The organism is Burkholderia sp. AU19243 (assembly GCF_018148075.1).
GTDB classification, from domain to species: domain Bacteria; phylum Pseudomonadota; class Gammaproteobacteria; order Burkholderiales; family Burkholderiaceae; genus Burkholderia; species Burkholderia latens_A.
In genome coordinates this window covers 57,196-113,961 of record NZ_JAGSTV010000004.1, presented here as the reverse complement: position 1 = coordinate 113,961, position 56,766 = coordinate 57,196, and the positions used below count along the sequence as shown (strand labels likewise).

51 protein-coding genes (1 of these 51 only partly in view) are annotated in these 56,766 nt (G+C 68.1%); 19 read left to right on the top strand and 32 right to left on the bottom strand.

Annotated elements, in window-relative coordinates:
- The first annotated feature begins 252 nt into the window (after positions 1-252).
- Together KDW55_RS09385 and KDW55_RS09380 are read left to right on the top strand one after the other, a co-directional pair.
- On the top strand, positions 253-1,548 hold the full coding sequence (locus KDW55_RS09385) for an MFS transporter (protein ID WP_038570469.1): 1,296 nt from the start codon (positions 253-255) through the stop codon (positions 1,546-1,548).
- A 68-nt stretch (positions 1,549-1,616) separates the two neighbouring features.
- The gene (locus KDW55_RS09380) at positions 1,617-2,399 is read left to right on the top strand and encodes a substrate-binding domain-containing protein (RefSeq protein WP_209825789.1); all 783 of its coding nucleotides are present in this window, start codon (positions 1,617-1,619) and stop codon (positions 2,397-2,399) included.
- 24 nt (positions 2,400-2,423) lie between these two features.
- Here the strand turns inward: KDW55_RS09380 and dctA are convergent, their stop codons facing one another.
- The 3 genes from dctA to KDW55_RS09365 all read right to left on the bottom strand — a co-directional run bounded on the left by dctA (position 2,424) and on the right by KDW55_RS09365 (position 5,506).
- Positions 2,424-3,755, bottom strand: coding sequence for a C4-dicarboxylate transporter DctA (gene dctA / locus KDW55_RS09375; protein WP_212161243.1), 1,332 nt, complete (start codon positions 3,753-3,755; stop codon positions 2,424-2,426).
- Between the two features lie 82 nt (positions 3,756-3,837).
- Positions 3,838-4,761 carry a LysR family transcriptional regulator gene (locus KDW55_RS09370; protein ID WP_212161244.1) on the bottom strand — a complete coding sequence of 308 codons (924 nt, stop codon included), beginning with the start codon at positions 4,759-4,761 and terminating at the stop codon, positions 3,838-3,840.
- 265 nt (positions 4,762-5,026) lie between these two features.
- Positions 5,027-5,506 (bottom strand): response regulator, encoded by a 480-nt coding sequence (locus tag KDW55_RS09365; protein ID WP_212161245.1) that lies wholly within the window; start codon positions 5,504-5,506, stop codon positions 5,027-5,029.
- A 237-nt stretch (positions 5,507-5,743) separates the two neighbouring features.
- Between KDW55_RS09365 and KDW55_RS09360 the strand changes: the two genes are divergently transcribed.
- Both KDW55_RS09360 and KDW55_RS09355 read left to right on the top strand, forming a co-directional pair.
- On the top strand, positions 5,744-6,457 hold the full coding sequence (locus KDW55_RS09360; RefSeq protein WP_059545927.1) for a UdgX family uracil-DNA binding protein: 714 nt from the start codon (positions 5,744-5,746) through the stop codon (positions 6,455-6,457).
- Positions 6,454-7,767, top strand: coding sequence for a divalent metal cation transporter (locus KDW55_RS09355; protein WP_212197924.1), 1,314 nt, complete (start codon positions 6,454-6,456; stop codon positions 7,765-7,767). Before KDW55_RS09360 ends, KDW55_RS09355 begins: the two co-directional genes overlap by 4 nt.
- A gap of 138 nt (positions 7,768-7,905) precedes the next feature.
- On the opposite strand, the gene KDW55_RS09350 is transcribed toward KDW55_RS09355, so the two are convergent.
- From KDW55_RS09350 to KDW55_RS09320, 7 genes are all read right to left on the bottom strand, one after another.
- Positions 7,906-8,517, bottom strand: a complete 612-nt coding sequence (locus KDW55_RS09350; protein WP_038570488.1) for a DUF892 family protein — start codon at positions 8,515-8,517, stop codon at positions 7,906-7,908.
- Positions 8,518-8,576: 59 nt separating this feature from the next.
- Positions 8,577-9,191 carry a DUF4142 domain-containing protein gene (locus KDW55_RS09345; RefSeq protein WP_038570492.1) on the bottom strand — a complete coding sequence of 205 codons (615 nt, stop codon included), beginning with the start codon at positions 9,189-9,191 and terminating at the stop codon, positions 8,577-8,579.
- A gap of 28 nt (positions 9,192-9,219) precedes the next feature.
- The gene (locus KDW55_RS09340) at positions 9,220-10,077 is read right to left on the bottom strand and encodes an SDR family oxidoreductase (RefSeq protein WP_038570495.1); all 858 of its coding nucleotides are present in this window, start codon (positions 10,075-10,077) and stop codon (positions 9,220-9,222) included.
- Positions 10,078-10,204: 127 nt separating this feature from the next.
- The gene (locus KDW55_RS09335; protein ID WP_038570498.1) at positions 10,205-10,771 is read right to left on the bottom strand and encodes a hypothetical protein; all 567 of its coding nucleotides are present in this window, start codon (positions 10,769-10,771) and stop codon (positions 10,205-10,207) included.
- A 67-nt stretch (positions 10,772-10,838) separates the two neighbouring features.
- Positions 10,839-11,138 carry a DUF2795 domain-containing protein gene (locus KDW55_RS09330; RefSeq protein ID WP_038570501.1) on the bottom strand — a complete coding sequence of 100 codons (300 nt, stop codon included), beginning with the start codon at positions 11,136-11,138 and terminating at the stop codon, positions 10,839-10,841.
- A 38-nt stretch (positions 11,139-11,176) separates the two neighbouring features.
- Positions 11,177-12,205 carry an SDR family oxidoreductase gene (locus KDW55_RS09325; protein ID WP_038570502.1) on the bottom strand — a complete coding sequence of 343 codons (1,029 nt, stop codon included), beginning with the start codon at positions 12,203-12,205 and terminating at the stop codon, positions 11,177-11,179.
- 27 nt (positions 12,206-12,232) lie between these two features.
- Entirely contained in the window at positions 12,233-12,646 is a 414-nt protein-coding gene (locus KDW55_RS09320) for a BON domain-containing protein (protein WP_212161248.1), read from the bottom strand.
- A gap of 241 nt (positions 12,647-12,887) precedes the next feature.
- Between KDW55_RS09320 and KDW55_RS09315 the strand changes: the two genes are divergently transcribed.
- From KDW55_RS09315 to KDW55_RS09300, 4 genes are all read left to right on the top strand, one after another.
- Positions 12,888-14,201, top strand: coding sequence for a glycosyltransferase family 1 protein (locus KDW55_RS09315; protein ID WP_038572141.1), 1,314 nt, complete (start codon positions 12,888-12,890; stop codon positions 14,199-14,201).
- Positions 14,201-15,247 (top strand): UDP-glucuronic acid decarboxylase family protein, encoded by a 1,047-nt coding sequence (locus KDW55_RS09310; protein ID WP_038572144.1) that lies wholly within the window; start codon positions 14,201-14,203, stop codon positions 15,245-15,247. The genes KDW55_RS09315 and KDW55_RS09310 overlap by 1 nt, the downstream gene beginning before the upstream one ends.
- Before the next feature lie 179 nt (positions 15,248-15,426).
- Positions 15,427-16,137 (top strand): PIG-L family deacetylase, encoded by a 711-nt coding sequence (locus KDW55_RS09305; protein ID WP_038572146.1) that lies wholly within the window; start codon positions 15,427-15,429, stop codon positions 16,135-16,137.
- Positions 16,119-17,039, top strand: a complete 921-nt coding sequence (locus KDW55_RS09300) for a glycosyltransferase (RefSeq protein ID WP_069242149.1) — start codon at positions 16,119-16,121, stop codon at positions 17,037-17,039. Before KDW55_RS09305 ends, KDW55_RS09300 begins: the two co-directional genes overlap by 19 nt.
- Before the next feature lie 15 nt (positions 17,040-17,054).
- Here KDW55_RS09300 and KDW55_RS09295 read toward each other — a convergent pair whose 3' ends face one another.
- Positions 17,055-18,422 carry a sigma-54 dependent transcriptional regulator gene (locus KDW55_RS09295; RefSeq protein WP_209825795.1) on the bottom strand — a complete coding sequence of 456 codons (1,368 nt, stop codon included), beginning with the start codon at positions 18,420-18,422 and terminating at the stop codon, positions 17,055-17,057.
- 347 nt (positions 18,423-18,769) lie between these two features.
- Here KDW55_RS09295 and KDW55_RS09290 point away from each other — a divergent pair, with 347 nt between their 5' ends.
- Positions 18,770-19,840 carry a sigma-54 dependent transcriptional regulator gene (locus KDW55_RS09290; protein ID WP_212161250.1) on the top strand — a complete coding sequence of 357 codons (1,071 nt, stop codon included), beginning with the start codon at positions 18,770-18,772 and terminating at the stop codon, positions 19,838-19,840.
- A gap of 31 nt (positions 19,841-19,871) precedes the next feature.
- On the opposite strand, the gene KDW55_RS09285 is transcribed toward KDW55_RS09290, so the two are convergent.
- From KDW55_RS09285 to KDW55_RS09235, 11 genes are all read right to left on the bottom strand, one after another.
- Positions 19,872-20,822, bottom strand: a complete 951-nt coding sequence (locus tag KDW55_RS09285; RefSeq protein WP_038570514.1) for a glycosyltransferase family 4 protein — start codon at positions 20,820-20,822, stop codon at positions 19,872-19,874.
- A complete protein-coding gene (locus KDW55_RS09280) occupies positions 20,812-21,888 on the bottom strand; it encodes a glycosyltransferase family 9 protein (protein ID WP_038570517.1) in 1,077 nt (358 codons plus the stop codon). The genes KDW55_RS09285 and KDW55_RS09280 overlap by 11 nt, the downstream gene beginning before the upstream one ends.
- Positions 21,885-22,886 carry a glycosyltransferase family 2 protein gene (locus tag KDW55_RS09275; RefSeq protein WP_212161251.1) on the bottom strand — a complete coding sequence of 334 codons (1,002 nt, stop codon included), beginning with the start codon at positions 22,884-22,886 and terminating at the stop codon, positions 21,885-21,887. The genes KDW55_RS09280 and KDW55_RS09275 overlap by 4 nt, the downstream gene beginning before the upstream one ends.
- Positions 22,873-24,630: a carbamoyltransferase C-terminal domain-containing protein gene (locus KDW55_RS09270; RefSeq protein ID WP_209825797.1), complete on the bottom strand. Its 1,758-nt coding sequence runs from the start codon at positions 24,628-24,630 to the stop codon at positions 22,873-22,875. Before KDW55_RS09270 ends, KDW55_RS09275 begins: the two co-directional genes overlap by 14 nt.
- A gap of 3 nt (positions 24,631-24,633) precedes the next feature.
- Positions 24,634-25,836 carry a glycosyltransferase family 9 protein gene (locus KDW55_RS09265; RefSeq protein WP_212149342.1) on the bottom strand — a complete coding sequence of 401 codons (1,203 nt, stop codon included), beginning with the start codon at positions 25,834-25,836 and terminating at the stop codon, positions 24,634-24,636.
- Positions 25,833-26,444 carry an HAD-IIIA family hydrolase gene (locus KDW55_RS09260; protein WP_038570552.1) on the bottom strand — a complete coding sequence of 204 codons (612 nt, stop codon included), beginning with the start codon at positions 26,442-26,444 and terminating at the stop codon, positions 25,833-25,835. The genes KDW55_RS09265 and KDW55_RS09260 overlap by 4 nt, the downstream gene beginning before the upstream one ends.
- Complete coding sequence (locus KDW55_RS09255) at positions 26,435-27,184, bottom strand: SDR family oxidoreductase (RefSeq protein ID WP_212161253.1); 750 nt, start codon at positions 27,182-27,184, stop codon at positions 26,435-26,437. The genes KDW55_RS09260 and KDW55_RS09255 overlap by 10 nt, the downstream gene beginning before the upstream one ends.
- Before the next feature lie 173 nt (positions 27,185-27,357).
- Entirely contained in the window at positions 27,358-27,885 is a 528-nt protein-coding gene (locus tag KDW55_RS09250; RefSeq protein WP_038570554.1) for a hypothetical protein, read from the bottom strand.
- Positions 27,827-30,664: an ABC transporter transmembrane domain-containing protein gene (locus KDW55_RS09245; RefSeq protein WP_249174047.1), complete on the bottom strand. Its 2,838-nt coding sequence runs from the start codon at positions 30,662-30,664 to the stop codon at positions 27,827-27,829. Before KDW55_RS09245 ends, KDW55_RS09250 begins: the two co-directional genes overlap by 59 nt.
- Before the next feature lie 53 nt (positions 30,665-30,717).
- Positions 30,718-31,686, bottom strand: coding sequence for a BON domain-containing protein (locus KDW55_RS09240; RefSeq protein ID WP_212161254.1), 969 nt, complete (start codon positions 31,684-31,686; stop codon positions 30,718-30,720).
- 313 nt (positions 31,687-31,999) lie between these two features.
- Positions 32,000-32,365, bottom strand: coding sequence for a hypothetical protein (locus tag KDW55_RS09235; protein ID WP_059546042.1), 366 nt, complete (start codon positions 32,363-32,365; stop codon positions 32,000-32,002).
- Between the two features lie 293 nt (positions 32,366-32,658).
- Here KDW55_RS09235 and KDW55_RS09230 point away from each other — a divergent pair, with 293 nt between their 5' ends.
- The gene (locus KDW55_RS09230) at positions 32,659-34,245 is read left to right on the top strand and encodes an ATP-binding protein (RefSeq protein ID WP_212161255.1); all 1,587 of its coding nucleotides are present in this window, start codon (positions 32,659-32,661) and stop codon (positions 34,243-34,245) included.
- Between the two features lie 17 nt (positions 34,246-34,262).
- On the opposite strand, the gene KDW55_RS09225 is transcribed toward KDW55_RS09230, so the two are convergent.
- Both KDW55_RS09225 and KDW55_RS09220 read right to left on the bottom strand, forming a co-directional pair.
- Positions 34,263-34,589, bottom strand: coding sequence for a four-helix bundle copper-binding protein (locus KDW55_RS09225; protein ID WP_212161288.1), 327 nt, complete (start codon positions 34,587-34,589; stop codon positions 34,263-34,265).
- A 37-nt stretch (positions 34,590-34,626) separates the two neighbouring features.
- Positions 34,627-35,832 carry a zinc-dependent alcohol dehydrogenase gene (locus KDW55_RS09220; protein ID WP_212161257.1) on the bottom strand — a complete coding sequence of 402 codons (1,206 nt, stop codon included), beginning with the start codon at positions 35,830-35,832 and terminating at the stop codon, positions 34,627-34,629.
- Positions 35,833-36,349: 517 nt separating this feature from the next.
- Between KDW55_RS09220 and KDW55_RS09215 the strand changes: the two genes are divergently transcribed.
- The 5 genes from KDW55_RS09215 to KDW55_RS09195 all read left to right on the top strand — a co-directional run bounded on the left by KDW55_RS09215 (position 36,350) and on the right by KDW55_RS09195 (position 44,416).
- Positions 36,350-37,417 (top strand): Dyp-type peroxidase, encoded by a 1,068-nt coding sequence (locus KDW55_RS09215; protein WP_212161258.1) that lies wholly within the window; start codon positions 36,350-36,352, stop codon positions 37,415-37,417.
- Entirely contained in the window at positions 37,410-38,225 is an 816-nt protein-coding gene (locus KDW55_RS09210; RefSeq protein ID WP_038570567.1) for a family 1 encapsulin nanocompartment shell protein, read from the top strand. Before KDW55_RS09215 ends, KDW55_RS09210 begins: the two co-directional genes overlap by 8 nt.
- Positions 38,226-38,328: 103 nt before the next feature.
- Positions 38,329-38,598: a hypothetical protein gene (locus KDW55_RS09205; protein WP_069242158.1), complete on the top strand. Its 270-nt coding sequence runs from the start codon at positions 38,329-38,331 to the stop codon at positions 38,596-38,598.
- A gap of 603 nt (positions 38,599-39,201) precedes the next feature.
- Positions 39,202-42,012, top strand: a complete 2,811-nt coding sequence (locus tag KDW55_RS09200) for an AAA family ATPase (protein WP_212161259.1) — start codon at positions 39,202-39,204, stop codon at positions 42,010-42,012.
- 124 nt (positions 42,013-42,136) lie between these two features.
- Positions 42,137-44,416, top strand: a complete 2,280-nt coding sequence (locus tag KDW55_RS09195; RefSeq protein WP_038570576.1) for an FdhF/YdeP family oxidoreductase — start codon at positions 42,137-42,139, stop codon at positions 44,414-44,416.
- Between the two features lie 146 nt (positions 44,417-44,562).
- Here KDW55_RS09195 and KDW55_RS09190 read toward each other — a convergent pair whose 3' ends face one another.
- Positions 44,563-45,984, bottom strand: coding sequence for a cytosine permease (locus KDW55_RS09190; protein ID WP_038570577.1), 1,422 nt, complete (start codon positions 45,982-45,984; stop codon positions 44,563-44,565).
- Between KDW55_RS09190 and KDW55_RS09185 the strand changes: the two genes are divergently transcribed.
- Positions 45,983-46,258 (top strand): hypothetical protein, encoded by a 276-nt coding sequence (locus tag KDW55_RS09185; protein ID WP_156432165.1) that lies wholly within the window; start codon positions 45,983-45,985, stop codon positions 46,256-46,258. The genes KDW55_RS09190 and KDW55_RS09185 overlap by 2 nt on opposite strands.
- Positions 46,259-46,362: 104 nt before the next feature.
- Positions 46,363-47,286, top strand: a complete 924-nt coding sequence (locus KDW55_RS09180) for a LysR substrate-binding domain-containing protein (RefSeq protein WP_038572170.1) — start codon at positions 46,363-46,365, stop codon at positions 47,284-47,286.
- Between the two features lie 89 nt (positions 47,287-47,375).
- Here the strand turns inward: KDW55_RS09180 and argE are convergent, their stop codons facing one another.
- The 4 genes from argE to KDW55_RS09160 all read right to left on the bottom strand — a co-directional run bounded on the left by argE (position 47,376) and on the right by KDW55_RS09160 (position 51,140).
- Positions 47,376-48,539: an acetylornithine deacetylase gene (gene argE / locus KDW55_RS09175; RefSeq protein ID WP_212149352.1), complete on the bottom strand. Its 1,164-nt coding sequence runs from the start codon at positions 48,537-48,539 to the stop codon at positions 47,376-47,378.
- Positions 48,532-49,209 (bottom strand): DUF1028 domain-containing protein, encoded by a 678-nt coding sequence (locus KDW55_RS09170; protein ID WP_069242162.1) that lies wholly within the window; start codon positions 49,207-49,209, stop codon positions 48,532-48,534. The genes argE and KDW55_RS09170 overlap by 8 nt, the downstream gene beginning before the upstream one ends.
- A gap of 8 nt (positions 49,210-49,217) precedes the next feature.
- Positions 49,218-49,655: a RidA family protein gene (locus KDW55_RS09165; RefSeq protein WP_212161260.1), complete on the bottom strand. Its 438-nt coding sequence runs from the start codon at positions 49,653-49,655 to the stop codon at positions 49,218-49,220.
- A 138-nt stretch (positions 49,656-49,793) separates the two neighbouring features.
- Positions 49,794-51,140, bottom strand: coding sequence for an NAD(P)/FAD-dependent oxidoreductase (locus tag KDW55_RS09160; protein ID WP_212161262.1), 1,347 nt, complete (start codon positions 51,138-51,140; stop codon positions 49,794-49,796).
- A gap of 475 nt (positions 51,141-51,615) precedes the next feature.
- Here KDW55_RS09160 and KDW55_RS09155 point away from each other — a divergent pair, with 475 nt between their 5' ends.
- Together KDW55_RS09155 and trpS are read left to right on the top strand one after the other, a co-directional pair.
- Entirely contained in the window at positions 51,616-51,771 is a 156-nt protein-coding gene (locus KDW55_RS09155; RefSeq protein ID WP_167432656.1) for a hypothetical protein, read from the top strand.
- Between the two features lie 207 nt (positions 51,772-51,978).
- A complete protein-coding gene (gene trpS / locus KDW55_RS09150; RefSeq protein ID WP_038570596.1) occupies positions 51,979-52,992 on the top strand; it encodes a tryptophan--tRNA ligase in 1,014 nt (337 codons plus the stop codon).
- A gap of 515 nt (positions 52,993-53,507) precedes the next feature.
- On the opposite strand, the gene KDW55_RS09145 is transcribed toward trpS, so the two are convergent.
- From KDW55_RS09145 to KDW55_RS09135, 3 genes are all read right to left on the bottom strand, one after another.
- Positions 53,508-54,428 (bottom strand): bestrophin family ion channel, encoded by a 921-nt coding sequence (locus tag KDW55_RS09145; protein ID WP_038570598.1) that lies wholly within the window; start codon positions 54,426-54,428, stop codon positions 53,508-53,510.
- Between the two features lie 173 nt (positions 54,429-54,601).
- Positions 54,602-55,609, bottom strand: coding sequence for a cytochrome d ubiquinol oxidase subunit II (gene cydB / locus KDW55_RS09140; protein WP_212161264.1), 1,008 nt, complete (start codon positions 55,607-55,609; stop codon positions 54,602-54,604).
- Between the two features lie 3 nt (positions 55,610-55,612).
- Positions 55,613-56,766: the 3' portion of a cytochrome ubiquinol oxidase subunit I gene (locus tag KDW55_RS09135; RefSeq protein ID WP_212161265.1), read on the bottom strand. It continues 247 nt past the right edge of the window; the window shows 1,154 of its 1,401 coding nt (coding positions 248-1,401); the start codon falls outside the window, past its right edge; it ends in the stop codon at positions 55,613-55,615.

Here is a 56,766-nt window from a genome sequence, read left to right as displayed (position 1 = left end):
GAAAGAAGCCGGGCATGCGGCGGCGGAAGGCGGCATGCCGGCAGGCACGCTCGCGATGCTACAGGATTTTCGCGACTGACAAGAATGGCGCACGCGTGCGGCCACGAACGGAACGCCCGCGCCCGATTGATAACCAATCAACATCAATCGATCCAAAATTCGCACTTATCGTTTCCGCGTCGCCGCGCGAACATTGCCGAAACGACAAACAACGGCTCCCCGCGCATTTCACGATTTCCTGGAGACACCCTGATGCACCCCTCGCCCAGCCTTCCGACCGGACGTTCGAAGGCCGCCGCGGTATTCCGTGTGACGGCCGGCAACTTCCTCGAGCAGTTCGACTTCTTCCTGTTCGGCTTCTACGCCACGCAGATCTCGGCCGTGTTCTTCCCCGCCGCGAGCGAATTCGCGTCGCTGATGATGACGTTCGCCGTGTTCGGCGCCGGCTTCCTGATGCGCCCGCTCGGCGCGATCGTGCTGGGCGCGTATATCGACGACGTCGGCCGCCGAAAGGGCCTGATCGTCACGCTGGGCATCATGGCGAGCGGCACGATCCTGATCGCGTTCGTCCCCGGCTACGCGACGATCGGCCTGCTCGCGCCCGTGCTCGTGCTGGTCGGCCGCTTGCTGCAAGGCTTCTCGGCCGGCGCGGAGCTCGGCGGCGTGTCGGTTTATCTGGCAGAAATGGCCACGCCCGGCCGCAAGGGCTTCTTCACGAGCTGGCAGTCGGCGAGCCAGCAGGTCGCGATCGTCGTCGCGGCAGGCCTCGGCTTCGCGCTCAATCAATGGCTGAGCGCATCGTCCATCGCCGCGTGGGGCTGGCGCGTGCCGTTCTTCGTCGGCTGCATGATCGTGCCGTTCATCTTCATGCTGCGCCGCAATCTCCAGGAAACGCAGGAATTCCAGGCGCGCCGGCATCGCCCGAGCATGAAGGAAGTGTTCGGCACACTCGCACGGAACTGGGGCGTCGTGATCGCCGGCATGATGCTGGTCGCGATGACGACCACGAGTTTCTACCTGATCACGGTCTACGCGCCGACCTTCGGCAAGACCGTGCTGCATCTGAGCACCGCCGACAGCCTGCTGGCGACGCTGTGCGTCGGCGTGTCGAATTTCGTGTGGCTGCCGATCGGCGGTGCGCTGTCCGACCGGATCGGCCGCCGGCCGCTGCTCGTCGGGATGACGCTGCTCGCGATCGCGACCGCGTATCCGGCGCTGTCGCTGCTCGCGCATGCACCGTCGTTCGTGAACATGCTGCTCGTGCTGCTGTGGCTGTCGTTCATGTACGGGATCTACAACGGCGCGATGGTCGTCGCGCTGACGGAAGTGATGCCGGTGGAAGTGCGCGTCGCGGGTTTCTCGCTCGCATACAGCCTCGCCACCGCGGTGTTCGGCGGCTTCACGCCGGCGATCTCGACCGCGCTGATCCACATGACCGGCGACAAGGCCGCGCCCGGGTACTGGATGAGCATCGCCGCGGTATGCGCGCTGCTCGCGACATTCGCGCTCTATCGCCGCCATCCGGCGACGCTGACGCCCGCGCACTGACGCGTTTCGACCGTCGGACATCCCGAATCCGCACGACCCCGAATTCGAACACGAACACGATTACGACCATGAAAAAAATGCTGCTGAAACTGTGTGCGACCGCATTCGTCGCCACCGCCGCCGTCGCCGCGAACGTCCACGCCGCCGAGCTGCACGTGATGAGCTCGGGCGGTTTCACCGCCGCATACAAGCTGCTCGGCCCGCGCTTCGCCGCGCAGTCGGGCAACACGCTCGACACCGCGCTCGGCCCGTCGATGGGCAAGTCGCCTGAAGCGATCCCGAACCGGCTCGCGCGCGGCGAGCCGGCCGATGCGGTGATCATGGTCGGCTACGCGCTCGACGAGCTGATCAAGCAGGGCAAGGTGATCCCGGGCTCGCGCGTGGAGCTGGCCGATTCGCGGATCGGCATGGTCGTGCGCGAAGGCGCGGCGAAACCCGACATCAGCACGGCCGAAGGCCTGAAGCAGGTGCTGCTGCACGCGAAGTCGATCGCATACTCGGACAGCGCGAGCGGCGTCTACATCGAGCGCGAGCTGTTCAAGAAACTCGGAATCGAGGATCAGGTGAAGTCCAAGGCGAAAATGATTCCGCGAATTCCGGTCGCGTCGGTGGTCGCGAACGGCGACTACGAGATCGGCTTCCAGCAGGTCAGCGAACTGCTGCCGGTGAAAGGCGCGACCTACGTCGGCAAGATTCCGGAAGCGCTGCAGTCGGTCACGCGCTTCGCGGCCGGCATCCCCGTCGGCGCGACGCATCCGGCCGAAGCGAAGGCGCTGCTCGACTATCTCGCATCGCCGGACGTGCAGCCCGACGTGAAATCGACCGGGCTGGATTCCGTCGCCGCGCATTGAACACGCGCGACGGCAACGCGGGCGTCAGACCGCGTTGCCGTCGCGTCCGGCGCCGGCGGCGTCCGTGCCCGCATGGTCGGCTTCGTTCGGGCATGCGGGCGCGAGCCCGCTCAACATCCGCACGAGCCGCGCTCGATCGCACGCGCCCTCCCACACCGACACGAAGATCACCGCGCACGCATTGCTGATCACGCTCGTCAGCGCGCGCGCCTCGGACATGAAGCGGTCGATGCCGATCAGCAGCGCGACGCCGGCCACCGGCAGGTCCGGCATCACCGCGAGCGTCGCGACGAGCGCGACGAGCCCGCTGCCGGACACGCCGGCGGCGCCCTTCGACGTGAGCAGCATCACCGCGAGCAGCGCCGCGATCTGCGGCGCGGACAGCGGCACGTCGCATGCCTGCGCGATGAACATCGCTGCGACCGTCAGATAGATCGCGGTGCCGTCCAGATTGAACGAATAGCCGGCCGGCAGCACGAGGCCGACGATGCCCTTGTCGCAACCGAGCGCTTCGAGTTTTACGATCAGGCGCGGCAGCACCGGCTCCGTGGACGACGTCGCAAGCACGATCAGCAATTCCTCGCGAATGAAGCGCAACAACCGCCACAGCGCGAACCCGTGCACGCGCGCGAGCGGCGCCAGCACCAGCGCGACGAACAGCGCGCACGCCGCATAGAACGACGCGATCAGCTGCGCGAGCGAGCCGACCGAGCCGATGCCGAAGCGGCCGACGGTGAACGCCATCGCGCCGAACGCGCCGAGCGGCGCGAGCCGCATGACCATCGCCAGCACGCGAAACACGATCTGCGCGACGCCGTCGATCAGCGCGAGCACAGGCCGGCCGGCCCGCGGATGCGCATTCAGCGCAAACCCGAACAGCAGCGACAACAGCAGCACGGGCAGCACCTCGCCTTTCTGGAACGCACCGAGCATCGTGTCCGGAATCACGTTCAGCGCGAACGCGACGAATCCGTGCGGCTGCGGATCGCGCACATACTGCGCGAGCAGGCTCGCATCGAGACGGTGCACGTCGACGTGCATGCCGGCGCCGGGCCGCAGCACGAATGCGGCGACGAGCCCGAATGCGAGCGCGGCGGCGGTCAGCAGGTAGAACAGCACCAGCGCGCGGACGATCGTGCGGCCGATCGCTTTGCCGTTCGCCAGCGACGTGATGCCGGAAACGATCGTGCAGAACACGATCGGCGCGATCATCATCCGCACCAGCCCGACGAACGCATCGCTGAGCGGCTTGAGCATCGCGCCCGCCGACGGCCAGAAATGGCCGACGCTCACGCCGAAGGCCATCGCGATCAGCACCTGTACGTAGAGCGAACGCAGCGGTCTTGCGAGTATCACGATGCGGCCGTCTCCGCTGTTGCGGTGGGCGTTCGGAGCGTCCGGAGCGTTCGGGTCGTCATCGTCGTGTTCGTCGCGTGTTTCATTCCGCTGCGGCGCCGGTGGGTGCGGCGCCGCGCTTCGCGTCGACGATGGCCTGGTGAAACGCTTCCGCGGCGGGCGTCAGCGCGCGCCCGCGCCGCTTCACGATGCCGACGCGGCGCTTCACCACCGGCTCGACGAGCGGCACGCTCGTCAGCAGCGGATGATCGCGCCCGGGCATCGCCATCGACGGCACCGCGGCGACGCCAAGGCCCGCCTCGACGAGCCCGAGCATCGTCGTCACGTGGCGCGTCTCGCACACACTCGGTGTGGGCGGCGCAACGGCGGTCAGCGCCTGGTCGAGCAGCAGCCGGTTGCCGGACGTCTTGTCGACCGACACGTACTCGTACGCGTAAAGCTCGTCCCACGTCACGCGCTTCTTGCGCGCGAGCGGATGATCGCGCCGGCACGCGGCGACGAAACGCTCCTGCAGCAGCAGCTTGAAATCGATCTCCGGTTCCTGGCTGCCCATGAAGCTCACGCCGAAATCGGCCTCGCCGCTGATCACCGCGCTCAACACCTCGTTCGCGCTCGCGTCGAGCAGCTTCACGCGGATGCGCGGAAAGCGGCGGTGATAGTTGGCGATCACGTTTGGCAGGAAGTAGTACGCCACCGACGGCACGCACGCGATCGTCACATGCCCGAGCCGGCTCGACGACACGTCGCGGATGCCGAGCAGCGCGACGTCGAGATCGTCGAGCAACTGTTCGGCGCTCGGCGCGAACACCCGGCCGACGGTGGTCAGCGTGACGCTGCGCGTGGTGCGCTCGAACAGGCGCACGCCGAGCGCCTCCTCCAGCTTGTCGATCCGGCGACTCAACGCGGGCTGCGAGATGCTGATCGACTCGGCAGCCTTGCGGAAGCTGCCGAGCTCCACCACCGCGCGAAACGCCTGCAAGTCGGTCAAATCGAAGTTGATTCCCACAGCGCCGGTCTCCGGTCTTTCAGATGCCCGGTATTGTGCACGATTCGCCGCGCGCCACCCAGCCGTGAAGTTACCGGCTCCGGCGCAGCCGCACGCGATGCCGCAAACGCGCCGATTACGACCTCGAACGCGCGCCGCACCCGTCGGCGGTCGGGAGACGATGCGCGACAGCCGGGAAAGCGCCGCGGGGCCGCGCATCACGATCCGCGGCCGCCGCCGTGCACGGCCGACGCCGCGGCCGACCGACGGGCCGCGCGGCACCGTTTTACAAGCTGCGTGTAATGCCCGTGCGGCCTGCGTCGTCGCCGACGCACGCCAGTTCCAGATAGCGCAGCAGCCGGTGCGGCGTCAGCGGCTTCGCACAATGCGCGTCGAAGCCCGCTTCCCGCGCACGCTCGCGGTCCCGCTGCGATGCGAACGCGCTGCACGCGATCAGCAGCATGTCGCCGGTGCGCGGATCGCCGCGCAGCCGCGCAGCGAGCTGCAAGCCGTCGAGGCCAGGCATCGCGATGTCCAGCACGATCGCGAACGGCTGCCACGCACGCGCGAGATCGCAGACGACGAACGGGTCGTCCGTGACGCGGCATTCGAAACCCCGCGCCTGGAGCAGCAGCTGCAGCGCATCGGCCGCATCGCGATAGTCGTCGACAACGAGCACGCGGCGCGGCCGGAGCGGCACGCTATCCGGCGCGCGCCACAGCAACACGTCGTCGGCGGCCGGATCGTCGCCGGGGTGGGTGTGCATCGCGTTTCTCCTGCGGAAATGGATGCGGCCCCGACGCAAACTCCGCGCCCATATTGACTGCGTCCGGCATGCCGGTTGCTGCATGCGATCGATATCGCCGACACGGGAGCCGTAGATGCGCGCATTGCCGATGTTCCGGCCCTCCGGGGCCGTCGATCCGTCTGCCGCCCGCACGCGGGTGTGTGAGGCCACGCGTGACGCCGCGTGCCGACCACACGCATGCGGGGGAGGTGCCGCATGACGCGCGCGACGCACGCACCGCCTTCATCGCCGTCGCGGCCGTCGGCGCCATCAGCGCCCGCCAAACGCGCAAAGCCCGCCACGGGCGCGGCCCGGACCGCCGACGACGACGCGCCCGCCACGCTCGACGCATGCCGCCGCTGTTCGCTGTGGGAGCACGCGACGCAGCCGGTGCCCGGCGCAGGGCCGGCCGATGCGCGGATCATGCTCGTCGGCGAGCAGCCGGGCGACCAGGAAGACCGCACGGGTGTCCCGTTCGTCGGCGCAGCGGGCCGGATGCTCGATCGCGCGCTCGACGAAGCCGGGATCGAGCGCACGCAGGTCTACCTGACCAACGCGGTCAAGCATTTCAAATGGGAGCCGCGCGGCAAGCGGCGGCTGCACAAGACGCCCGCGCAGCGTGAAGTCGCCGCGTGCCGCTACTGGCTCCAGCGCGAACTCGATACGCTCGCGCCGCGCGTGATCGTCGCGCTCGGCGCGACCGCGCTGCGTGCGGTGCTCCAGGACAACGACGCGACGCTCGAGCGCACGCGCAAGCCGGTGCGCGCACCGGGCGGCAGTCTCGTCGTCGCGACGTATCATCCGTCGTACGTGCTGCGCACCCGCGGCGCGGATTCGCGCGAGCACGCGTACCGGACGCTCGTCGACGCGCTGCGCACCGCGTCGCGCCTCGCGCGCGGCCCCGCCGGCGAGCACGGTGACGCCGAATGAGCGATCTGCGCAACGACGATGCAGCGCGCGGCGCCGCTGCCGCGGCAGCCGAACCCGCCGACAAACCGTGGTACCGGCGGCTCGGCCCGGGCCTGCTGGCGGGCGCATCCGACGCCGACCCGAGCAACGTCGCCGTCTATGCGCAGGCCGGCAGCCAGTTCGGTTTCCACATGCTGTGGATGATCGTCGTCACGCTGCCGATGATGGTCGTCGTGCAGCTTGCGTCCGCATTCGTCGCCCGCAGCAATCGCAAGGGTCTCGTCGCAGGCATCCGCGAACACTTCTCCGACGGACTCGCGAAGACGCTCGTGGTGATGGTCGTGATCGTCAACGTCGTGAACGTCGGCGCGGATCTCGCCGCGATGGGCGACGCGACCGCACTCGTCGCCGGCGGACGCAGCTACTGGTATGCGCCTATCTACGGCATCGCATCGCTCGCGCTGCAGGTACTGATGTCGTACGAGCGCTACGCGCGCTGGCTCAAGTGGATGACGCTCGGTCTGCTCGCGTACGTGATCGAGCTCGCATTCGTGCACGTCGACTGGGGCAGCCTGCTGCACGCGATCGTGCTGCCGCACGTCGCATTCACGCACGACTATGCGACGACGGCGGTCGCGGTACTCGGCACGACGCTGAGCCCGTACCTGTTCGTGTGGCAAGCCGCGCTCGAGGTCGAGGAAACGCAGGCCGAGCGCCGCAACGGCGACGCCGCATGCGCGCCAGCCGCGCGGCGCGACACCGAACGGCGCATCACGATCGACACGTGGACCGGAATGATCGTGACCAACGCGGTGTCGTTCTGCATCATGGTGATCGGCGCGGCCGAGTTCTTCACGCACGGCAAGCACGACATCGGTTCGACCGCGCAGGCTGCGGAAGCGCTGCGGCCGATCGCAGGCGAAGCGGCGTTTCTCGTGTTCACGTTCGGCATCGTCGGCTGCGGGCTGCTCGCCATTCCCGCGTTCGCCGGCAGCGCCGCGTACGGCTGCGCCGAAGCGTGGCGGTTTCGCGAAGGGCTGAACGAGCCGGTACGGCGCGCGCCGAGATTCTATGCCGTGCTCGCGCTGTGCGTGCTCGTCGGCATCGCGATCTGCTTCAGCCCGGTCAATCCGATCAAGGCGCTGTACTGGAGCGCGGTGCTCAACGGCATTGCCGCGGTGCCGATGCTCGTGCTGGTGATGCTGCTGTCGCAGCGCCGCGATGCGGAGGGCCGGCCGGGCACCGGTGTCGTGTCGAAGTGCTTCGGATGGCTCGCTGTCGTGCTGATGGCGGCGTCGGTGGTCGTGATGGCGGTCGACGTGCTCACGTGACGCGGAAGGTTCGCAATGCGGTGACTGGTTGTGACCGCAACCACATCGGATACCCGAAAGACGAAAAGAAAAAAGCCGAGCCCCCGCACAAGCGGCAAGGCCCGGCCGAACGGATGTGCCCGGATGTGCCGCTACCCGTTACATCATCTTGCCGCGCGACTTTTCGGCGCGCGCCGCATCGGCGGCCGACTCGACCTTCTTCACTTCCTCCGGCGGCGGCAGCACGGCCTTGAAGCCCATCGACTCGATCCACATCTCGCGCGCCCAGCCGCGGGTGTGATACAGGTGGTGGTCCTCGTCGGCCTCGACTTCATCGTGGGCGGCCTTCAGCACCTTCGCCGCATTGCTGTCCGGCAGCTGCTCCGCCGCATAGCCGATCAGTTCCCAGTTCAGGTGGTCCTTGGTCTCGGCGAGCACCACGCATTCAGCCGCGACGACCTGCGCGACTGCCGGGTCGGCCTGCTTCTTCGCCTGCTCGATCACCTGGACCAGCGACTGGCCGGTCGCCGCCACCGCCGCGCGCCCCGGCGATTGCGTATCCGGATCGAGGCCGAGCGTTTCGAATACCTTGCGCAGCACTTCCTGGTGATGCATCGTCTCGCGGTGGTACTTTTCCCATTCCTTGTGCAGGTCCTCGTCGGTCGCGCACTGGAGCGCGGCCTCGTAGATTTTCGCGCCGCCAAGCTCGGTCTCGTATGCCTGGCAGAGCAGTTCGAGGATGCCTTCGTGCTTCGATTGCCGTTGGGCCATGACTGCTTCTCCGAAAAAGCGGGCCGCACGTGCGGCCCTGGGGTTGAACCGGGCGCGCGTTATTGCGAGCCCACCTTGCGTGCGAGCGCCTCTGCCATGCTCAGGTGATGCTTGAGCGTCGGCAGCGTGGATTTCGCGAACGCGCGAAGCTGCGCGTCGCGGCCGTCGCGCGCCTCGCTCTCGAACAGCGCGACCGCCTTCTTGTGCGCATCGGGGCCGGCCGCCGCCAGATACGCGGTGTCGAAGTCGCGCCCGCTCTTGCCGCGCAGCGCTTCGACGTCGGGATCCGAAATCTGTTCGACCTGCGGCTTCATGCCCTTGCGCGCGGCGATCTCGTTGAGCTTCGCGTTCGCCTTGCCGTGATCCGCGACCATCCGTTTCGCGAATGCCCGCACGTCGGCCGACTGCGCCTGCTTCAGCGCGAGCTGGCTCGCCTGTACTTCCGCCTTGCCCGACATCGCGGCCTTGTCGACGAACTCCGCGTCGGCGCCCTGCGGCGCCTTCGCGATGCCGGAATCGCCCGCGGCGCCGGCGCCCGACGACGGGTTGATCGTGCCGCCCGGCACGTGCGAATTCGAGGCGGGCGGCTCGCTCGGCATCTGTGCGTGCGCGAGCCCCGACACGGCCAGCACACCGGCGGCCAGCGCCGCGATCGTCCAGTTGGGTTGTTTCATGCGCTTTCTCCTTGCGTGGGGGTAGCCGTCAACCGCCGACGATCGAACCGCCGTTCGGGTGCAAAGTCTGTCCGGTCATGTAGCTCGCCCCTTCGGACGCGAGCAGCACGTAGCAGTCGATCAGCTCGTCCGGCTGACCGGGGCGCTTGAGCGGCACGTTCGAGCCGAACTTCGCGACTTGCTCGGGCGTGAACGTCGATGGGATCAGCGGCGTCCAGATCGGGCCCGGCGCGACGGCGTTCACGCGTATGTCGCGCTCGGCCAGTTCGATCGACAGCGACCGCGTGAACGCGACGATCGCGCCTTTGGTTGCCGAGTAATCGGGCAGCTTCGGGTTGCCGTGGTACGCAGTGACCGACGCGGTATTGACGATGCGGCCGCCCTGCTTCATGTGCGCGAGCGCAGCCTGCGTACAGAAGAACATCCCGAATATGTTCGTACGGAACGTGCGCTCGAGCTGCTCCTCGCTGACGTCCTCGATACCGGGCTGCGGATGCTGTTCGCCCGCGTTGTTCACCAGCACGTCGAGCCGGCCGAGCCGCTCGACCGTACGTGCGACCGCGTCGCGCGCCTGCTGCCGGTCGCCGACGTCGCACGCGATCGCCTCGCAGCGCCGGCCAGCCTGCTCGATCAGCCGCTTCGTATGTGCGGCGTCGTCCGATTCGTTCAGATAGACGATCGCGACGTCCGCACCTTCCTTCGCGAAGCCGATCGCCACCGCGCGGCCGATCCCGCTGTCGCCGCCCGTCACGAGCGCGACCTTGCCGGCGAGCTTGCCGCTGCCGACGTAATCGGCCGCTTCGTCGCGCGGCTTCGGGTTCATGTCCCGCTCGGTGCCCGGCTGCCGGGTCTGCTGCTGGGGCGGCGGGGTGTTTGCCGTAGTCATGGTTTCCTCCTTGGACGGGTGCCGAGAGCGCAGCGCAAGCCGCGTGCCACACGGCGCGGCACTCGCCGGCCAGCGCACGCGCCGCACGCCACGTGCGCCGTTGCAAGCGCATGCAGAAACGGCATGCTCAGTGCGGGCTGTCCTGCGTGGTTCCGTCGGGCCGGCGCACCGGATCGAAGTCGCGCCATTCGCCGTCCTGCCAGTCGCCTTCGACGCGCTCGATCGATTGCGCGCCGGTCGCGCGCAGCACGTCTTCCGCTGCGGCCGCGGTCGTTGCCGTCACGCGCGCGGCGAGAATGACGCCGGTCTCGGTCTGCGCGAGCGTGCCCTTGCCTTCGGCCTGCTCGCCGCGCATGCGGCCAAGCGCGCCGCCGAACGCGCCGAGATACGCGCCGGCGAGTGCGCCGGCGGCCGGCACGAACCAGTAACGCAGGCCCACCGCATAGATGATCAGCCCGACGACGGCGCCGATCGCCAGCCCGCGGATCGCACCGACCATCGCGCCGCGGCCGCCCGGCTTCGCGGCCGTGTCGGCATACACGTCGCCGCCGATCGGAAAGCGCGCGTGCTGGCCGCCTGGATTCAGGAAGAAGATCGACACGTCGTCCGGGCCGAACGCGCGCTCGTAAAGGTAGCGCGCACTACCTTCCGCTTCCTCGAACGTCGTGAAGCGGCCTGCGACGATCATCGCCATGCTCGTCCTCCTCGTGACGGTGAGAAGCCGCGCACGCGGGCGCGCGCGCGGCGCGATGCGGCGGCGCTCACATCAGCCGCCCGAGCTCCTTCGACACCGACGCCGGCGTCGTGTATTCGCGGTCGGGAATCTGCCGCAGCATGTCCAGCACTTCCTTGTCCGCATGCGAACGTTCGGCGCACTGGACGACGTCGTCCTTGGTCGCCGGATAGTCCATTCCCTTCAGCGCCTTTTGCACGTCGACCGGGCTCGGCGCCTTGCCGTGCCCCGTCTGATGCCCGCCCTTGTCGTGATCCTGCTGCGTGCGCTCGCCCTCGTGCGCGCGGGAGTGGCTGTATTCGTGGCCCGTATGTTGTCGGGATGACATGAAAACCTCCTTCGGTTGAAAAACGGAAAGGAACGCGCTTACGTCGACTCGCGGCGCGAGCGCGCCAGCGCGGCGAATACCAGGGCCGCCGTGCCCAGCGCGACCGCGCCGGCGACCTTCGGACGCTGCACCACCGCGTTGTACGCACACGCGCGCAGCACGGGCCCTTCCATCCCTTCGCGCTCGTGCAGCGCATGACGCGATTCGTACAGCGCGTTGTCGTCGCGCGGCCGTGCGGGGCGCACCGTGCGCTGGCCGCGCGAGAACAGCGTGGCCGCGACGCGATCGAACAGGCGCGGCGCGTGATACGCGCTGGCCGACGTCAGCTTCGCGGCGCCGCCGACGAACAACGTGCGGCGCGGATGCGCGGCCGCGTACAGGATCGCGTCGGCGACGAGTTCGGGGTCGTAGATCGGCGGCGGCAGTTTCGCCTCGACGTTCATGTAGTTCTTTGCGTGCATCACGAACATCGTGTCCATCGCCGCCGGCTTGATCAGCGTGACCGAGACCGGCAGGTGATCCGACTCCAGCTCGAGCCGCAGCGAATCGGTAAAGCCCTTCACCGCGTGCTTCGATGCGACGTACGCGCTTTGCAGCGGCACCGGCGCGTCCGACACCTCGCTGCCCATGTTGATGATCGCGCCGCCATGGAAATCGCTCTTGCGCCGGAAATGATCGGACGCGACGAGCGAGCCGTGCACGACGCCCCAGTAGTTGGTGTCGAACAGCCGGCGCTGATCCTCGAGCGGCACCGCGGCCGCCGTGCCGAAGATCGACACGCCGGCGTTGTTGACCCATGTGTCGAAACCGCCGTAAGTGTCGACCGCCATCGCGGCCGCGCGTTGCAGGTCCTCGAGATTGCCGACGTCGCCGGCAACCGGCACCGCGAGCCCGCCGTGCTGACGGATTTCATCGCACAGCGTGTTCAGCGCGTCCTCGTTGCGCGCGAACAGCACCAGCTTCGCGCCGCGCCGCGCCGCCTTGCGCGCGGTGATGAGGCCGATGCCGCTCGTGGCGCCCGTGATCACGATCGTCTGTTCGCCGACCGGTTTGAGCATGCACTTCATCGGGGTGCTCCTTTGACAGGGTCGGGATTATTTCGGGCGGATGGTCAGCTGGTTGCGCACGTCCTGCACGCCGTCGATCTTCCGCACGACGCCTACTGCCTGCGTGCGCTGTGCTTCGTCCGGCACGCTGCCGGTAAGCATCACGACGCCGTGGCGCGTCTTCACGTGGATGTCGCCGGCCGACAGGCCGCTCGTGCCGACCAGTTCGGCCTTGGCCTTGGTCGTGATGGTCGCGTCGCGAATCTTCGTGCCGGTGCTCGAATGCGTCGACGACGACATGGACGACGATGACGATGCCGCGCCGTCGTCGCCGGCGGCGAACACGTTCGGCGCGACGACCGTACAGGCGGCGGCCGCGGCGATCGCGATCGCCATGCCGACACGCTTCGCGGGCTGACGGCGGAATCGCGGTGCGCGGGCTTGCAGCGGGAATACCTTCATCGTGACCTCCTTCATGGTGCCGGCATGACCGGCGGGTATTCCGGGTGGCGCAAACCGCGTGCCGGGACCGGTGCGCCGCGCATGCGTGCGGGACCGCGATCAGACGCCCTTTCATCCAACGCGTTGTAATTTTTTCGGCGCATCGGTGAGCCGTTTCCCCCGCAAACGCCCGGGCATGCCGCTTGCCGAACAGGGACGCAACGGGGCCCGTCTGCGCGGCCCCGACTTCGGGAGCAACACCATGCAAAGAATCGCGTTGATCAGTGAACATGCGTCGCCGCTCGGCGTCATCGGCGGCGTGGATGCGGGCGGCCAGAACATCTACGTCGCGAACGTGGCGAAGCAGCTGGCCGAGCGCGGCCTCGACGTGGACGTCTACACGCGGTGCGACAACCCGCATCTGCCCGAAGTCGTGCAGATCGGCCCGCGCATGCGCGTGATCCACGTGCCGGCCGGGCCGCCCACGGACGTGCCGAAGGAGCGTTTGCTGCCGTACATGGGCGCGTTCGCGGACTACATGGTCGCCCGCATGCGGCGGGAGCCGGACCCCGTCGACGTGATGCACGCGAATTTCTTCATGTCCGGCGAAGCAGGCCTGCGCGTGAAGAAGCGCCTCGGCATTCCGCTGGTGACGACCTTTCATGCGCTCGGCCGCGTGCGCCGCCTGCACCAGGGCGCGGCCGACGGCTTCCCGGACGAACGCTTCGCGATCGAGGACACGCTCGCGCGCCGCTCGGACCGGCTGATCGCCGAATGCCCGCAGGACGCGCTCGACCTCACCACGCATTACCACGCGGACGCCGCGCGCATCGAGATCGTGCCGTGCGGATTCGACGCCCGCGAATTCCGGCCGGTGCCGCGCGTCGACGCACGCGCGCGGCTCGGCTGGCCGCAGGATGCGTTCATCGTGCTGCAGCTCGGGCGACTGGTGCCGCGCAAAGGCATCGACAACGTGATCGACGCCGTCGCGCGAATGCCGCGCGATCCGCAACGGCCGACGCGTCTTTACGTGGTCGGCGGCAGCCAGGCCACACCCGACCCGGCGCGCGATCCGGAACTCGCGCGGCTCGCCGCGCTCGCGCACGACACCGGCATCGCCGAGCGCGTGACCTTCGTCGGCCGCCGCGACCGCGATGCGCTGCACCTGTACTACAGCGCCGCCGACGTGTTCGTGACGACTCCGTGGTACGAGCCGTTCGGGATCACGCCGGTGGAAGCGATGGCGTGCGCGGCGCCGGTAATCGGCAGCGACGTCGGCGGGATTCGGACGACGGTCGACGACGGCACCACGGGCTACCTCGTGCCGCCGCGCGACCCCGCCGCACTCGCCGAGCGGCTGCTGCAGCTGCGCGCGCAACCGGCGCTGTGCGACGCGCTCGGCCGCGCCGGCTACCTGCGCGCACACCGCTTCTACACGTGGCGCGGCGTGACTGACCGCCTCGTCGACATCTACCGCGACGTCGCGCACCCGCAGCGCGCCGGCACCGCGGCCAGCCGCCGCACGCCCGTGGCGACCACGCCAGGTGTACTCGCGCACCGCAAGGAGAACGCATGATGAAGGGCTACGATCGCAAACGCATACTCGTCACCGGCGGCGCCGGGTTTCTCGGCTCGCATTTGTGCGAACGGCTCGTGACATCGGGCCACGATGTGCTGTGCGTCGACAATTTCTACACCGGCACGAAGGACAACATCGCGCACCTGCTCGATGCGCCGAACTTCGAGTTGATGCGGCACGACGTGACGTTTCCGCTGTACGTCGAAGTCGACGAGATCTACAACCTCGCGTGCCCTGCGTCGCCGGTGCACTATCAGCGCGACCCGGTGCAAACGACCAAGACCAGCGTGCACGGCGCGATCAATCTGCTCGGCCTCGCGAAGCGCGTGAAGGCGCGCATCCTGCAGGCGTCGACGAGCGAGGTGTACGGCGACCCCGACGTGCATCCGCAGGACGAACGCTACTGCGGCCGTGTAAATCCGATCGGCGTGCGCGCGTGCTATGACGAAGGCAAACGCTGCGCGGAGACGCTCTTCATGGACTACCACCGGCAGTACGGCGTCGACGTGCGGATCGCGCGGATCTTCAACACGTACGGGCCGCGCATGCACCCGGCCGACGGGCGGGTCGTATCGAACTTCATCACGCAGGCGCTGGCCGGCGAGCCGTTGACCGTCTACGGCGACGGCAGGCAGACGCGCTCGTTCTGCTACGTCGACGACATGGTCGATGCGCTGATCCGGCTGATGGGCGAGCCCGGCGACGCATGCGAACCGGTGAATCTGGGCAGCGACGACGAGATCGCGATGATCGACGTCGCGCGCGAAGTCGCGAGAATCGTCGGCACGCAGGTGCCGATCGAATTCCGCCCGCTGCCGTCCGACGACCCGCGCCAGCGGCGGCCCGATCTCGACGCCGCGCAGCGGCGCCTCGGCTGGCGCGCGACGACACCGCTTGCGAGCGGGCTCGCGCACACCGCGCGCTATTTCATCCATCGGCAGGCGGTGCATCACACGCCGGGCGATCTCGTGCGCAGCACACAGATCGCGTCGCACATGCTCGCGCAGATCAGCACGCAGAACCGGCCGACGACGGCGACGTGAATGCGATGGCGTGACTGCAGCCGGTGCGCACTGCGCGTCTGCAGCCGCGCTTGAGCCGTCGCGTCCCTCCGCCGGCATCGTCGGCCGTGAGCCGGATGGATGCACCGATACCGCGCGCATGCTCGCGCATCGCTGCCGGCACGCCCGCCGACAATCGTTCCGAGGGAGAATTTCGACACATGACCGCTCCGACACGCTGGCTCGTCATCTCGCCGCATCTCGACGATGCCGTCCTCAGTTGCGGGCAGGTGCTCGCGCAGGCGCCCGGCTCGGTGGTCGTCACGGTGTTCGCCGGCATTCCGCCACGTCATGCGGCCGCGCCACCGTGGGATCGGCGCGCAGGCTTTCGCACCGCCGACGAAGCGATGCGCAGCCGCCGCGACGAGGACCGCCGTGCGCTCGAAACGCTCGATGCGCGCCCGCTCTGGCTCGACTTCCTCGACGATCAGTACGGCGCGCCGGCCGCCTCCACCGACATCGCCGCGCGGCTGGCCGACGCCATCGACGCGCATCCGGGCTTCGGCGTACTCGCGCCGGCAGGCCTGTTCCATCGCGATCATTTGCAGGTTCAGCAGGCCGTGCTGCCGTTGCTGCGCGCGTCCGGACGCTCGGACGACGCAGCGCGCGTGTGGCGCTTCTACGAAGACATTCCGTATCGGCGCATCGAAGGACTGATGGCCAAGCGCGTGGCCGGCTGGCGCGCGCAGGGTTGGATCGCGTATCCGGACGCGGCGCCATCCGAGTCGGACAACCGCACCGACGGCGCGGCGGCGAAGGCGTTGGCGGTCGAAGCGTATGCGAGCCAGATTGCACTGTTCGAGCCCGACATGCGCGCCGAGCTCCGCGAACCCGAAGCGTACTGGCGGCTCGAATGCGACACGTGCGCGTAACGCCCCCGCGCGTGCATCGGCCGCCGCACGAGGCGCGCATGACCGCGGTCGTGCTGACCTACCGGCGGCCGGCGGAACTGGAACGCACGCTCGCGCGGCTCACGGAGCTGCCCGATCGGCCGGCGATCGTCGTCGTCGACAACGGCGCCGACGACGCGACCCTCGCCCTCGTGCGCGAGCGCTTTCCACATGCGGCGCTCGTGCACGCGCCGCGCAATCTCGGCGCGGCCGGCCGCAACCTCGGCGTGGCGCTCGCGCGCACGCCGTACGTCGCGTTCTGCGACGACGACACGTGGTGGGCGCCGGGTTCGCTCGCCGCGGCCGCGAATCTGCTTGACGAACATCCGCACGTCGCGGCCGTCACCGCGCGCGTGCTGGTCGGGCCGGAACAGCGTGAAGACCCGACTTGCCGGCTGATGGCAGACAGCCCGCTCGATGCGCCCGTCGCGCTGCCCGGCCGCCCGATCCTCGGGCTGCTGGCGGGCGCGACCGCGTTCCGGCGCGACGCGTTCCTGGATGCGGGCGGCTATCATCCGCGCTATTTCCTCGGCGGCGAGGAGGCGCTGCTCGCGCTCGACCTGTACCGCGCGGGTCGGTGGCTGGTATATGCACCGCATCTGACGGTTCATCATTACCCTTCGCAGCAGCGGGACGTGAAGGCACGCGTGAGCGTGACGACTCGCAATGCGGTATGGACCGCCTGGCTGCGATGGCCGGCCGGCGCCGCACTGGCGCACACCGCGCGCATGCTGCCGCACCTGCGCCGCGAACGCGGCATCATTCGCGCGTTCGCGGGCCTGCCGTGGATTTTGCGCGAGCGGCGCGCGATTCCGCCGCATGTCGAACGCATGCGCCGCCAGCTCGCCGGCGACGCGCGGCATCGCGCGGACGACCACGCGTGAGCGCCGCGCATGGGGTCAGGAATCCGGCTTTTCCGCTTCGTCTTCCAGTTGTGCGAGCCGGTTGTAGATCGTTTTCAGGCTGACGTCGAGCACCTCGGCCGCCTGCGCCTTCACACCGCCGCATTGCGCGATCGTGCCGAGAATCAGCTTGCGGTCGACTTCCTCCAGCGGCGTGCCGAACGGCACCGTCACGCGGTCTTCATGCGCGTCGACCATGCTGGATAGCTCGTCCATGATCGGCGGCGGCAGCGTGTCGATCACGTCGGCGTCGCTGAAGATGCTCGCGCGCTGCACGAAGTTGCGCAGCTCGCGCACGTTGCCCGGCCACGCATAGGATTTCAGCGCCTCGCGCGCGGCCGGCGAGAAGCGCAGGTTGCGCCCGCTCTCGTCGTTGTAGCGTTGCAGGAACGCGTCGGCGAGCATCGGGATGTCGTCACCCCGCTCGCGCAGCGACGGCAGCGGAATCGGGAACACGTTGATCCGGTGATAGAGGTCGGGGCGCAGCTTGCCCTCCGCCATCGCGGCTTCCGGATCGCGGTTGGTTGCGGCGACGATCCGCACGTCGACGTCGATCTCGCGCGTCGAGCCGAGCCGCGTGAGCCGGCCGGTTTCGAGCACGCGCAGCAGCTTGACCTGCGATTCCAGCGGCATCTCGGTGATTTCGTCGAGGAACAGCGTGCCGCCGTCCGCGCGTTCGAAGAAGCCCTTGTGTTGCCGCTCCGCTCCGGTGAAGCTGCCGCGGTCGTGGCCGAACATCTCGCTCTCGACGAGGTTCGCGGCGATCGCGCCGCAGTTCACCGCGAGGAACGGGCCGCGGCGCCGCAGGCTCAGGTCGTGCACCGTTTGCGCGGCAAGCTCCTTGCCGGTGCCCGATTCGCCGGTGAGCAACACCGACGCCTCCGTGCGCGCGACGCGGCCGATGGCATCGTAGACAGCCTGCATCGCCGGCGAGCTGCCGAGCATGCGGCCGAAGCGGCCGAGACGCTGCAGCTCGGAGCGCAGCTCGGCGATTTCCTCGTGCAACGCGGTGGTGCGCGGCACGCGCGCGAAGATGCTGTTCAGCCGCTGCATGTTCAGCGGCTTCACGAGATAGTCGGTCGCGCCGCGCCGCAATGCATCGATCGCGGTTTCAAGGCTCGCGTGACCGGTGGTCAACACCATTTCGCAATGCCCGCGTTTGGGCAATGCATCGAACAGATCCATCCCGTTGCCGTCAGGCAAAACGAGATCGCACAACACGAGATCCGGGGTATTCGTCGAGACGAGCGTGCGCGCCTCTTCGAGCGTCGCGGCCGTATCGCACGCGAGCTGCTGTGCTTGCGCGAGCGCCGCGAGCATCGCGCGCGTGTCGGCATCGTCTTCGACGATCAGGACGTAAGGCATCCAAGCTCCTTGTGATGCGGCCCGGCGCATGATGGAAACCGAGACCGCGGCGGGCATGCGGTGCGGGTGCGGCGCCTGGCACGGCGCGACGCATCGGCACGGCACACGAACGAGCAGACAAGCAGTCCTGCCATGACAAACGAGTGTTTAGCAGTATAGAAGAAGCGTGTCGTGCAGTCGCGCTTCATCGAATAAATCTATCTATTCGGGAACCTCGCATTGCGAGATTCAATCTCTGGCAATACCCGTAAACGGTATGCTTGTTAAACGAAAAACGACGCTCATTGCGTCATTTTTTCATCTTGTCTCGACGGTTTCGGTCAAAACTTCCCAACTCGGTCATACCCATGTCGAAATCCGACGATGACGGCACGCGACTGTTCGGCCGCTCGCGAACAATCCAGGATTTGCTGCAGAAAATATCGCGCGTCGCCGCAACGCGCGTGAGTGTGCTGGTGGTCGGCGAAAGCGGAGCCGGCAAGGATATCGTCGCGCGGCTCATTCACGACATGAGCCCGCGCCGGCGCGGGCCGTTCGTTCCGGTCAATTGCGGTGCGATTCCCAAAGACCTCGCGGAGTCGCATTTGTTCGGTCATGAAAAAGGCAGCTTCACCGGCGCGGTCGCGCAACACGTCGGCATGTTCGAAGCCGCACGCGGCGGCACGCTGTTTCTCGATGAAATCGCGGAAATGCCGGCGGAATTGCAGGTAAAACTGCTGCGCACGCTCGAGACCAACACGATCATGCGCGTGGGCGGCCACGAGGCGATTCCGCTCGACGTGCGGATCGTCGCGGCCACCCATCACGATCCGGTCGAAGCGGTGCGCAGCGGCCGGCTGCGCGAGGACCTTTTCTACCGGATCGCGACGATCGCACTGCACGTGCCGGCGCTGCGCCAGCGCGAGGACGACGTCGGCGACATCGCGCTGCAGATCGTCCAGCGATTGAACGCGCGGCACCGCACGCGCAAGCGCCTGTCGATGCAGGCGATGAAGGCGCTGCGCGCATACACATGGCCCGGCAACGTGCGCGAGCTGCGCAATGCGCTCGAGCGCGCGTTCATACTCGCCGACGAGCAGATCGAACTGCAGTTGCCGCGCCGCCCGCCGCCCCGCGAGGAAGTGCGCCACAACGCGATGACGCTCCACATCGGCACGACGCTCGCGCACACGCAGCAACGCTTCATCGTCGCGTCGCTGCGGCACTTCAACGGCGACAAGCCGCGCACCGCGAAGGCGCTCGGCATCAGCCTGAAGACGCTCTACAACCGGCTCGCACTGCTGCCCGAACACGAACGCAATGCGACGAGCGGCACGGCCGCGCCCGGGTCCGGCGCGGGCAGCGGCGCTGCGGCCGGTGCAACGGGCACAGCCGGCGCCGCAAGCGCGACCACGCCGCCTGGCGTGCCGAGCCCGTAAGCGCGCGCGGCCGTTCGCGCGGCCACGCGCGCTACGACGTCATGTCACGCAACGCGCTGTCCCAGTCGCGCGCGAACCGGTCGATCGCGAACCGCTCGCACGCGTCGCGCTTCGCGGCCGCGCCCCATTCGCGCGCGAGCTCCGGCTCGCGGATCAGCGTCCGCATCGCATCGATCAGCACCGCGGGCCGCGTGTCGGCAACGCCGTTGCGGCCGCTGCGCACGAGCTGCGCCATCTCCGTCGTTGCGAGCGCAACGATCGGCATGCCGATCATCATCGCCTCGATCACCGACAGCCCGAGGCTCGTATAGCGGATCGGATTGAAGAAGAACCGGTAGTGCGCGAGAAATTGCGGCAGCGCCGGATTCGGCACCTCGCCGATTCCGCCGAGTTCCGCCGATCCCATTCCGACCAGATCGAGCGGCACGCTGCGACGCACGTCCTCGAACAGATCCGCGCCGAGTCGCCGCCCGCGCCGCGCGAGGTTGTTCACGACCGTCACGCCCTTCGGCAGCGTGCCGTGATATTCAACATCACCCGGCACCAGCACGCCGTGCTCGATCACACGCGTCGGCGTGACGCCGTTGTCCCACATCAGCGCGTTGAACGGGGTCACGTGCACCAGCAACACGTTCGGATCCTGCACGGGGTGCAGCGTGTCGGTCGGATGCTCGCGCGGCGGATCGTGTTCGACGAACAGCGTCGGCAGCGCACGCTGCGCTTCGCTCAGCAGGCGCACGCGGTCGTGTTCGTAGTGGCTGTGATGCTGATACAGCACGCAGTCGAACTCGGTGTCGCGCACGCACTCGGCCGGCACCTCGATCACGTTGTCGCCCCACGGCAAATGCCCGACCCGCCCCGCATAGCCCGGCGGATGCTGGGGCTTCGTCACGATGTAGAAATCGTGCGGCGCCTGCGACAGGTAGTACAGATAGTTGCCATGCACGTGCCAGGTGAGCACGCGCAACCGCTTACGTGACATGACGTCTCTCCTCCGCGAGCAGCTCGCCCGCCCGATCGACCACGTCGCCGACGCCGATCGCGGTCGCGCACTCGTGTCCGTATGGACAGGTGTCGAACATGCACGGCCGGCAGGTCGGGTAGTTCGCGAGCACGCGATGGCGGTCCGCGTCGAGCGGCGCCCAGCGGGCCGTGTCGCTGCCGCATGCGACGACGATGCTCGGCGTACCGAGCGCCGCCGCGACATGCGACACGCCCGTGTCGTTGCACAACAGCAGCCGCGCGCGGCCGATCAGCGCGGCCAGCGCGCCAAGCGGCGTGCGGCCGCACAGATTCACGCACGGCCGCCCGAGATGGTCGGCGAATGCGTTGGCGAGCGCGAGTTCCCCGCGCGTGCCGGTCAGCACGATCTGCCAGCCGTCGTCGGCGAGCTGCCGCGCGGCGCTCGCGAACCGCTCGACGGGCCAGCGTCGCGACGCCATGCGCGCACCCGGATGGACGATCACGTAGCGGCCGGGATCGAGCGCATGCTCGTCGCAGAGCACATGCCACAGCGCGTAGTCGAGGCCGCCGAGCGGAAATTCGAGGTAGTCGCCCCAGTCCGGGTAACCAAGCTTGCGCGTGAGCGACAGATAGCGCGTGACTTCGGGCTCGCTGTCCCGCCACACGACGGAGCAGTCGAGCGCGGCCGCGCCGCCGTCGGGCGGCATGAATCCGGCCGTGCGCGTCGCGCCGAGCGACGCGACGATCGCGTTGGTATGCACGCCGCTGCCGTGCAGCTGGATCGCGAGATCGAAGTCGCGCGCGCGGCATTCGGCGACGAACGCCTCGCGCGCGGCCGGGTCGGCATCCGGTTGTTCGCCGAGGCCCGGCGCGCCGGGGAACGCGATGAAGTTGTCGATGTAATCCGCGAAGCGAGACGCGAATTCGCGCGCCCACGGCAATCCGATCAGCGTGATGCGCGCGTCCGGCTCGCCGCGCCGCAGCGCGCGCAGCGCGGGCACCGCGCACAGCATGTCGCCGAGTTGCAGCGCGCGAAAGACCGCGATGCGCATCGGGCCGGATGACGGAGCGGATTCGAGCATCATAGGAAGAACACCCGGAAATGGAGCGCGCCGCGCACGCGCCAGTACAGCGATACCGGCGGGATCGCGATCGACGTGACGATCATCTCGGCCACGTGCGACGGCGTAAGCCGCGTGCCGCGCAGCCGCCTTACGCAGAACGCCGCCGTGATCGCCGCCCATGCCGCCGCGCACGCGGCGGCCGGCGCGCGCAAGCCGGCCGCGAAGCAGACGAGCGCGGCGAGCGCGAACAACACGGCCGCGTAGTAGTTCCACGGCGGCATCGGCCGGATATGGCGCCGGTAGGTCGCGCGATGCTTCTTGTACAGCAGCGCGTCGAAATACACCTTCGACTGCGCGCCGATGCTCGAGCCCCACCGCGCGGGCCGCACCGGATGAACGATCCGCGCGCTCTCGACGTCGACGATCGGTCCCGCATGCTCGCGCAGCGCGAACATCAGGTCCGCATCCTCGCGCCACGCGCGCGTGAAGCGCTCGTCGAAGCCGCCGACGCGCTCGAGCGCGGCGCGGCGCACGAAGCAGTTCGCGGTCGCGAACTCGGCATGCGCGAGTCCGGCCGCGTCGCGCTCGTAGTCCGTCGGGCGCGGCCGCAGCGGCACGTCAATGCGCCCCGCGGCCGCGACCGCCGCCGGTTCGGCAAGCAGCGCGGCCGCGCCGTGCTTCAGCCACGTCGGGTCGGGAATCGTGTCGTCGTCGGTAAAGGCGATCAGCGCACCGCGCGCGCTGCGCCAGCCGACATTGCGCGCGCCGGCCGGCCCCTGCGTATCGGGCGCCGTCATGTAGCGAATCGCCGGCACGTCGGTCACGCGTGCGCGACATGCATCGACGACGGGCCGCGCGCTGCCGGCCGGATCGTCGTCGACGACGACGATCTCGTACGTCGTCGGATCGAACACCTGCACGCACAGCGCATCGAGGCAGCGTTCGAGCAGGTCGGGCCGCCGGTAGGTCGGCACGACAACCGACACCACCGTCGGCAGTTGCGTGTCACGCATGTTCATGTCGCGGCTTCTCCAGCAGGAACGAACCGATCACCAGCGCATCGAGCGGCGAGGTCCAGAAGCATTCGATCGCGTCGCGCGGCGAACAGACGATCGGCTCGCCGCGTGTGTTGAACGACGTGTTCACGAGCACCGGCACGCCGGTCAGCGCGTCGAACTCGGACAGCAGCGCATGCAGTAACGGGTGCTGATGCTCGTCGACCGTCTGCACGCGCGCGGTGCCGTCGATATGGCGCACCGCCGGAATCGTGGCTTCCGCGCCCGGCGCGACGTCGTAGACGAACAGCATGAACGGCGCGCGCAGCGGCGTGCGCTTGCCGCCGTTGAACCAGTGGTGGGCCTTGCTTTCGAGCACGACCGGCGCGACCGGCCGGAAGTCCTCGCGATCCTTGATCCGGTTCAGCTTGTGCTGCATCTGCGGATCGGTCGGCGACGCGAGGATCGAACGGGCGCCGAGCGCGCGCGGCCCGAACTCCATGCGGCCCTGGAACCAGCCGATCACCCGGTTCGCCGCGAGCAGCTCGGCCGTCTGCGCGGCGACGTCGTCGAGCCGCCGGTACGGCAGCTGCGCTTCCTTCACGAACGCTTCGATCGCGTCGTCGCTGTACGACGGCCCGAGGTACGCATGGTCCATCCGCCAGTCGCCGCGCATCCCGCGCATCCGGAAATCGGTCCACAGCGCGGCGCCGAGCGCGGTGCCCGCATCGCCCGCGGCCGGTTGCACCCATACGTCGTCGAACGGGCCGCGATCGCGGATCTTCGCGTTCATCACGCAGTTCAGCGCGACGCCGCCCGCCATCGCAAGCTGCTTCTCGCCGCTTTCGGCCGCCAGCCAGTCGACCGCCTGCAGCGTCGTTTCCTCGAGCACGAGCTGCAACGCGTGCGCGATGTCGCAGTGATGTGGCTCGATCGGGCCGCCGCGCTCGCGCGCCGGCCCGAACAGCGCGACCAGATCGCCGCCGCTGATTTCGTAGCGGCCTTCGCCGCCGTAGCGCACCAGCTTGCGCATCTCGTCTGCGAACACCGGCTTGCCGTACGACGCGAGCGCCATCACCTTGTACTCGTCGGATGAATGCAGGAAGCCGAGGTAGGTCGTCACCCGCTCGTACAGCAAGCCGAGCGAATGCGGCATGTTGACCTGGCCGAGCCGCCGGTACGCGTGCCCGTCGAACACCCCGTAGCTCGTCGTCGCGCGTTCGCCGCGGCCGTCCATCGTCATCACCGCGCAGTGCGCGTACGGCGCCGCGAGAAATGCGCTCGCCTCGTGCGCGAGATGGTGCTCGATGAAATGCCAGCGGAACGGCCCGTCGTGCGCGACGCCGCGAAAGCGCCGCTGCAGGTGATGCGGCGCACCGCCCGCGAGCTGGCGCGGCGCGTTGACGATCGACGAAAGAAACAGCGGATGCCACGGCGACGCGCCGTCGGCGCGCGGCGCGTGCGCGGACGGCGCAAGCGGCAGCGTCAGCTCGGGCGCGTCGCCGTGACGATCGAGCTCGAGCCACGGGTCGTACGAATACGCGACGTGGTCGACATCCGCGAGCACGATGCCCGCTTCGGCGAGACAGTAGTCGATCGCATGAAACGGCAGCTCCCACGTCGAGAACGGCACCGGCCGCTTTGCATGCTTCACGTGCGTGAAGCGTTCGTCTTCGGCCGCCGCGATCACGACGCCGTCGCGCACGAGACATGCGGCGCTGTCGTGGAACGCGGCGTTGATGCCCAGCGTATAAATCGGTTCGGCCATGCGTCAGCTCCTGGTGATGACGTGCGCGAAGGGAATCACGTTCGACGCGTTCGCCGCAGCCGGCTCGTCGCCATGGACGGCAGCCCGCGCGGCGGCGCGCTGCGCATGGCGTTCGCTGCCGCGCAGCAGCGCGTGCGTCGCCGCGACGACGTCGTCCACACTCACGCCGAGCAGACACGGATGGCCCGGCTGGTTGCAGACGCTGCGATAGCAGTTGCGGCACGGCACGTCGACGTTCAACGCGCGATGCGGCACACGCCACGGCGTGTGCTGCGGGTTGGTCAGTGCGTACAGATCGACGACCGGCGTGCCGAGCGCGGCCGCGAGATGCACGGGGCCGCTGTTGTTCGACAGCAGCAGATCGGCCGCCTCGATCAGCGCGCCGAGTTCGCCGAGCGGCAACGCGCCGGCCAGCGGCACCGCGCGCGGCCCGGCACGTTCGCACACCGCTTCGATGAGCGCGCGCTCGCCGGCGCTGCCGGTCACGGCGATGCCGTCGAACAGCGGCGCGAGCCGCGCAGCCGCGTCTCCGAAGCGTTCGGCGGGCCAGCGCCGCGACGCCGCGCTCGCGCCCGGATGCACGACCAGCCACCGCCCGTGCCCGGGCCCCGGCCGGCGCGCGCCGCCGATGCGTTGCAACGCGCCGCGCAAGCGCGCATGCAGCGCGCGCCGCGCCGTATCGCCCGGCTCGAACGCCATGCGCCAGTCGGACGTCTTCGCACCGATCGTGCGCACCAGCGCAAGCTGCCGTGCGACTTCGTGGCGCACGTGCGAATCCGGCTCGGTTTCAGGCACGCGATCGGTCAACAGTTCATACGGATTCTCGCGGCAATGCGCGAGCCGCAGCGGAATGCCCGCGAGCCAGCACATCATCGCGGCCGGCAGCGGACTCTGGCTGTACACGGTGAAGATCACGGCCGCATCGAAGCGGCCCGCAAGCAGCTGGTCGATCATGTCGAGATCGGCGACCGGATCGCCACGCGCATCGGGATGCTTGACCCACGGCGCATCGTAGGTCCACACGTCGTCGACCATCGGCAGATGGTTCGCGAGCGCCGCGCCGGTGCGCGACGTCAGCAGCGTGAGCCGGCGGTCGTGGCCGCTTTCCTTCAGCGCGCGCATTGCCGGCGTCGTCATCAGCACGTCGCCGAGGCTGTCGAGCCGCACGCACAGGATGCGGCGCGCGCGCTCCCACGCGGCGCTCATTGCCGCCCCCACACGCCGTGACGGCGCGTCGCCTCGCGTGCGACGATGTCGGCCGCGGAATCGAGACGGGCGACCACGTGATGCGGCGTGCGCACCGCATCGATCCGCCACTCGGTCTCGTTGCCGCAGTCGACGAGAATCGTGCTGCAGCGCGCGCCGTGGCCGGCCTCGACGTCGTCGAGTATGTCGCCGATCATCCAGCTGCATTCCGGAACGGCGTCGAGTGCCGCAAGCGCGCGGCGCAGCATGCCGGGGCGCGGCTTGCGGCACAGACAGTCGCAGGTATAGCGCGGCACGGTGCCCGCCGGGTGATGCGGGCAGTAAAAAAAATCCGCCAGCGCCGCGCCGTTTGCTTCGAACAGTTCGGCGAGACGCTGGCGGACCGCGCCAAGCTGTGATTCGTCGAAATGGCCGAGCGCGACGCCCGGCTGGTTCGACACGACCGCGATCGGCATGCCGGTCGCACCGAGCGTGCGCAGCGCGCGCGCGGCGCCCGGCGCGAGCCGCATCTGCGCGGGGTCGACGTTGTACGGCACGTTCTCGAGCAACGTACCGTCCTTGTCGAGCAGCACCGCGCCGGGCAGCCGCCGTTCGCGCTTCAGGGCCATGATGTCTCCTTCATCGGCAACACCATCACCTCCGGCACGACCGTGCCGGGCGGCTGCATCAGCACGAAGCGCACCGCGGCCGCGACGTGTTCGGGCGGCTGCAGCGTGTCCTCGTCGATGTCGGGGAAGCGGTCGAGCAGAAACGGCGTGCGCATCCCGCCGGCGACGATCGCCGACACGCTCACGCCGGCCGGCCGCAGTTCCGCGTGCAGCGCATGCGACAAGCCGAGCAGCCCCCACTTCGTCGCGTGATACGCGGACGCATTCGGCCATGCGCGCTTGGCTGCCGTCGATGCGATGTTCACGATGTGGCCGCGGCCGCGCGCCTTCATTATCGGCACGGCTGCATGGCACATCAGGTAAGGGCCGAACAGGTTCGTCATCATCACCTGCTGCCACGCGGCAACGCTGACGTCGTCGATCGGGGCGGTCACGTCGATCGCCGCGTTATTGACGACGATGTCGAGATCGCCGAGCGCCTCGCGCGCGTCGTGCACGACCTGCAGCACCGACGCCTCGTCGCGCACGTCGAGCGGCCGTCCGACCGCCTGGCCGCCGTGCCGCTCGAGCCGCTGCGCGACGGCCGCCGCGCGATCGCCGTCGAGATCGGCAACGATCACGTGCGCGCCGTGTTGCGCCAGTTCCTCGCAGATGGCCTCGCCGAGGCCGCGGCCGCCGCCCGTGACGAGTGCGGTACGGCCGGCGAGCGTGGGTCGGGCGGGATCGTGAGTCGCGTTCACTTGCACCTCCTGGTAGCGTCCGAAGAATCGTGGCGATGACACTTGTCGTGACAAGCGTCCTACAGGGGTACAGCGAAAAGCATGCCACTGCGCGGAAGCCCGCGCCGTATCGCACCGCGGCGCGGCTTCGCTGGCTTTTTTATAACCGGCTGTAAAAACGTGGCCGCGCGCGCTCAGATCGCGAGGCTGTCCGGCGTCGCCTGCGCGCGGTGCTTCGCGAGCGCACGCAGGCAGTGTGCGATGCAGCCGGCGAATGCCTCATCGAACCACGGCTGCGCGCCCGATACGCCGACCACGATCCCGTGCTGCGCCACCGCGCCCCACAGGTTCGTGTCGCCCGTGCGCAGCCGGTACGGCTCCAGCGCCTGCACGACATGGCCGTCGCGACCGGTCTCCCACGACAGCCGCGCCTTCGCACGTGCGTACGCGCGATAATCGGCGTCCCAGTCCTTCGGGTCGGGCAGCGAGAATTCGTACAGGATCGCGTCCTCGAACGCCGCGTCGCGCGGCCCCAGCGCGGGATCCATGATCACGATGTGCAGGCAGCCGCTGTCGCCGACGAAGTCGCTCTGCAACGCGGCCGACAACGTCGGCAGCAGCAGCTCGACGGCCGCGACCGCGGCCTGGCGGTCGGCGAACGCGCTACCGCCGCGGCGCGCGGTCAGGGTTTCGGTATTCGTCGGGTTCAGAAGGTTCGGCATGGATCTCTCCGGAAGAAAAAGCGAGCGCACGCAGCGCCGCGATCAGGTCGGCCGCTACCGCGGGCTTGGTCAGGTACGCATGGAACCCCGCTTCGACCGCGCGCGTGCGATCGCGGTCGCGCGCGTGGCCCGACAACGCCAGCGCCTCCAGGGGCGCGCGGCCGTCGCGCGGGCGGTCGGCGTCGAGCTGGCGCACGCGGCGCATCACCGCGTAGCCGTCTTCCTCGTCGTCGCCGAGGTCGATGTCGCAGACGAGCAGCGCCGGCCAGTCGACGCGGCGCGCGCGCCACAGCTCGTCGAGCAGCGCATGCCCGGACGCGAACGCCTGCACGTCGGCGCCCGCGACCTTCAACAGCGCGGTCAGCGCTTCACGCGCTTCGTCGTGATCGTCGACGCACGCGATGCGCAACCCTTCGAGCGGCGGCTTCGTGTCGGCGAGCGTCGCGGCGCCGGCGTCCGCCAGTTGCATCGATGCGGGCGCCACCGCGCACATCGGTAGCGACAGGTGCAACGTCACGCCGATGTCGTCGCGTTCGCGCAGGATGTAGCCGCCCGCTTCCTCGATCGCGCGCTGCAGCAGTTCGAGATCGGCCAGCGACAGCTCCGGCACGTCGACGCCCGCGCACGTGATCGTGATGCGCGCGTCGGGATCGTGGCGCGCCGTGCGCACTTCGACCTGCCCGCCGCCGCTCGCGTCGATGCCGCCGCGGCACAGCTCCCAGATCAAGCGGCGCAGCGCAGCGGGGTCGGCCTTGACGACGAGATCTTCGTCGGACAGCTGGCGAAACACCGGCACGCCGCGCGTCGCGGCCGCCTCCGCGAGCGAGTCGAGCACCTGCGCGACCAGCGGGTTGATCCGCACCGGCTGCCGCGCGAACTTTGCCTCGGTGCGTTCGAGTTCGCGCTGCTGCGCCTGCAACGCCCACATCTGCGCATACACGCCGTTCTCGGCCAGCAGCTCGTCGTGCGTGCCTTGCTCGACGAGGCGGCCGTGCTCCATCACGAGGATGCGGTCCGCATCGACGATCGTCGACAGCCGGTGCGCGATGATGAGGCTCGTGCGATGCTCGGCCACGCGCATCAGTTCCTGCTGGATCGCGCGCTCCGAGCGCGTATCGAGCGCCGACGTCGCCTCGTCGAATACGACGATCGGCGGCGCCTTCAGCAACGCACGCGCGATCGCGACGCGCTGCCGCTCGCCGCCCGACAGCCGCACGCCGCGCTCGCCGACGCGCGTGTCGTACGCGTCGGGCAGCCGTTCGATGAACGCGTCGAGCTGCGCGCCGCGCGCGGCCGCGACCACGTCGGCTCGCGTCGCATCGCGCCTGCCGTACGCGATGTTGTACGCGAGCGTGTCGTTGAACAGGATCGTGTCCTGCGGCACGATGCCGAGCGCGTCGCGCAGGCTGCGCTCGGTCACGAGGCGCAGGTCCTGGCCGTCGATCCGGATCATGCCCGCATCGGGCTGGTACAGCCGGAACAGCAGCCGCGCGAGCGTCGACTTCCCCGAACCGCTGCCGCCGACCACCGCGACCGACTGTCCGGGCTCGATGCGAAACGACACGTCCCACAGGATCTGCCGGCTCGGCTCGTAGCCGAAGTCGACATGCTCGAATTCGATTGCGCCGCCGCGCACCACGAGCGGCTGCGCACCGGGCACGTCGCCATCTTCGCCGGGCTTGCCGCGCGCATCGAGCAGCGCGAATAGCCGCTCGATGTTCGTCAGCGCGTCGTTCGCCTCGCGGAACACGAAACCGAGCGCATTCAGCGGCAGACTGATCTGAATGATGTACGCGTTGATCAGCACGAGATCGCCCACCGTCATCGTGCCGCGCGCGACATACTGGCCGGCGAGCAGCATCACCGCCGCGATCCCCGCGCCGATGCATGCGCTCTGCCCGATATGCAGCGCCGACAGCGCGTACTGGTTGTCGACGCCGGCATCGCGCCATTCGTCGAGCACGCGTTCGAGCCGGCCGCGCTCGACGTCCTCGCGCGCGAAGTACTTCACCGTATCGACGTTGAGCAGGCTGTCGACCACGCGCGAATTCGATTCGGCCTCGAGTGCGTTCACGCGGCGCTGGTAGCGCATGCGCCGCCGCGTGAACACCACCGTATACGCCGCATAGACGGCGAACGTGATGAGGATGATCGTCGTGAAGCCGCCGCCGTACTTGCTGATCACGATTACGAGCACCGAGCCGATCTCGATCGCGGTCGGCACGACCGTGAACACGGCGACGCCCAGCAGGTAGCCGATGCCGGCCGTGCCCTTCTCGAGGTCGCGCACGACCGCGCCGGTCTCCCGCTGCGAGTGGAACCGCGCGCCCAGCCGGTGCAGATGACCGAACGTGCGTACCGTAAACGCGGCGACCGTATGCTGCGTGACCTGCACGAACGTCATGTCGCGCACTTCGTTCAGCGCATTGGCCGCGAAGCGCACGACCGCATACGCGAACAGCAGCAGCACCGGCAGCGCGATCGGCTGCCCGGATGCACGGCCGAGCCCGTCGACGATGTCCTTCAGAAGCAGCGGCACCGACACGGCCGCGGCCTTCGCCATGATCAGCAGCACGATCGCCGCGAGCACGCGCGCGCGGTAATGCCAGATCGCGCGCCACAGCTCGGCCGCGATGCGCAGGCGCAGCCCGCGCTTCGGATCGTCGGACGCGGCCGCGCGCACGCCGCCTGCGGTGTGGCGCGCGCGTTCGTCGCGTGAATCGCGATCGTCCTGGTCTTCGCGCTCGCCGCGCGTCGGGTCGTCAGTGCCGGTCGTCATGCGCGCGATGGCTGGTTCCTTGGTGATCGGATCGTCGTCCCGCGCATCGGCCGTCAGTGACGCGGTTCGCGGCCGGCGCCGCTGTCGGCCGCCGTGCTCCCGCCGGCGCCGCTACCGGCCCCGGCGCCGGCCGCGCTGCCGCTGCCCGGTTCCGGATCGCGCGCGGCCGGCAGCGTCGGCGTGACGGTGCGCTGCGACGGATGGAGCACCGTCCCTGTGTCGTGCTCGCCGTCGCGGCGCACACGTACGCGATTCTCGACGTCGCGCACGCACATGCAGCTGTCGGCGATGTCCTCGATGTCGTGCTTCATCCAGCGCGACGGCACGGTGCCGTCGAGCTCGACGCGGCCGTCGCGCACCTGCACGGTGACGTCGCTCACGTCGATATCCAGCGCATGCGCGAGCCGCTCGCACACGTCCTCGCGGATTCGCTCGTCCGAACGCGTATAGCCTTTCGGGCCACGGCGCTGACGCATCGGCTCGCGCTGCACGTCGCTGCCAAAACGCGACAGGTCGGGCGCGTCGGCGCCGCGTGAATCGTAATCGCGCTCGCCGCCGTACCAGCCCATCCGGTGATGTCCGCGCACCCCCGGCCGGTCGCCGCCGTAGCCCGCTTCGCCACCATAGCGGCCCTCACCGCCATGGCGCCCTTCGCCACCGTAGCGCCCCTCGCCGCTTTCGCGCGCGGCATTGCTGCTGCCGCGATGACCGTAACCGCGCTCCGCCTCCCACGCCGGATCGCGCGCGCCGGCCGGCGCGTCGCGCCAGTGGGTCGCGCCGCGCAGCGGTTGCTCGGCCGCCGGGCGCGCCGAGCGCTCGCTCCATTCGCTGCCCCGGTCTTCCGGCCCGACGTCCTCGCTCACGAAGCGCCGATACGCGGATTCATAGTCGGCGTCATGGCGCTCGGCTTCACCGCCGCGAAAATCGCGCTCGCCGGCGCCGCGGTATGCGGGTGCGCCGCGTTCCTGCCAGTCCGGCGGCCCGCCACCTTCGCGCTGCCGCCCGGGATATCGTCGTTGCATCGTCGTGTCCCTCCTTGATCGCGCCTGTGCCGCGCACGGCCCCATGTCGCGACGCGATGCGCGTTCGAAGGATCGTTGCAAGCCGCGTGCCGCGTTCGCGGCCGAAGCGGCTGCGGCGGCGCGGACGTGTCCGCAGCCGGCATCGCGATGTCTGGCGTTCCGTAGCGTTTCATACCGTTGCACCCGGCGTGGACCGGGCCGCCGGTTTCAAAACCGCAAGCGCGCCAGCGCCTGCCATGCGTCGCTGGCCGGCCCCGTCCCTATCTGCAATGCGATTGCACTTTTTGCCCAATTTCCGGCGGGATCGGGGACCCTATGCGCCGCCCGCACCAGGCTCCCGCGGCAAGTCGGCGTCTTCCGTGCTGCCCGGCTCGCTCAGCCGCTCGGTGCGGTCGGGCTCGATGTCGGCTGCGTCCTCCAGCCCAGCATCGCCGTCCGCCGATGCGCGTTCGCCGGTGCCAGCGCGGTCCGTATCGCTGTCGAGCGACGCGTCGCCGCGTTCCAGCGCATGTTCGTCGAGCGGCGAATCGACGTCGAACGGATGCCGCCGCGCGCCCGCCGTGTCGCTGCCGCTGTCGGACGAGTCGCTCGGTCCCAGCGCGCGGCCGTCGCGGCCGCGCTGCGCATTGTCATCGTCCGGGCCGACCGGGTCGTTGTCGGGATTCAACGTGCTGTTCATGTCGGTGTCCTCGTGTAGCGCCGGGCCGCGGCGCCATTGGCATTCGCGCGCCATGCCGCGGCCTGCGGGGGGCGTCGCACGCAATCGGCGTGCCACGTTGCCGCCGGCACGGCACGCGACCGCGACAGTTGCCCGCAACGAGCCGCGCGGCACGGGCAATGCGCAGTCATTGCTCAGGTGAATCGTGTTCCCGTATGCTGTTGCGGGAATCAATCCGGTTTCAATTGCCGCCGCCGGCCCGGCCGACAGGTGGCAGGGCGGGTTTTGTCCGCACCCTTCGAGTTGCCGTTCCGATGACAAAAGACCACGCCATTACCGATCCGCATGTGCCGCCCGGCCCCGCCGCCGACGCGCGGGATCTGCTGCACCGCTTCGCCGAATTCCGCTTCGAGACCGTCGTCGGCGCGATCACGGACTACGCGGTGTTCATGCTCGACCCGCAGGGCAACGTCGCCACGTGGAACCGCGGTGCGGAACGCATCAAGGGCTACCGCGCGGCCGAGATCGTCGGTCATCACTTTTCGCGCTTTTATCCGGCCGAAGCGATCGCCGCCGGCCGCCCCGCGTACGGGCTGCAGGAAGCGGTCTCGCACGGCCACTTCGAGGACGAAGGCTGGCGCGTGCGCAAGGACGGCACGTTGTTCTGGGCGAGCGTCACCATCACGGCCGTGCGCGACGCGGCCGGCCAACTGGCCGGCTTCATCAAGATCACGCGCGACATGACGGAGCGCAAGCGGCTCGCCGAACTCGAAGCGTCGACGCACCGGCTCAGCGTGTTCATCGCGATGCTCGCGCATGAACTGCGCAATCATCTCGCGCCGTTGCGCCACTCGGTCGGCGTGCTGCAAAGCCTGCCCGATCCCGCGCCGGCGCTCGCGCAATGCCGCGACGCCGTGCACCGCCAGGTCGGGCAGCTGACGCGGCTCGTCGACGATCTGCTCGACGTCGGCCGCATCACGGCAGGCAAGCTCCACCTCGACAACGCGCCGGTGACCGTGCGCGACCTCGTGTGTCGCGGCGTGGAAAGCATCCAGCCGAAGCTGGCCGCGCGCGAACAGCACATCCACGTCGACTTGCCGGCCGATCCGGTCGTCGCGCGCGGCGACGCCGCACGGCTCGTACAGGTGCTGCACAACCTGCTCGACAACGCATCGAAATTCTCGCCGCGCGGCGCGCGCATCGACGTCAGCGCAAGCGTCGATGCTTCCGGCGTCGCGATTCGCGTGACGGATCGGGGTGTCGGGATCGCGGCGGGGTCGCTCGACAAGATCTTCGACCTGTTTGAACAGGACGCGACGGCGGGCCGGCGCCCGTCCGACGGATTCGGGCTCGGCCTCGCAATCTGCCGGTCGTTCGTCGAGCTGCACGGCGGGATGATCTCGGCCGCAAGCGACGGTCCCGGCCGCGGTTCGACGTTTACCGTGCGACTGCCTGTCGACCCGACCGCGCGCGTCGAAGCGCCCGCACCACACCCGCCCGAGCATGCGGCGCCCGCGCCGCTGCGCGTGGTCGTCGTCGACGACAACCGCGATTCGGCGGATACGCTGGCGGTGCTGCTGCAGGTGAAGGGGCACGACGCACGCGCCGCATACGACGCGGACGAAGCGCTCGCGCTCGCGCGCGAAACCGTTCCGCACCTGATGCTGATCGATCTGTCGATGCCGGACATCGACGGCTTCGCGTTGCTCCACGAACTGCGCTCGATCGACACGCTCGCCGGAATGGCATGCGTTGCGCTATCGGGTCATGCGTGCCCGTCCGATCGCGCGCGCACGGCAAGCGAGGGCTTCGACGATCACCTCGTGAAGCCCGTCGAGATGGCGGTTCTCGATGCGCTGCTGCAGCGCGTCGCACAGAAGGTTCACGGCGGCACGCGTTGAGCGTGGGCCGTTTTTGGTCATTCGGCCATCGCCCGGCACATCGCCGCGCAGGATTCGCACGCGAGCGCGCAGCGGCGGCAATGCTCGTGCGTATGCCGCCGGCATTCGGCCGCGCACAGGTCGCACGCATGCGCGCACAGCGTGCAGATGCGCGGCGCGAGCACGCTGCGGCGCGCCATTGCCCCCGACGCAAAACGGCACAGCTGCGCGCACTCGATATCGAGCGCGATGCAGTCCGTCAGTTGTTGCGTATCGGGCCCCGCGAGACATCCGGCCGCGCACGCATCGCACGCATGCGCGCACGCGTCGCAAGCGGCCATGCAGTTGTCGTAGCGTTCGTTCATCTGGTTCATCGCATTGCTCCTTGTCGGGTTCGCCGCGTCACGGCGTCAGCTTCACTTTCATCCAGCCGGGCTCGCGCACGTCAAACGCGCGATACGCATCGATCGCGTTCGTGAGCGGCTCGCGGCGCGTGAGCACCGACGCCGGATCGAACGCGCCGCTGCGCACCAGTTCGATCAGATGCGGCGTGATGGTGCGGTGATTGCAGTTGCCCATCTTGATCGTCAGGTTGCGGTTCATTGCCTCGCCGATCGGGAATACGCGCGCCTGCGGCGGATACACGCCGATCACCGAGACCGTGCCGGCCTTTGCAACCGCCCGCACCGCCCATTGCAGCACCTGCGACGGCCCGTCTCCCGGCACCCAGTTGCGGCCATCGGGCTTGCGGCGGGGCGCCAGGGCGTCGACTTCCGCGTCGAACGCGCGCGCGGCGTCCTGGTCGGCCGCGGCCGGCCCGTGCGTCGCGCGCATCGCATCGACACCGACCGCGTCGATCACACGATCGACGCCGATCCCGCCGGTGAGCCGCAGCACCGTGTCGACCGGGTCTTCGTCGGAGAAGTCGATGGTCTCGGCGCCTTGCGCGCAAGCCATCTCCAGCCGCGACGCGATGCGGTCGATCGCGATCACGCGCCCCGCACCCATCAGCTTCGCGCTCGCGATCGCGAACTGACCGACCGGCCCGGCGCCGAACACGGCGACCGTGTCGCCGGGCTTCACCTCCGCGAGCTGCGCGCCGAAATAGCCGGTCGGAAAGATGTCGGACATCAGGATCGCGCGGTCGTCGTCGATCGCGTCGGGCAGACGGATCAGGCTCGCGTTCGCCAGCGGCGTGCGTGCGTATTCGGCCTGCAGCCCGTCGAACGGGCCCGTGCTGGCAGGACCGCCGAAGAACGCGGTGCCCGCGAGCGGGCCGCCGGGGTTCGCGACGTCGCATTGCGCGGTGTAGCCGGCGCGGCAATACGCGCAGCTGCCGCACGCGATTGTCGATGGAATCAGCACGCGATCGCCGCGCTTGAGATTGCGCACGTCGCGCCCGACCGCCTCGACGATGCCGACGCCCTCGTGACCGAGAATCGTGCCCGGCTTCATGCCGCCGAGCGTGCCGCGCACCATGTGCAGGTCGGTGCCGCAGATCGCGCTGGCCGTCAGCCGCACGACCGCGTCGGTCGGTTGCGAGACTTGCGGGTCGGGCACCGTGTCGATGCGAATGTCGCCGATGCCGTGAAAGACAACTGCTTTCATGTCAGGCCCTCCTTGTCGAAAGCGGATACGGTGGGAATCACCGTCGCGCTGTTCGAGCAAGGTGCGAGCCTGTCGATGCGGCGGGCTAGGGCCGCGCACTGCAACGCACGCTCACGCGTGCGGCGCGCTCTGCGAACCTGATTTGCCGCACGCGCAATAGCTGCTCGGAAGCACCGCGCCGCCGGCGTCAGGAGTACAGTTGCGCGCGCATTGCGCCGGATCGGACCTCGATCAACCCATTCGAATGACAGATCGTCGATACGTGTTCCAAAGACCCGCCGAAGCTGCTAGATTGCAGGCTCGACGACGTTACAGGTGCAGCAGGTCCCGCACCGGGCGAACGCGCGGCTACCTGCCTGCCTCCCTTTCGCGCCCGGCCGGCAGGCCGCCGCTGCGGCCCGTTGCGCGATGCGCGCGCAACGTCGTTCATCCGCATGTCACAAAGAGAACAGTCGCATGACACAGTCCAACCGTTCGCCCTCGCGCGCCGCGGTAGCCGCGGCCCGTCCGTTCCGACATGACTGACCGGCGGCCCGCGATGCAAACCCGTCCCCCGCTTTCCCAGGCCGTGCACAGCCCGATCACGCGCAGCGCGATCTTTCTCGTCGCAACCGTCAATCCCGGCGCCGACCGCGCCGACAGAATCCGCGGGTGGTGCGGCGACATCGCCGCGCTCGTGCGCTCGGTCGGCAAGCGCGTGCCCGAGGGCAACCTGTCCTGCGTGTGCGGCTTCGGCGCTACCGCATGGGATGCGCTGTTCGGCGAGCCGCGCCCCGCAGCGCTGCATCCGTTCCGCGAGTTCGGCGCCGGCCAGCGCGTCGCGATCGCGACGCCCGGCGACATCCTGCTGCACATCCGCGCCGATGCGATGGACCTGTGCTTCGAACTCGCGACGCAGCTGCTCAACGCGCTCGGCGACGCGGTCACGGTCGTCGACGAGGTGCACGGCTTCCGCAACTTCGACCAGCGCGCGATGATCGGCTTCGTCGACGGCACCGAGAACCCGGAAGGCCGCGAGGCGGTCGACTTCACCGTGATCGGCGACGAGGATCCGGAATTCGCGGGCGGCAGCTACGTGATCGTGCAGAAGTACCTGCACGACATGGCCGGCTGGAACGCGCTCGCGGTCGAGACGCAGGAGCGCATCATCGGGCGCACGAAGCTGTCCGACATCGAGCTCCCGCCGGACGTGAAGCCGTCGTGCTCGCACAGCTCACTGACGACCCTTGACGAAAACGGGCAGGAAGTGAAGATCCTGCGCGACAACATGCCGTTCGGCCGCCCCGGTTCAGGCGAATTCGGCACCTACTTCATCGGCTACGCGCGCTCGCCGGCGCCGATCGAGCAAATGCTCGAGAACATGTTCGTGGGTCGGCCGCCGGGCAACTATGACAGACTGCTCGACTTCAGCCGCGCGGTCACCGGCTCGCTGTTCTTCGTGCCGTCGGCCGACCTGCTCGAAGCGCTGGCCGATCGCCCTGCCCCGGCCGCCGACGCCGCGCTGCCTGTACCGTCGTCCTCCGCGCCGCATCGTGACGGCTCGCTGAATATCGGATCGCTGAAAGGAGTCAAAGCCTATGAATAACCTGCACCGCGAACTCGCCCCCATTTCGTCGTCTGCGTGGGAGCAGATCGAGGAAGAAGTCGCACGCACGTTCAAGCGCTCGGTGGCCGGGCGTCGCGTCGTCGACGTCGAGGGGCCGGCCGGCCCCGAACTGGCGGCTGTCGGCACCGGGCACCTGCTCGACGTGGCCGCACCCCGCGAGCTGGTGAGCGCGCGGCTGCGCGAAGTCCGCACGATCGTCGAGCTGACGGTGCCGTTCGAACTGAGCCGCGATGCGATCGACAGCGTCGAGCGCGGCGCGCGCGATGCCGACTGGCAGCCGGCGAAGGACGCCGCGCAGCGCCTCGCGTTCGCCGAAGACGGCGCGATCTTCGACGGCTACCAGGCTGCGGGGATCGTCGGCATTCGCGAGGGCACGTCGAACCGCAAGCTGACGCTGCCGACCGACGTCGGCGCGTATCCGGATGCGATCAGCGACGCGCTTGAAGCACTGCGGCTCGCGGGCGTCGACGGCCCGTACTCGGTCGTGCTCGGCTCTGACGCCTACACGGCGCTCAGCGAAGCGCGCGACCAGGGCTATCCGGTGCTCGGCCACATCAAGCGCATCGTCAGCGGCGAGATCATCTGGGCGCCGGCGATCAGCGGCGGCTGCGTGCTGTCGACCCGCGGCGGCGATTACGAGTTGCACCTCGGCGAAGACGTGTCGATCGGCTACACGAGCCATACCGACAAGGTCGTGCGCCTGTACCTGCGCGAAACGTTCACGTTCCTGATGCTGACGAGCGAGGCATCGGTGGCCGTGGCGCCGCAGGCCAACGCGGCGGCCTGACGTCCCGCGCCGCACGCGACGTCCGACCGGCGTCGCGCGCGCATCGGCCGCGTCGCCGGCCGCACGTTCGTCGCCGACCGAACCATCTTGCATGGAGCGAGCCATGAGCGAATCGAATGACGCATTACAGGCGCTGCAAGCATCGGTCGACAGCCTGAAGCAGGCTGTGGACGCGAACGCAAGCCGCCAGGCCGGCGACACCGCCGTGCTGTTCACCGTCGTGTCGCTGATGCTGGCCGAACTGCCGCCCGACACACGCAACCTGATCGAGGATTCGTTTTCCGTTTGGGCCAATGGTCTGCAGGACGCGGCTTTGTCGGCCGACGTGAAGCAGATCGCGCGACAGCGGCTCGCGATGACACTCTCCGACTGACGCCGGTCGCCACGGTCGCGCGCTGTCCGGCCCGTACCGTGCAACCTGTCCACTCCGCCGCCGGCATCGCGCCGCGCGTCCATCGCGGCGCGCGAGCGGCTCGCCGGGCGCCACTGCGCACATGGCCGCTTCGCGCGTTCGCGCGAATTTGCCTGCGCGGTATTTCGGCGCGCGCACGCTTGCATCCGGCATCTACCGTCATCCCGTGCGTCGACGCCGCACCGCCGTTCGCGCGCCGCGCCGCCGCGCGCATCGCCTGCCCGCGCTCACAGCACGCGTCTGCCCGCTTGTCTGTACTCTTTGCATATCGCGAGCCCCTGCATGCCAGGGTGCAATTCACGGCCGCGCCGCTGCGGAACTGTGTCTTGGAGGCCACGGGCCGATTCGCTATTTTGAAAGCAGTCGAAGTGATGCCGCGGGCTCGGTGCAGCACCGGTGTTGCCGCCGTCGAGCGACGGCCCGGTTCGTACCGACGAGCACTGCGCGATGGCGTCGGCGCGACGCGCGCGCCGCCGGCCGCGTCGTGCAGTGGACGCCCCCGTGCGCGATATCGCATCGGGACTTACCTTTCGTTCCACGTTGATTGACAGGAGCAAGACCACCATGCCCGCACTTTGCGATATCTGTCACGCCCGTCCGGCCGTCGCGCGCGCCACCGTAATGCAGGACGGCGAGCGCAAGACGATCTCGATCTGCGACTACCACTTCCGCCAGCTGATGCGGCATCAGAGCATGCTCAACCCGTTCGATTCGCTGCTGGGCGGCGGATCGCCGTCGCTGTTCGGCGCGGCGGGCGACGAGCCGCCTCTCGCCGCCGAGATTCCGCGCGAATCGGTCGACCCGACCGACGCATTCAGCGAGCAGACGCTCGAACTGCTGCAGCGCGCGGCCGAGAAGGCGCACGCGTTGCGCCGCAGCGAACTCGATACCGAACACCTGCTGTACGCGCTCGCGGACACCGACGTGTGCGCGGCGCTGCTCAAGGAGCTGAAGCTTTCCCCGCAGGACCTGAAGGCGTACATCGACGAGCACGCCCATACCGGCGCCGCGTCGCCCGACGCATCGCTCGAGAAGCTCACGATCTCGCCGCGCGTGAAGAAGGCCGTGCAGCACGCATTCCAGGCGTCGCGCGATCTCGGCCACTCGTACATCGGCCCGGAGCACCTGCTGATCGGTCTTGCGGCCGTCCCGGACAGCATCGCGGGCACGCTGCTGAAGAAATACGGCGTGACGCCGGAAGCGCTGCGCCAGAAGGTCGTGAAAGTCGTTGGCAAGGGCGCGGAAGACGGCCGCGTCGACGCGCCGACCGGCACGCCGAACCTCGACAAGTTCGGCCGCGACCTCACCGCGATCGCACGCCAGGGCAAGCTCGATCCGGTGCTCGGCCGCGCGCAGGAAATCGAAAGCACGATCGAAGTGCTCGCGCGCCGCAAGAAGAACAACCCGGTGCTGATCGGCGAGCCGGGCGTCGGCAAGACCGCGATCGTCGAAGGGCTCGCGCAGCGGATCGTGAACGGCGACGTGCCGGAAGTGCTGCGTGGCAAGCGGCTCGTCGAAGTGAACATCAACTCGATGGTTGCCGGCGCGAAGTATCGCGGCGAATTCGAGGAACGCGCGAAGCAGCTGATCGACGAAGTCACCGCGAAGCACGACGAATTGATCCTGTTCATCGACGAGCTGCACACGATCGTCGGCGCGGGCCAGGGCGGCGGCGAAGGCGGCCTCGACATCGCGAACGTCCTGAAGCCGGCGCTCGCGCGCGGCGAGCTGAGCCTGATCGGTGCGACCACGCTGAACGAATACCAGAAGCACATCGAGAAGGACGCGGCGCTCGAACGACGTTTCCAGCCGGTGTTCGTGCCGGAGCCGAGCGTCGAGCAGACGATCGTGATCCTGCGCGGGCTGCGCGACAGCCTCGAGGCGCACCATCAGGTCACGTTCGCGGACGACGCGTTCGTCGCGGCCGCCGAGTTCGCCGACCGCTACATCACCGCGCGTTTCCTGCCCGACAAGGCAATCGACCTGATCGATCAGGCCGCCGCGCGTGTGCGCATCGGCGCGACGTCGCGCCCGGTCGACATCCAGGAAGCCGAAGCGCAGATCGCGCAGTTGAAGCGCGAGCAGGACTATGCGACGTCGCGCAAGCGATTCGACGAAGCGAAGCAGTTCGACGAGCAGATCAACGCGAAGCAGAAGTCGCTCGACGAAAAGATGGAAGCGTGGCAGCGCAAGACCGGGTCCGAAACGCTGGAGGTGACGGTCGAATCGGTCGCCGAGGTCGTGTCGCGGCTGACCGGTATTCCGGTATCCGAGCTCACGCAGGAAGAGCGCCAGAAGCTGCTGAAGATGGAAGAGCAACTGCGCGAGCGCGTGGTCGGCCAGAACGATGCGGTAGTCGCCGTCAGCGACGCGGTTCGGCTGTCGCGCGCCGGCCTCGGGCAGACGCACCGGCCGATCGCGACGTTCCTGTTCCTCGGGCCGACCGGCGTCGGCAAGACCGAGCTCGCCAAGGCGCTCGCCGAGACCGTGTTCGGCGACGAGCAGGCGATCATCCGGATCGACATGTCCGAATACATGGAGCGGCATGCGGTTGCGCGGCTGATCGGCGCGCCGCCCGGTTACGTCGGCTACGACGAAGGCGGCCAGCTCACCGAGCGGGTGCGCCGTCGCCCGTACAGCGTGATCCTGCTCGACGAGATCGAAAAGGCGCATCCGGACGTCTACAACGTGCTGCTGCAAGTGTTCGACGACGGCCGGCTCACCGACGGCAAGGGCCGCGTGGTCGACTTCAGCAACACGATCATCATCGCGACGAGCAACCTCGGCGCCGCGATCATCATGGACAACCTCACGCAGCCCGAAGCCGCGCGCAAAACCGACAAAGCGATCCGCGAGCAACTGATGCAGGTGCTGAAGGGCCATTTCCGCCCCGAATTCCTGAACCGGATCGACGAGGTGATCGTGTTCCATGCACTGTCGAAGGAAAACATCCGCTCGATCGTGCAAATCCAGCTCGACCGCGTGGTGCGCACCGCCGCCGCGCAAGACATCACGCTCGTGATGGGCGACTCGCTCGTCGAGCATCTGACCGAAGCCGGCTATCAGCCGGAGTTCGGTGCGCGCGAACTGAAGCGGCAGGTGCGCCAGATCATCGAGACGAAACTGGCGAAGGAGATTCTCGCCGACAAGCTGCAGTCCGGCGATCGCGTCGAAGTCGATTACGACAAGGCGACCGACACCGTGGCGTTCAACAAGCTCGCGCCTGCGGCCAAAGATGCGAAAAAGAACGCCGACGGCAAGGCGACGCAGGAATCGTCCGATGAAAAGAACGACGGACGCGACGCCGATTCGCCGCCGCCGGCCGTGAAGAAATCCGGCAAGCAGTCGCGCTCTGCGAAGAAGGATGCGACCTGATACCAAGCGGACCCGCACCCGCGGGTCCGCATGACCGGCTGCGTCCGCGGGACGCAGCCGCCCCACGCCGCGACACGGCGCAACCCGAGCCGCCCCGCCACGGGCCCGACTGATGGAGATCCATATGACAAATCGACGCGAAGTGCCAGGCATCAGAAAATACGATGGGCCCGCCGGCGGTTGGGGCGCGCTTCGCGCGACAGCCGAAGCGGTGCGCACGCAGATGGAGACCATCGAAGCGCCGATCGTGCTGATGCGGACCAACCAGCCCGACGGCTTCGACTGCCCCGGCTGCGCATGGCCTGACAAGGAGCACAAGTCGACGTTCCAGTTCTGCGAGAACGGCGCGAAGGCCGTCACGTGGGAAGCGACGACCAAGCGCGTCACGCCCGAGTTCTTCGCATCGAACACGGTATCGTCGCTGCTGCGCATGTCCGACTACGAGCTCGAGAACATGGGTCGGCTCACGCATCCGCTCGTCTACGATCGTGCGACCGACACGTTCCGCGCGGTCGAATGGGACGACGCGTTCGCGCGCATCGGCGAAGTGCTGCGCGCGCTGCCGCCCGAGCAGGTCGAGTTCTACACGTCGGGTCGCGCATCGAACGAGGCCGCGTATCTGTATCAGCTGTTCGCACGCGAGCTCGGCACCAACAACTTCCCCGATTGCTCGAACATGTGCCACGAGCCGACCAGCGTCGGCTTGCCGCAATCGATCGGGATCGGCAAGGGCACCGTGTCGCTGGAGGATTTCGACCACTGCGAGCTGATCATCTCGATCGGCCACAACCCCGGCACGAACCATCCGCGGATGATGGGCACGCTGCACGAGTGCTCGCGCCGCAACGTGCCGATCATCGTGTTCAATCCGCTGCGCGAACGCGCGCTCGAACGCTTCGCCGATCCGCAGGACATGATCGAGATGGCGTCGTTCGGCTCGACACGGATCGCATCGACCTATTACCAGGTCGACGCAGGCGGCGATGCGGCCGCACTGAAAGGCATCATGAAGGCGCTGCTGCAACTCGAAGCCGAGCGCGGCGACGTGCTCGACCGCGATTTCATCGGTCAGCACACCAGCGGCTTCGACGCGTTCTCGGCCGACCTCGAAGCGACGTCGTGGGACGACATCGAGCGCGCAAGCGGCCTGAGTCGCGCGCAACTCGAGCAGGTCGCGCTCGCGTATGCGAAGTCGAACGCGACGATCGTCACGTACGGGATGGGCGTCACGCAGCACAACAAGGGCACCGCGACCGTGCGGCTGATCGCCGACCTGCTGCTGATGCGCGGCAACTTCGGCAAGCCGGGCGCGGGCATCTGCCCGCTGCGCGGCCACTCGAACGTGCAGGGCAACCGCACGGTCGGCATCACCGAGAAGCCGTCGCCCGAGTTTCTGCAAAAGATCGAGGACGTGTTCGGCTTCAAGCCGCCCGCGCATCACGGGCACGACGCCGTGCAGGCAATGCAGGCGATGATCGACGGCAACGCGAAGGCGCTGCTGTGCCTCGGCGGCAATTTCGCGGTCGCGCTGCCCGATCCCGAAGTGTCGTTTCCGGCGATGGCGAAGCTCGATCTGAGCGTGCATCTCGGCACGAAGCTGAACCGCTCGCATCTGCTCGTCGCGAAGGAAACCTACGTCCTGCCCGTGCTCGGCCGCACCGAGCTCGACATGCAGGCGAGCGGCCGGCAGTCGATCACGGTCGAGGACTCGATGTCGATGGTCCACGCGTCGGCCGGCAAGCTCACGCCCGCATCCGATCAGCTGCGCTCCGAACCCGCGATCGTCGCCGGAATCGCGCACGCGACGTTGCCGAACAGCAAGGTTGCATGGCTCGACCTGATCGCCGACTACGATCGCATCCGCGACCTGATCGACCGGACGGTGCCCGGCTTCGAGGCGTTCAACGAACGGATCCGCACGCCGGGCGGCTTCCGCCTGCCGCTGCCGCCGACGGAGCGCATATGGCCGACGGCGACCGGCAAGGCAATGTTCTCCGTGTACAAGGGCGTGAAGGAGGACGCGGACGTGCTCGGCGCCGAACAGGTGCTGCGGCTGATCACGCTGCGCAGCCACGATCAGTACAACACGACGATCTACGGGCTCGACGATCGCTATCGCGGCGTGTTCGGGCGACGTGACGTGCTGTTCATGAACGCGGCCGATCTCGAGAAGTACGGGCTCGAACACGGCGACCTCGTCGACATCGAGACGGTTACTGCGTCCGGCCGCACGCTGCGCCTGGAGCAGATCACCGCGATCGAGTACGACATCGCGCCGGGCTCGGTCGGCGCGTACTACCCCGAAGCGAACGTGCTCGTGCCGCTCGACTATATCGACAAGGAAAGCGGCACGCCGTCGTACAAGTCGGTGCCGGTGCGCGTCGCGCGCTCGGCGGTCGTCTGATTCGCGCGCGGGCAAGGTGGCGGCACACGCCGCGCGCTTGCCCCGCGCGCCACCACCGCACTACTGTCTCGCTGCTGTCTCGCGGCCGCCGCATCGCAACCGACGCGGCGGCCGTTTCCCTTCGTTCGCGCCGAACGCCGCCGCGCTTACCGCGCCGCCGAAGACGGCAGCTGCGCGCCCGTCTGCCGGCGCCGGTACGCGCTGTCGCGCGTCGCGAGCCAGTAGTAAAGCGGCGACGTCAGAGCGAGCCCGACGAGCCACGACAAATCCGCGCCGCCGAGATGCGCGGGAATCGGCCCCGCATACATCGGCGTGTTCATGAACGGAATCTGCACGACGATGCCGATCGCATACGCGAGCAGCGCCTGCGGATTGAAGCGTCCATACACGCCGCCGTCCGCCATGAAGATCGACTGGATGTCGTACTTGCCCTTGTGGATCACGTAGAAGTCGATCAGGTTGATCGCCGTCCACGGCACCAGCACGACGAGCAGCGCAAGCACCAGGTCGACGAGATTGCCGACGAAGTTCGTCGACGCGCCGATCGCCGCATAGCAGCAGGCGACGAAGATCACGACCGACACCGCCGCGCGCGTCTTCGCGGTCGGAATCCATTTGTATGCGAAGGTCTGCACCGACGTGATCACCGCCAGCACTGCGCCGTACAGGTTCAGCGCGTTGTGGCTGATCACGCTCAGCAGGAACAGCACCAGCATCAGCGATCCGAGCGGGCCGGTCGCCTGCTTGACCGCGTCCATCGTGTCCGCGCCGGCCGGCACCGCGAGCACCGCGACCGCGCCGAAAATGAACGCGAGCGTCGAGCCGACCGTGCAGCCGAGATAGGTCGCCCAGAACGTCGACGCGACGCCGACGTCTTCCGGCAGATAGCGCGAATAGTCCGACACGTACGGTGCGAACGCGATCTGCCACAGTGCGGACAGCGACACCGTCGCGAGCCAGCCCGCGAAGTCGAAGCCGCCGCGCGTGAGGAAATCGCTCGTGCTCACGTGCGACAGGATCATCCAGAAGCCGACGAGAATGCCGACGCCGAGCACCCACGTGCCGATCCGGTTCAGGATGTGGATGAACCGGTAGCCGACGATCCCGATCAGCCCCGAGCCCACCGCGCCGATCACGATGCCCACCGGCACCGGCACCGACGATGCGATCCCGTGCACCGACTTGCCGGCCAGCACGATGTTCGACGCGAAGAAGCCGACGTACATCACGGCCGCGATCACCGTGACGAGCAGCGCGCCCCACGAACCGAACTGCGCGCGGCTCTGGATCATCTGCGGGATGCCCATCTGCGGACCCTGCGCCGAATGCAGCGCCATCAGCACGCCGCCGATCGCCTGGCCGACGACGATCGCGACGATTGCCCACATCAGGTTCAGGTGGAAAAGCTGCACGCCGAGCGCGCCGGTCACGATCGGCAGCGGCGCGATGTTGCCGCCGAACCAGAGCGTGAACAGGTCGCGCACCTTGCCGTGGCGTTCTGCGGGCGGCACGTAGCCGATCGTGTGTTTCTCTATCATGGGGGACGCGTTGCGGTCCGCGGTCGTCATGGCGAAGTCTCCTGTGCTGCGCGGCGAGGCGCGCGTGCCGTTTCAGCCGGTGCGCGCCGGTGGCGCGCGCCTGCAATCGGGTCCGGATACGCGCGCATGCGCGATGACGTCGAGCGACGCGTCATCGCGCATCGATTGCCGGGACGAAGCAGCCTGTCCCCGCCAGTGCATGCGCGTTTTTGTCGCGATCCGGATTGGAGACGATGGTGCGCCACGCATGCGGCGGCCGGAAAATACTAAAAATATTTCCGAGACATACGAAAAAGCTCTGTAGCGGAATTTTCGGCGCGGCGCGTCTTCGGGTAAGGTGCTACGCGAAACGATGGACGGAATGCGCCCCGTCGCGGCACGCCGCGGGGGCCGGTATCAGAGGTGCTCGTGGCTCACTACACTTTGCGGCAACTGAAATATTTCGTGACGACGGTGGAATCCGGCAGTGTCGCCGAGGCGTCGCGCCAGCTGTTCATTGCACAGCCGTCGATTTCCAGCGCGATCAAGGGGCTCGAAGAGAGCTTCGGCGTGAAGCTGTTCATCCGCCATCACGCGCAGGGCGTGTCGCTGACACCGAGCGGCACGCGCTTCTACCGCAAGGCGCAGGAGCTGCTGCGCATCGCGCACGAATTTGAGCAGAACGCGCTCGCCGACAACGACGTCGTCAGCGGCCAGATCGACATCGGCTGCTTCGAGACCGTCGCGCCGCTCTATCTGCCGCAACTGATCGCCGGTTTTCGCGAGCGCTATCCGGGCGTCAACATCCGGCTGCGCGACGGCGACCAGCAGGAGCTCGTGCAGGGGCTGACGGCCGGCACGTTCGATCTCGCGTTCCTGTACGACCACGATCTCGACGGCACGATCGAGACCGAACCGCTGATGCCGGCGCAGCAGCCGTACGTGCTGCTGCCGGAGAATCACCGGTTCGCGGACCAGTCGCACGTATCGCTGCGCGATCTCAGCGTCGAGCCGATGATCCTGCTCGACGTGCTGCCGAGCCGAACGTACTTCGTCAGCCTCTTTCACGAGCTCGGACTCACGCCGAACATCGTGTTCGCGTCGCCGTCGATCGAGATGGTGCGCGGGATGGTCGGCCAGGGGTTCGGTTTCTCGCTGCTCGTCACGCGCCCGCATTCCGAATACACGTACGACGGCCGGCGCGTCGTGACGATCGGCCTCAGCGAAACCGTGAGCCCATCCGGGCTCGTCAGCGCGCGGCTCAAGCGCGGACAGCTGACGAAGCAGGCGCAGTCGTTCGTCGAGTTCTGCCGCGAACGGCTCGCGCAGATCGTCGGCGAATCGGAGCGATAAACACGCGCACGCGCCGCAGCGCGGCGGCGTGCGGTGCGTCGTTGGACGGCCGGAACGTCAGTTACGCCAGCTTGGCCGTATCGGCCCGATCAGCTCGCCGAAGCGGCATACGTCGCAAGACGGGCCAGCATCGCGTCGCATCCTGCCAGCTGTTCGACGGTGACGAACTCGTCCGGCTTGTGCCCCTGCTCCATGCTGCCCGGCCCGCACACCACGGTCGGAATGCCGGCCTGCCCGAACAGCCCGCCTTCGGTGCCGAACGCGACCGTGCCGAACGTGTCGGAGCCGCTCAGCATCGCGAGCAGCCGCGCGGCTTCGCTGTCCGCCGGCGTCGCGAGGCCCGGGTACGCACCGAGCGGTTGCAGACGAATGTCGGTATCGGGCTGCACCGCGCGCATCTTCGGCAACAATTCGGATTCCGCATAGTCCTGCAGTTTCCGCGGCACATCGTGCGCGTCGAACGCCGGCAGCGCGCGCACCTCGAAATCGAACTCGCACTCGGCCGGCACGATGTTCAGCGCGCGTCCGCCCTTGATCAGGCCCGTCTGCACGGTCGAGAACGGTGGATCGAAGCGGCCGTCGCGATGCTCGGGCCGCGCGAGCGCCGCGCCGATCTCGCCGAGCCTGGCGATCAGCTTCGCCGCGTAGTCGATCGCATTGACGCCGAGCGGCGCGTACGCCGAGTGACACGCGGCACCCTTCACGTGACAGCGCATCGCGAGCTTGCCCTTGTGCCCGAGCACCGGCTTCAGTTCGGTCGGTTCGCCGATCACGCACAGACGCGGCCGATGCTCGCGCGCCGCCAATGCGTCGAGCATCGGCCGCACACCGAGACAACCGACTTCTTCGTCATAGGAAAACGCGAGATGCACCGGCATGTTCAGCGGTCTCGCGACGAACGCCGGCACGGCCGCGAGCACCGACGCGATGAAGCCCTTCATGTCGGCCGTGCCGCGCCCGTAGAGCCGGCCGTCGCGCTCCGTCAACCGGAACGGCTCGAACGTCCACGCCTGCCCGTCGACCGGCACCACATCGGTGTGCCCCGACAGCGCGATGCCGCCGCGATCTCGCGGGCCGATCGTCGCGTACAGGCTCGCCTTCGTGCGTTCCGCGTTGTAGAACAGCTCGGTCTCGATGCCGAAGGCGTCGAGATAGTCGCGGATGAAGTCGATCATCCCGAGGTTCGAATCGCGGCTGACCGTCGCGAAGCCGATCAGGCGCGCAAGCAGCGCGCGGCTCGACGCATCACTCATCGCCCGGCACTCCGTAGCTCGGCGCGGCGGTCGGGTTCAGCGCACGCGTCTGATAATCCTGCATCTGCGGCCGATACGCGCGCCACAACGCATCGAGTTGCCCGATCGGATCCGCATCCGCCCAGTCGACGCGCAGGTCGACGAGCGGCCACGTCACGTCGCCGGCCACCTTCAGCGCGGCCGAATGCACGGGCCCTGCCTCGCCGCCGGCCGCGATCGCCGCGTGCATCGCCGCCAGCAGGCGGTCGGCCAGCAGCCCGTGCGCGCGCTCGAACGCGCGCGCCATCGCATCGATCACGGCACGCTCGGCCAGCAGGTTGCCGGCCGCCACGCATTGCTCACCCTGAACCGCATGATGCGTGCCGAGCGCTTCCTTGCCGGTGAAGCACGCGGTCTGCCCCTGCCCGTCGATCACGGTGACCTGCCGATACTGGCTCCAGCCGTTCGCGCTCAGTGCGCGATCAAGCGCGGCCGCCGGCGCAAGCTGTTGGTGCTCGATCAGATCGAGAATCTGCGGACCGAGCGCCGGCAGTGTGACGTTCTGCGTCGCGACCGCGCCGACGCCCGCGCGCACCCATGGGCAGCGCGCGCCCACCGCGATGCTCGACGAACTGATCGCGATACCGAGCTGCCCCGTTTCCGGGCAACGCCCGACGATGGAGAAAGTCATGACGGCTCCTATGCGCGGTTCGGTTGCCAGTTGTCCGGGATCACCGCGATCACGTCGATCTCCATCAGCCACTGCGGCTGGCCGAGCGCGGACACGACAAGCCCCGTCGAGATCGGATAAACGCCCTTCAGCCACTTGCCGACTTCCTGGTACACGGGTTCGCGGTAGCGCGGATCGATCAGGTAGGTCGTCGTCTTCACGATGTGCGTGATGTCGCTGCCGGCTTCCTCCAGCAACTGCTTCACGTTCTTCATCGCCTGCTCCGCCTGTGCGCGCGCGTCGCCGAGGCCGATCAGGTTGCCGTCGAAATCGGTGCCGACCTGGCCGCGCACATAGACGGTATTGCCGGCGCGCACGGTCTGGCACAGGTCGTTGTCGAGCGTTTGGTTCGGGTAGGTATCCTTTGTGTTGAACATGCGGATACGGGTATGGGTAGGCTGGCTCATCGGGTTCCTTCGATCGTCGGGGTGTTCGCCGGCCGCACCGCGAGCAGTCGCGGCGCGGCCGGGTTCTGGTTGCAGCGGGGTAGCCGGATCATCGCGTCCGGGTTTCGCGCGTGGCGCGGATCGCGACGCGAGCGCGCGTCAGTCGATCGCATCGACGAGCGGACGGGCATCCGCCGGCTCCGTGCGCGATGCGTCGCCGTGCCCGGTGCGCGTTTGAAACCGGCGCTGCGACGCGTCGTGATAGTCGAGGTACTTGCGCTGCGTGGCGATGTGGTCGGCGATGTGTTTCGCGTCGTGCCACACGCCCCAGATGAAGCTGGAGCCGCGTCGCGACAGCCACGGCAGCCCGAGGAAATAGATGCCTGGCTCCTTCGACACGCCGCGTTGATGCTGGGGCTTGCCGTTCGCGCCGAACGCGTCGACGTTCAGCCAGCCGTAGTCGACCGCATAGCCCGTCGCCCACACGATCGACGTGACGCCTGCGGCGGCCAGATCGAGCGTGAGGATCGGTCGCGTGACGCAATCGGGATCCGGCAGGATGCGGCGCGCTTCGGGTTCTTCGGGCAGGTCGAGGCCGTTGCGGACCGCATACGCGTCGGCCGCGTCGAGCAGGCAGAGGTAGTTCTCGTCGCCGCGTGCGAGATTGACTGCGAGATCGGGTTCGAACACGGCGACGCCCCTGCCGAACGACTTCGTCAACCCGACGAGCGTCACGCCCTGGTGCGCGAGTGCGCGGAAATCGACCGTGTGACCGCCGCGCGCACCGCTCACCGCGATCGTCACGTGTTCGCGTCCGGGCGTCGCGACTTCCTTGTCCCATTCGCCGAGCACGCCGAGCCACCAGCAGAAGTCACGGCCCCGATACGCGCGCGGCGGACGGTCATGCGGGCCGACCGACAGGTAGACCTGCCGGCCCGCGCGCTGCAACTCGTCGGCGATCTGCACGCCCGACGAACCGGCGCCGACCACCAGCACCGCACCATCCGGCAATTGCGCGGGGTTGCGATAATCGGCCGAGTGGATTTGCACGAGGCCGGCGTCGTCCGGGGCGATCGGCGGGATGACCGGGCGCTGGAACGGGCCCGTCGCGACGACCACGCGAGTTGCCTCGATCGTGCCGTCCGAAGTGTCGACGATGAAGCCCGGCTTGCCCGTGTTGCGCACGACGTTCTTCACTTCGACGCCGGTGCGGATCGGCGCGTTGAACTTGCGCGCATAGGCTTCGAAGTAGTCGGCGACCTGGTCCTTCGTTGCGAACGCATCGGGATCGAGATCGTCGAATTCGAGGCCCGGAAAGCGGTCGTGCCATGCGGGGCCGTTCGCGACCAGCGAATCCCAGCGCCCGGTGCGCCAGCGCTCGGCGATGCGGTCACGCTCCAGCACGAGATGCGGCACGCCCAGCTTGCCCAGGTGCTCGCTCATGGCCACGCCGGCCTGACCGGCCCCGACGACCAGCGTATCGATTGAGGTTGTTTCCACTGCCACGGCTGTCTCCTTGAAGTGCGGCTCGCTGCGATGCGGGTGTCGTCGCGCGAGGAGGAATGGAGACATTCTGCTGACAGGTCAGCATGGGCGAAATGATGTTTTTTGTGGTTGTTGACGAGAAAAAAGCTGGGGGAGACGGCCAATGCAAGCGGCGCAAGCATGCCACGGCGACAGCGGCATCGAACCTGCTCGTTCGCGACGAAGCCGTGCTTGCGGCGCCGCCTGCCCCGGGCGATGGCCGTTCCCCACAATTCTTGACTGTGTCCGTCCCGCCAACCTGTTAGGATGCCGGTCGCCTCGGCCTCGACCGCAAGCAACGGACCTCTGGTTCGCTTTTTTCGTTGTTCCCCCCGTCGCGGCTGCCGCCCCCAAGCGATACAGCGCGGCGAACGGCACCGCAGCCCGGTAGAACCCGCAACTCCCCGCTGCGGCGCCTTCAGCAACCGTTGGAGTGGCGCACGTTGCGCCAGCAAGCATGAAGAAACTGAAGCAGCACATCGTCAACCTGCGCGACAAGGACCGAACGCCGGTGATTCGAGCCTGCGCGCTGCTGTTGATGGCCGGCCTGCTGTATTTGCTGTGGCCGTCGGCGGAAATCGCGTATCTCGCGATGGAATCCGTGATCCGCTGACCACGCGGCCGCGCACGCGCTGCGCTATACTTGCGCGATGGAAACCCGACCCGCCTCGCTGAACGTGCATCGCTGGTGGCGCGCCTGACCGCGGCGGCCCGTTTCCTTTTGCATATCCCAAACGTGATGCCGCCAGCCATGGCGGCATTCGCATTTCTGCGCTGACATCATGGCTGGCGGCTTCGACAACCGGAGCCAACGACGACCATGACGCAATCCGCCCGCCCGATCATCCTCACCGGCGACCGCACGACCGGCCCGCTGCATCTCGGCCACTACATCGGCTCGCTGCGTGCACGCGTGCAGATGCAGCACGAAGCGACGCAATTCCTGCTGCTGGCCGACACCCAGGCGCTGACCGACAACATGGGCCGCCGCCAGCGCGTGACCGAGAACGTGATCGAGGTCGCGCTCGACTATCTCGCCGTCGGCATCGATCCGGCGATTTCGACGATCGTCGTCCAGTCGCAGGTGCCCGAACTCGCCGAGCTGTCGCAGTACCTGCTGAATCTCGTCACGGTCGCGCGCCTCGAGCGCAATCCGACCATCAAGGAAGAGATCCGCCTGCGCGGCTTCGAGCGCGACATTCCTGCCGGCTTCCTCACCTACCCGGTGAGCCAGGCCGCCGACATCACCGCGTTCAAGGCGACGCACGTGCCCGTCGGCGACGATCAGTTGCCGATGATCGAGCAGACCAACGAACTCGTGCGCCGCTTCAATGCGACTGTCGAGCGGCCGGTATTGGTCGAATGCGAGGCCGTCCTGTCGGCTGTCACCCGCCTGCCGGGCATCGACGGCAAGGCGAAGATGAGCAAGTCGCTCGGCAATGCGATCACACTCGGCGCGACGCCGGACGAAATCGCGCAGGCCGTGAAGGACATGTACACGGACCCGAACCATCTGCGCGTGAGCGATCCCGGCCAAGTCGAAGGCAACGTCGTATTTACGTTTCTCGACGCGTTCGAGCCGGACGTGCAGAAAGTCGACGAACTGAAGGCGCACTATCGCCGCGGCGGCCTCGGCGACAGCGTCGTGAAGCGCGTACTGAACGAGCGGCTGCAGGCGCTGATCGAGCCGATCCGCGCGCGGCGGCGTGAATTCGAGGCCGACAGGGCGGAAGTGATGGCGATCCTGAAGCGCGGCACGCTGCGCGCGCGCGACGTGGCTGGTGCGACGCTGGCTGAGGTCAAAGGCGCGATGGGGCTCACGTATTTCGATTGAGCGGTGCGCGCCGCCGGAGGCGCCGCACGCGCCGAACGTGACCGGGCGACGATGCACCGCGCACTATTCGCCCGCATTCGTCCGGCGCGAAACGTCACCGCGCGATGTCGTGCGCGTCAGTCGCCGCCACGCGCTGTCTTGATCGCTCGTGCCGTGGCGCAGCCGCGTTGCCCACGGCCTCGATCCGGCTCCCCGCGGTCCTGCGTTTCGCGTTTCGCGTTTCGCGTTTCGCGGAACCCGGGTTGGAATAGGCGATAGCGCTGTAGTGATAAACCAGCTTCTTGAGACGCTTCTCGCCGAGCGGGTGTCGGCTGTGCGACTGAAGTAACACTGGCATGTCCGGCACTCGAACATCGGCAGCCGACCGATGGGGCGCGTTCGGAATCCCGCTCTGGTAATGGATAGCGAGCCAGAAGGAGGTGATGCCCGAGCACGGCCCCATGGGGATTCTGGAGTGACAGAATCAATTCGCTCCACGTCAGGACGCCGCACGCCGCCGTGCCGGCCGCTGCCGCCTACGTGATCTGATACGTCGACGCCGGCGCGAACTCGTCGGGCAACGGCCGATCGCCGAGTTCAAGCACCGACCGCTCGATCGTGCGCGTCATCGCATCGAGCGCCAGCGCATTCGGCGCCAGCCCGAACGGCTCGGCCACTTCGTTCGCGATCGCTTCGAGCGCAATCAGCGTGTAAGAGATGAACACACAGATCAGCGGCGTGAAGAACTCCGTCGAATCGACGAGCCCGAATGGCAGCAGCACGCAATACGCGTAGACGGTGCGATGAAGCAGCACGCTGTACGAAAACGGAATGGGCGTCGACAGGATCCGCTCGCAACCGCCGATCGACTTGCCTAGCGCATCGAGTTGCATGTCGAACATCCAGCAGGTCGTGTCGGCGCCGGGCGCGCGCCCGAGCGCACGGACGATGCCGCCGCGCAGTTCGTCGAGGATCGCGACCGGCTTATAGCATTTTCCGCCTAGCGCTGCCGTGCGTTCGGCCCCGAGAATGCGCAGCAGGTCCTCCGACGGATCGGTATTGCGCAACTGATGCTTTAGCGCATACGCGAGTCCGATCAGCAGATCGGCGAGCCGGTTGCGCTCGGCGTCGCTGACGCTGTCGGGCAAGTAGCGATGCAGTTGCGACGTCACGGCGCGCGCGGCGATCAGCAGATTTCCCCACAGGTGCCGCGCTTCCTTGAAACGCTCGAAGCTCGCGTTGTTGCGAAACCCGAGGAAGATCGCGAGCGCAAGGCCGAACAGTGTGAACGGCGCGGTGTTCAGCGGAATCTTTTCGCCGAAGATGCGCCCGTTCGTGAAGACCGCCAGCGTGCTGACGATCGCCATGAACGTCAGTTGAGGAATGATCGATTGCAGCACGGAGCCGTTCCATACGAACAGCATCCTGAGCCAGTTTTGTCGTGGTCTGACGATCATGAGGTTGTCTCGACTGCCGATGAAATACGTACTACTCGAGCGCCCGATGCACGACGGCCCGCGCGTGGGCGGGCCGCTGTCGCGTCGATGCCTGGCAGGCGGCGCGACGCACCGCGCGTTCGCGTGATGATAAGCCCGCGGGTCCGCGCCCTGCGTCAACGGCTTTTCGCCGCTCAGTGATAGCCGGGGTCGCCCTCGCGCACCTTGCCGCGAAACACGCGATACTGCATTGCGTTGTACACGAGGATGATCGGCAGCACGATCACGGTGCCGACGAGCGCAAACAGCTGGCTCGAATGGCTCGACGATGCGTCCCAGATCGTCAACGATGGCGGCACGATATTCGGCCAGATGCTGATCACGAGCCCGGTGTAGCCGAGGAATACGAGCGCGAGCGTCAGCAGGAACGGCGTTGCTTCATGCTCGCGCTTCACCGTGCGAAAGATGCCCCACACGCACGCGACGACGAGGACCGGCACCGGCAGGAACCACCCGAGATTGCCGCTGCCGAACCAGCGGTGTGCGACGGCCGGCAGCCCGATCACGGTCCACAGGCTGACCACGGCCATCACCGCGAGCAGCACGCCCGTGAGCGGCTTCATCAGCAAGCGCATCTTGCGCTGCAGTTCGCCGTCGACCTTCAGGATCAGCCAGCCGCAACCGAGCGTCGCATAGGTGACGAGCACGCCGATCCCGCAAAACAGGCTGAACGGCGACAGCCAGTCGAACGGCCCGCCCGCGAACTGGTTGTCCACGATCCGGATGCCCAGCAGCAGCGAACCGAGCGTGATCCCCTGGCAAAACGCGGCGAGTGCGGAGCCGCCGATGAATGCGAGATCCCACAGATGCTGCGTACGGTTCGCCTTCGCGCGCAACTCGAACGCCGCGCCGCGGAAGATCAGCCCGATCACCATCAGGATCAGCGGCAGGTAGTTGGCCGGCAACAGCGTCGAATAGACGACCGGGAACGCGCCATACAACCCCGCACCGCCAAGCACGAGAAACGTTTCGTTGCCGTCCCACACCGGCGCGACGGTATTCAGCATCACTTCGCGTTCGGCCTTCGCGTCGAAAAACGGAAACAGCAGGCCGATGCCGAGGTCGAAGCCGTCCAGCATCACGTAGATGAACACGCCGAGGCCGATGATCGCGGCCCACACGACAGGAAGATCGATGTGCATCGCTTACTCCGCTTCAGTGATGTTCAGCGGCGTGGACAGCGCGCTATTGCGCAGCCCCGGATGCCGGTGCAGCTCGATATATCCGGCATGCGCGGCCGGCCCGCGCTTCATCAGTTTCAGCATGTAATAGACCCCCGTTCCGAACACGAGGAAATACACGATCACGAAGATCAGCAGCGACACGCCCACCTGTTGCGCACTGAGCGGCGCGACCGAATCGACGGTACGCAGCACGCCGTAGACGGTCCACGGCTGCCGCCCGACCTCGGTCGTGATCCAGCCGGCCAGCAGCGCAACGATGCCCGACGGTCCCATGCATACGACGAACCACTGGAACCAGCGCGTTTCGTACAGGCGCCCGCCCTTTCTCAGCAGCAGGCCGAGCAACGCGGTGAGCAGCATCAGCATCCCGAGGCCGGCCATGATCCGGAAGGTCCAGAACACGATCGGCGAGTACGGACGATCCTGCGGCGGGAATTCCTTCAGCCCGCGAATCTCGCCGTTCCAGCTGTGCGTGAGGATCAGGCTGCCGAGGTGCGGCACCTGGATCGCATAGCGTGTCGTCTCGGCCTGCATGTCGGGAAGGCCGACGAGGTTCAGCGCAGTGCCGCCCTTCTCGGTTTCCCACAGCCCCTCGATCGCGGCGATCTTCGCGGGCTGGTATTCGCGCGTGTTCAGCCCGTGCGCATCGCCGACGAAGATCTGGATCGGCGCGAGCAACAGCAGCATCCACAACGCCATCGAGAAGCTGCGCTTCACCGGTTCGTCGCGACGCCCCTTCAGCAGGTGCCACGCGCCGCAAGCAGCGACGATGAAGCCTGCGACGATGAATGCGGCGATCGTCATGTGCGCGAGGCGATACGGAAACGACGGGTTGAAGATGACCTTGAACCAGTCCACCGGCACGACGAGGCCGTTCTCGATCTTGTATCCCTGCGGCGTCTGCATGAAGCTGTTCGACGCGAGAATCCAGAACGTCGAGATCAGCGTGCCGACCGCCACCATCAGCGTCGCGAAGAAGTGCGCACGCGGACTCACGCGCTGCCAGCCGAACAGCATCACGCCAAGAAAGCCGGCTTCGAGGAAAAAGGCCGTCAGGACTTCGTAAGTGAGCAGCGGACCGGTGACGTTGCCCGCGACACGCGAGAAGCCGGCCC

Bases quoted from the DNA above. Each gene is read 5' to 3' on its own strand.
- KDW55_RS09385 (WP_038570469.1), top strand. From the start codon at position 253: ATGCACCCCTCGCCCAGCCTTCCGACCGGACGTTCGAAGGCCGCCGCG.
- KDW55_RS09380 (WP_209825789.1), top strand. From the start codon at position 1,617: ATGAAAAAAATGCTGCTGAAACTGTGTGCGACCGCATTCGTCGCCACC.
- KDW55_RS09365 (WP_212161245.1), bottom strand. From the start codon at position 5,506: ATGCACACCCACCCCGGCGACGATCCGGCCGCCGACGACGTGTTGCTG.
- KDW55_RS09360 (WP_059545927.1), top strand. From the start codon at position 5,744: ATGACGCGCGCGACGCACGCACCGCCTTCATCGCCGTCGCGGCCGTCG.
- KDW55_RS09355 (WP_212197924.1), top strand. From the start codon at position 6,454: ATGAGCGATCTGCGCAACGACGATGCAGCGCGCGGCGCCGCTGCCGCG.
- KDW55_RS09350 (WP_038570488.1), bottom strand. From the start codon at position 8,517: ATGGCCCAACGGCAATCGAAGCACGAAGGCATCCTCGAACTGCTCTGC.
- KDW55_RS09345 (WP_038570492.1), bottom strand. From the start codon at position 9,191: ATGAAACAACCCAACTGGACGATCGCGGCGCTGGCCGCCGGTGTGCTG.
- KDW55_RS09340 (WP_038570495.1), bottom strand. From the start codon at position 10,077: ATGACTACGGCAAACACCCCGCCGCCCCAGCAGCAGACCCGGCAGCCG.
- KDW55_RS09335 (WP_038570498.1), bottom strand. From the start codon at position 10,771: ATGGCGATGATCGTCGCAGGCCGCTTCACGACGTTCGAGGAAGCGGAA.
- KDW55_RS09330 (WP_038570501.1), bottom strand. From the start codon at position 11,138: ATGTCATCCCGACAACATACGGGCCACGAATACAGCCACTCCCGCGCG.
- KDW55_RS09325 (WP_038570502.1), bottom strand. From the start codon at position 12,205: ATGAAGTGCATGCTCAAACCGGTCGGCGAACAGACGATCGTGATCACG.
- KDW55_RS09320 (WP_212161248.1), bottom strand. From the start codon at position 12,646: ATGAAGGTATTCCCGCTGCAAGCCCGCGCACCGCGATTCCGCCGTCAG.
- KDW55_RS09315 (WP_038572141.1), top strand. From the start codon at position 12,888: ATGCAAAGAATCGCGTTGATCAGTGAACATGCGTCGCCGCTCGGCGTC.
- KDW55_RS09310 (WP_038572144.1), top strand. From the start codon at position 14,201: ATGAAGGGCTACGATCGCAAACGCATACTCGTCACCGGCGGCGCCGGG.
- KDW55_RS09305 (WP_038572146.1), top strand. From the start codon at position 15,427: ATGACCGCTCCGACACGCTGGCTCGTCATCTCGCCGCATCTCGACGAT.
- KDW55_RS09300 (WP_069242149.1), top strand. From the start codon at position 16,119: ATGCGACACGTGCGCGTAACGCCCCCGCGCGTGCATCGGCCGCCGCAC.
- KDW55_RS09295 (WP_209825795.1), bottom strand. From the start codon at position 18,422: ATGCCTTACGTCCTGATCGTCGAAGACGATGCCGACACGCGCGCGATG.
- KDW55_RS09290 (WP_212161250.1), top strand. From the start codon at position 18,770: ATGTCGAAATCCGACGATGACGGCACGCGACTGTTCGGCCGCTCGCGA.
- KDW55_RS09285 (WP_038570514.1), bottom strand. From the start codon at position 20,822: ATGTCACGTAAGCGGTTGCGCGTGCTCACCTGGCACGTGCATGGCAAC.
- KDW55_RS09280 (WP_038570517.1), bottom strand. From the start codon at position 21,888: ATGATGCTCGAATCCGCTCCGTCATCCGGCCCGATGCGCATCGCGGTC.
- KDW55_RS09275 (WP_212161251.1), bottom strand. From the start codon at position 22,886: ATGAACATGCGTGACACGCAACTGCCGACGGTGGTGTCGGTTGTCGTG.
- KDW55_RS09270 (WP_209825797.1), bottom strand. From the start codon at position 24,630: ATGGCCGAACCGATTTATACGCTGGGCATCAACGCCGCGTTCCACGAC.
- KDW55_RS09265 (WP_212149342.1), bottom strand. From the start codon at position 25,836: ATGAGCGCCGCGTGGGAGCGCGCGCGCCGCATCCTGTGCGTGCGGCTC.
- KDW55_RS09260 (WP_038570552.1), bottom strand. From the start codon at position 26,444: ATGGCCCTGAAGCGCGAACGGCGGCTGCCCGGCGCGGTGCTGCTCGAC.
- KDW55_RS09250 (WP_038570554.1), bottom strand. From the start codon at position 27,885: ATGCCGAACCTTCTGAACCCGACGAATACCGAAACCCTGACCGCGCGC.
- KDW55_RS09245 (WP_249174047.1), bottom strand. From the start codon at position 30,664: ATGACGACCGGCACTGACGACCCGACGCGCGGCGAGCGCGAAGACCAG.
- KDW55_RS09240 (WP_212161254.1), bottom strand. From the start codon at position 31,686: ATGCAACGACGATATCCCGGGCGGCAGCGCGAAGGTGGCGGGCCGCCG.
- KDW55_RS09235 (WP_059546042.1), bottom strand. From the start codon at position 32,365: ATGAACAGCACGTTGAATCCCGACAACGACCCGGTCGGCCCGGACGAT.
- KDW55_RS09230 (WP_212161255.1), top strand. From the start codon at position 32,659: ATGACAAAAGACCACGCCATTACCGATCCGCATGTGCCGCCCGGCCCC.
- KDW55_RS09225 (WP_212161288.1), bottom strand. From the start codon at position 34,589: ATGAACGAACGCTACGACAACTGCATGGCCGCTTGCGACGCGTGCGCG.
- KDW55_RS09220 (WP_212161257.1), bottom strand. From the start codon at position 35,832: ATGAAAGCAGTTGTCTTTCACGGCATCGGCGACATTCGCATCGACACG.
- KDW55_RS09215 (WP_212161258.1), top strand. From the start codon at position 36,350: ATGACTGACCGGCGGCCCGCGATGCAAACCCGTCCCCCGCTTTCCCAG.
- KDW55_RS09210 (WP_038570567.1), top strand. From the start codon at position 37,410: ATGAATAACCTGCACCGCGAACTCGCCCCCATTTCGTCGTCTGCGTGG.
- KDW55_RS09205 (WP_069242158.1), top strand. From the start codon at position 38,329: ATGAGCGAATCGAATGACGCATTACAGGCGCTGCAAGCATCGGTCGAC.
- KDW55_RS09200 (WP_212161259.1), top strand. From the start codon at position 39,202: ATGCCCGCACTTTGCGATATCTGTCACGCCCGTCCGGCCGTCGCGCGC.
- KDW55_RS09195 (WP_038570576.1), top strand. From the start codon at position 42,137: ATGACAAATCGACGCGAAGTGCCAGGCATCAGAAAATACGATGGGCCC.
- KDW55_RS09185 (WP_156432165.1), top strand. From the start codon at position 45,983: ATGGCGAAGTCTCCTGTGCTGCGCGGCGAGGCGCGCGTGCCGTTTCAG.
- KDW55_RS09190 (WP_038570577.1), bottom strand. From the start codon at position 45,984: ATGACGACCGCGGACCGCAACGCGTCCCCCATGATAGAGAAACACACG.
- argE (WP_212149352.1), bottom strand. From the start codon at position 48,539: ATGAGTGATGCGTCGAGCCGCGCGCTGCTTGCGCGCCTGATCGGCTTC.
- KDW55_RS09170 (WP_069242162.1), bottom strand. From the start codon at position 49,209: ATGACTTTCTCCATCGTCGGGCGTTGCCCGGAAACGGGGCAGCTCGGT.
- KDW55_RS09165 (WP_212161260.1), bottom strand. From the start codon at position 49,655: ATGAGCCAGCCTACCCATACCCGTATCCGCATGTTCAACACAAAGGAT.
- KDW55_RS09155 (WP_167432656.1), top strand. From the start codon at position 51,616: ATGAAGAAACTGAAGCAGCACATCGTCAACCTGCGCGACAAGGACCGA.
- trpS (WP_038570596.1), top strand. From the start codon at position 51,979: ATGACGCAATCCGCCCGCCCGATCATCCTCACCGGCGACCGCACGACC.
- KDW55_RS09145 (WP_038570598.1), bottom strand. From the start codon at position 54,428: ATGATCGTCAGACCACGACAAAACTGGCTCAGGATGCTGTTCGTATGG.
- cydB (WP_212161264.1), bottom strand. From the start codon at position 55,609: ATGCACATCGATCTTCCTGTCGTGTGGGCCGCGATCATCGGCCTCGGC.